The sequence below is a fragment of the Bacillus sp. FJAT-27986 genome (genome assembly GCF_001685035.1).
Classification (GTDB): Bacteria; Bacillota; Bacilli; order Bacillales; family Pradoshiaceae; genus Pradoshia.
Map to the genome: position 1 here is coordinate 346,030 of NZ_MAYV01000015.1, position 57,671 is coordinate 403,700.

Sequence of the window (57,671 nt, forward strand, 5' to 3'; positions counted from 1 at the left end):
AAATATTAATTAATCTTTTGGATAAAATAATATAGTCATTTAGGTAAAGTGTTATTTAAAAGCGTATATCTTATTCAAAAACGTGCGAACAGCAGCATATTATGGGCAGTTTTAAGGTTGAGAGGACACCGGTTAATGTATATACTAATAAATAGAGGATTTAATTTCCTTCTAACTTTTTATAAGGGGGAAGAATGGTAATGAATAATGATGTCATTATTGTAACAGAAGCAGCAGCTTTTCAAATAAATACGATGATAAAAGAAAGCGGGGAAGATCAGCCATATTTGCGTGTTTCCGTCCATGGTGGAGGGTGCAGCGGTTTATCGTATGGCATGAACTTTGAGCAAAAAAAACAAGATAGTGATATTGAAACCATACAGCATGAAATTCATTTTCTTGTGAATAAAGAGGACGCGCCTATCCTGACTGGAACGCGTATAGACTATAAACAATCGATGCTCGGCGGAGGTTTTACGATTGATAATCCGAATGCCATTGCCACATGTGGTTGTGGGTCTTCATTTCGTACAGCTAAAGTTACGGGTAATCCAGAGCAATGTTAAACTAACAAATCAATACTGATTTAGTTGGAATTCCTTCTTTAAACAGATGCGATCAAAAAGGTATCTATTGAGAAGGAATTTTTTATATGAGACTAAGGCATTTTAAGGTTCCTGCTAAATACAAAAATAACCTCTCCCAATAAGAGCGGGGAGAGGGAGACTAGTTGTTTTTATATTACACTTCAGCCAAGGCTTCCTTAATAGGAAAAGGGCCTTCAATACAATAAAATTTCTTATTAAAAGTCGTATCTATTTCTAATGTATCAACTAAAACCTGTGCAACTTCATTACGTGAAATCATTCCATCATCATCGATAGATTCTGCCGCCAGTATTTTAAATGTGCCATCAGAATCAATCATTTTGCCTGGACGGACAATTGTATACTTTAACCTACTGGATCCAGTTAAATAATTCTCCGTCATCCTTGTTTCCTCCAATAAGGAATAAAGAACACATGGTGCTTCATCCGGTTTGTCAGCATAAACGGAGCTTAGCATGACGAAGCGCTCTATGCCCGCTTTTTCACACTCACGTATAAAGTGGATAGCTCCGTGCTGTGTTACATGGGAGATCGTATCATGAATACTAGGATTTGTTACATCGACTGCGTAAATAACTGCGTGCATGCCCTCCAATTGGAGAGAATCGGTTATTTCTCCGAACATGGGTTCAGCACCAAGACTTCTAACTAATGAAGCAAGATTTTCATCATGTACTAAACAGTATGCCTGATGAGAAGACTTATTCAAAAGCTCAAGTACTCGCTGGCCTGTGCGATTGTTTGCACCGACTATTAACACATTCATTGTAATCACCTCACTAGTAACTCATACCCGCTTCATAGGGGGCCTGACTCTGGTATTTACTAGTACGTAAGGGAAGAATTTGTATACATACAAAGAGGGAAGGTTGGGTTCTAAAAAAAGAAGGAATTCAGAATGTGTTAGCATAGGAGCTTACATCCTGAATTCCTTTATTTATTCTGCATGGCGCGTCTTGACCAGTTTTAATTCAATAAATCAATCCTTAAACATACTTGTACTGTGAAGGGGCTGGATTCTTGCTTTAGGATCCATATATGCTTTTGCATTGTTAATAGCCGTAGGAGCTTCACCAAATCCACAGGCAATTAGCTTCACTTTCCCATCATATGTGCAAATATCTCCTGCTGCATATATACCAGGTATATTAGTTTCCATTTTGCTATTCACAATGATGGAATTTTTCTCGATATTAAGTCCCCACTCTTTAATAGGTCCAAGTGAAGAAACAAAGCCAAACGTAACTAATACGTCATCAACATCAATCGTTTCTTTATGATCCCCGGTTGCATCATCCAACACGATTTGTTTAATGGATTCCCCATCGCCAACTAATTCAGATGGTATATATGGAGTCTTTATGATTACACTTGAATTTTTAAGATTTTCCACACTATGTTCATGGGCACGGAATTTATCCCGGCGATGAACAAGGGTTACTTCCTCGGCGATAGGCTCAAGCATTAATGCCCAGTCTACTGCAGAGTCCCCTCCGCCACATACGACGACTTTTTTACCGGCAAATTTATTTAAATCATCAACAAAATAATGAAGATTTTTCCCTTCATAATTAGACGCATTTTCAAGTTCAAGGCGCCTTGGCTGGAATGCTCCATTACCGGCTGTGATGATGATCGTGTTTGAATAATGAACTTCCTTATCGGTTGTTACTTTAAAAACGCCATCTGCCTGTTTTTCAACATTCTCGACAGCTTGTTCAAGGCAAATGGTTGGATCGAACTTAGCCATTTGTTCCTTTAGGTTATTAACTAATTCTTGAGCGAGTATTTTGGGAAAACCCGCTACATCATAAATATATTTCTCGGGATAGAGTGCGGATAATTGTCCGCCTAGCTGGGGCAGACTTTCGATGATTTTCACTGAGGCTTGCCTCATACCACCATAGAAAGCAGTGAACAATCCTACAGGTCCTCCACCTATGATCGTTACGTCATATACTTTTTGATCTTCTTTCACTTGATTACCCCCTATATTGTAAATAAATCTTTAATAAATAGTACCATATATCTTGGTATAACGTTCCTCTAAAGGATATGTGTGTATATAAAGATAATAAGAGTAAATATTCAAAAAAGTCAAAGGTAATACCGTTACTTATTTTTTTATCCTTTTTATATCCAGCGCTTGAAAAAATAACCAAAAGAGAATATAGTAATCTATAGCGAAATGTTAATATTTTGTGACATTTTTGACGTGATATACGTGAATGATATCACAAGATGTTTGAATTTTTATATCATATAAAAAAGGTGGACGTGATACTAGTGAAAAAGCCTCAAATTGTTATTCTAGGAGCCGGTTATGGCGGATTGTTAACAGCTAAGCGTTTGCAAAATAAAATTAATGTGAATGAAGCTGAAATTACACTAATTAATAAGCATCGTTATCATTATGAAACAACTTGGCTGCATGAAGCGTCTGCGGGTACCATACATCACAATAAAGTACGCTATGATATTAGCAGTATCATTGATCGTAATAAGGTAGCCATGATTGAAGATACCGTTGTAGAAATAAAAAAAGATGAGAAAGTGATAGTTTGCGAGAATGGCACTGTTTCATATGATTATTTAGTGGTTGCTTTAGGTGCTGAATCTGAAACATTTGGTATTGAAGGATTAAAGGAATATGCATTCAGTATTTCCAGTGTGAATAAAGCACGTCATATTCGTGAACATATTGATTATCAGTTCTCCCAATACCAAACGGATAAAAAGGAAGAAAGACTGACCATTATAGTAGGCGGTGCTGGATTTACAGGTATTGAATTTATTGGAGAGCTTGCTAATCGTATGCCGGCTCTTTGTGAAGAATATGATGTTGATCCTAATAAAGCACGTATTATTTGTGTAGAAGCAGCACCTACAGCATTGCCAGGCTTTGATCCGGAGCTTGTACAATATGCTGTTGCACGATTGGAGAAAAAAGGTGTTGAGTTTATGATTGGTACACCAGTCAAAGGCTGCACGGAAGAGGGAATTCTGGTCGGAAAAGGCGAAGACGATACAGAATTAATAAAAGCCGGTACAGTTATCTGGGCAGCGGGTGTCAGAGGAAGCAGTATCATTGAAAAGTCAGGTATTGAGGCGATGCGCGGCCGTGTGAAAGTGGAGCCTACTTTGCAGGCGCCCGGTCTTGAAAATGTTTTTGTCATTGGAGATTGTGCGTTAATCATTAATGAAGAGATTAATCGTCCTTACCCGCCAACAGCACAAATTTCTATGCAGCAGGCAGAAGTTTGCTCCGAAAATATTGCTGCCCTTATTCGAGGAGAGAAAATGAAAGATTTCGTATTTGAACCAAAAGGCACTGTATGTTCACTTGGGGATGATGATGCTATTGGAGTCGTTTTTGGCAAAAAATTAAAAGGTACAAAAGCAGCTGCGATGAAAAAAATCATTGATAATCGTGCCTTATACATGATGGGTGGCTTGCCGCTTCTCATGAAAAAGGGTAAATTTAAATTAATTTAATAAAGGTATAATATAGTTTGAAAGAAAGCTGTCCGATTATACTCGAGACAGCTTTTTGTATAGATAATAAAAAAAATCTAGGAAAAGGTGCTCATATGATAGAAAGAAGCAAATATGTCTGGTTAGGTGTAGCAGGATTGGTCGTAACAAAGGATGGCAGATGGCTTGTTGTGAAGAAGTCTTATGGCGGTTTAAAAGGGAAATGGTCATTGCCGGCGGGTTTTGTACAGCCGGGAGAAACAGCAGATGAAGCAGTGGTTAGAGAGATTAAAGAAGAGACGGGGATTGAGACGAAAATCATTGGATTATTTGGTCTTAGAACAGGTGTTATACGTAATGAGATCAGTGATAATATGCTGCTATTTTTATTGGAACCAATTTCCGGAGAGATTTCGATACAAAAAACTGAATTATTGGATGTTGCTTTTATGGACCAGGAGACAATTAAAAAGGATCCGGACAGTTCATTGTTATTGACGGAGTTAAATGATAAGCATGCATCCCTTCATAAGAAACCGCTTGAAGGAATCAATCCTGGGGATGTCTTTCAATACACCGCTTATAAATTATTTATATAATTGATTTCTTGTGTATAAGGGAGAATTTAAAAGGAAATTTACCTTGTATACGCTTACATTAAATTACTGAGTCTTTTGGGGTACTTTTCATTTACCAAATTTTCTGTTATATTATCAGAAAATTCAATTAAATTAGGGGGTGATCATGTTATGAATCAAAAAGCCTATCAGTGCCCGTATTGCTATGGAAAGGGATATTTTCAATTATTGCTTGGAGGATCTGAAACATGCTCATGTTGCGGAGGAAGTGGTAAAACAAAAAACACTAAATAAATGTTATTTTTCAAAAACAACCCAATTGACGAAAATTATTCCATCCTATAAACTTACTTTTGTACGACTAAGGGGGAGTTATAGAGAATGGGCATGTCAATTCCGGTTGTAATTATATCAGTTGTATTGTTCTTTATTCTTTTTTTCGGATTGGGCTTTATTTTAAATATGTTATTTAGAAAGACATGGATTATGGCCGTTATTTATCCTTTGGCAGCATTATATTTTATTAACAGTGTTAAGTTAACGGAGTACTTTGTAAATCCATCTTCTAGCTTTCAATCATTAAAAGAGCATTTATTCAATCTTGCCTCTGCAGATGCAATTATCCTAGCCGCAGGTTTAGCAGGGTCCATTGTTTCAGGTATCGTTATAAGAATACTTCGTACCATGGGATACAGAATGTTTTAACCCTTTTCGAGCAATCGTTAAAGGGTTTTTTTATTTGAAAATGTATAGATAATTCTGAAAAACGAATAGATAATCTGGTATTGGGAAAAATGGTTTGTGTGAAAGGAGAAATCGTCACATGGACCATACTTTTAAATATATCAGAGCAATTTCACTCGTTTTTTTATTCTTACTGGCTACCGTTGTAACCCTTTCATATTTTACAGGAATTAGTGTTCATGAGTTTCCTGTTTTTCGCCATATACATTCTAAAATAGTAAGGGAAAATCCTAAGCCCAAAGAGCAAATATCGTTATCAAGCTATGACACAACTTCCTCTGTTAAACAAATAAAATCAGCGTCCACGCTGGAAGAAAATGATGATTGGAATAAATACCCGGCTAAAGAAGTGATTGCTACAGGTTATACAGCAGGGTACGAGTCAACTGGGAAAAATCCAAACCATCCCAGCTACGGAATCACCTATTCAGGTGTTAGGGTAAAACGTGACTTATATTCAACGATTGCAGCGGACACAAGTGTCTTTCCAATTGGGACCATTCTTTTTATCCCATCCTATGGGTATGGAGTGGTTGCTGACACAGGTTCAGCCATAAAGGGGAATAAAATAGATCTTTATTACGATACCGTGGACGATGTATATCAGAAATGGGGAAAAAAACAGCTGAAGGTCTATGTAGTCAGTATGGGAACAGGCAAGCTGACTGAACCTGAGCTAAAAGCTTTGAATGAGACAGAGAGCTTGCAAGTATTTAGAAATCAAATTATTAATAATAAGTAGCGAAATATTTTTCTTCCTTTACCGTTCCTCAAGGGCGGTTTTTTTATGATTTAAACTCGGTGTTCGCTATATAGCTTTTTTATATACTTCCCAGTTTAATTGCACGATTAATAAGTGGTAATAATACCGATACATGACTTTCCTCTGTAAACTCTCTGAACTGTATGTGAATACCGTATTGATGCAACTGATTAAGTTCTTCGGAAATTTCAGCAGCATTTTTATTCATTCCGCTAAAGTGTAGCTTTTCCAGCTCGCCTACCCCGACCAAAATCTTTATTTGCCGCTCTGATTGCTTTACCTTATGGGTGAATGCTTCTTTCTCACTTCTAAAAAACTGTGTATCCCAATGTATAGAGGGGCTTCCTGCAATGTATGTATGAAAAGTATCTGGCTCTGAAAAAAGAGTTTGTAAAACAAATAATCCGCCTAGTGAATGTCCAAACAGTGTTTGTTTGTCTATATTGACCGGCAGATGGCGTTCAATTTCAGGTTTAACTTTCTCTTTAATAAATGTAATGAAAGATTCAGCTCCGCCATGAGACGGCCATTCCAAGCCTGCTGGGTGCGGCGGTAAATCCTCTTTTGATATTGGCCTGGTAAAATCATAGACACGGTAAGGAGAGAATGGCTGATCTGTGTGATAACCAATTCCAACAATAATCGCTGGATACACGCCAGTTTTTTCCGGCTTTCTCATTTGCACACGCATTGCATCAACAAAGGTGCCAAATACAGAGTTTGCATCCAACACATAGATAACCGGGTATCCTTCAGGAGGAGGAACAGTATCCGGCTTGTAAATAAAAATACGATAAAACCGGTCCTGAATCTGATTGTACAGATCTATTCCCCAGGTATTTGGTAAAGAAACATTTTGCTGCCAAGGCAAGCTGTCTTCCATAGGATCTTTTTTGGGTGTCTCTCTCATTTATTGACCTCTTTTCATTTGGATTCAAAAGATTATTTGACAAATTAAGTATAAATCATTCAAAAATTTACATGAAATTAATTGAAAATTCCAGTTTGTTAGTATATATTTTATATAATACTTGATAATGATTATCATTTTCAATACTTTCTGCGATAAATATGGGGGTAGGTAAAACAATAGTTAAGTTAGAGTGAAAGCGAGTACATAGAAAAAGATTAGATGGGGGAAGAGGGAAAATGAGTATTAAAAAAAATTTATTAATAGTGGGTTTATCCGCAATGACTTGCCTTGGATTGGCAGCATGCAATAGTACGGAGACACAAATAAAACAATCCGACAATAAAGTTCAAGCTGATGAAAGCAAGAAATCAGAAGATAAAACTCAAACGATTACATACCTAGATAAAGAATATACGGTTCCTTCTGAAGTGAAAAAGATTGCTACAGCGAGTCTTGAATCCATGGAGGATGCAGCAATTTTAGGAGTTAAGCCTGTAGGCGCTATTACAATTGCCGGAGAACTGCCTGCTTATTTGGCTGAAGATTTGGCTGGTGCCAAGTCGATAGGGGAAAAAACACAGCCAAATTATGAAACGTTACTTGGATTAAAGCCTGATGTAATCCTTTGGACTTCCAAAGCGAAGGAGAATGTTACTGAACAATTAACGAAGGTTGCACCAACATTCCCATACTCCCATATCTCAACAAATTGGGAAGATAACTTAAATTTAATGGCTCATTTGACAGGTAAAGAAACTGAAGCAGAAATGATTATTTCTGGTTATAAGAAAGATGCTGAGGAAGCAAAAGAACAATTGGGTGAATCTCTGAAAGGGAAAAAGGCAATGGTCCTTCGTATCCGAGGAGGCAATGTCTATGTGTATCCGGAAAGTATGTACCTTAACCCAGTTCTATACAATGATTTAGGACTTGAGGTACCTGAAGTGGTAAAATCTGCGAAGGCACAGGAAGTTATCTCAATGGAAAAGCTTGCGGAAGTGAATCCGGATTATGTGTTCCTTCAATTTGAAGAAAGTGAAAATGCTGATAAACCGAAAGCATTAGAAGAACTAGAAGCTAATCCAATTTGGAAAAGTATGAATGCTGCTAAAAACGGAAAAGTATTCGTTAATACTGTGGATCCTCTTGCCCAGGGCGGTACGGCATGGAGTAAGACGGCTTTCCTCGAAGCTGCAACCAGCTCTTTGACTGAATAAGGTTGATGGTGTATGGATAAGAGGAAAATACCTTTACTGATAATATGTGCGGCACCCATTCTTATACTCCTTATCATCCTGTTATCCGTTTTTTATGGAGCCAAAAATATAGATTATATAACGATTTGGAATGCCCTTTTTCATTATGATGCCGGTAATGTGGACCATGCCATTATTATGACATCCCGTTTACCGAGAGCAATAGGCGCACTTCTTGTTGGATCTTTCCTTGCTATATCAGGTGCACTAATGCAGGGGATGACAAGAAACTATCTTGCATCCCCTTCCATTATGGGGGTGGTAGACGGTTCAGCTTTTATCATTACTGTATCAATGATTTTCCTGCCGAATATGACATCTATTGAAATGATTTTGTTGTCAATGGTTGGTTCAGCGCTCGGTGCAGGAATTGTTTATGGATTTGGCTCTATGCTTCCCAATGGTTTATCACCTGTTCGTTTGGCAATTATAGGTACTGTAATTGGGACGTTTCTGAGCAGCCTGTCTCAAGCATTGGCCTCCTATTACCAAGTCTCCCAGAATATTAGTTTTTGGTATAATGCGAGATTGCATCAAATAGATTCAGAGCTCCTTGGACTGGCTGTACCAATTGGAATAGTTGGAATCTTCCTTGCCTTACTAGTTTCCAAATCCGTAACGATTCTTTCTCTTGGTGAAGAAGTTTCAATCAGCCTGGGCCAGCGTACCGGATTAGTCAAAGTAATTTGTATTTTGTCTGTTATTTGTTTAACGGGTACGGCAATTGCATTAGTAGGAAAAGTTGGTTTCGTAGGCTTAATCATTCCGCACATTAGCCGTATGCTTGTCGGCGTTGATTATAAATGGATAATTCCTTGTGCAGGCATACTCGGGGCTGTATTTCTTGGTTTATGTGACGTTTTAAGCAGGTTTATTAATTATCCCTTTGAAACACCGATTGGCGTTGTGACTGCATTGATTGGTGTACCATTCTTCCTCTATTTAATCAGAACAAAAGGAGGAAGAGGCCTTGCATAAAGTTTCAAAACTAAGATATTACATAACATTATGGCTGATTGTACTCGCTATTACAGCAGTCATCGTTTATAGCTTGATGGCCGGAACCTTTCAATTGTCTGTTATCGATGTAATAAAGACATTAGCACGAATAGACGTAAATCCGGAACACGATTTGGTCATCTTTGATTTTAGGTTACCGAGGATTCTGATTGGCTGTCTGGTTGGGATTGGGCTTGGAATAGCCGGTGCTGTGATTCAGGGAGTGACGAAGAATGGCTTGGCCGATCCAGGAATACTTGGTATTAATGCCGGTGCTGGTACGGCTGTAGTTTTATTTATGTTTTTCTTTCATAGCGTATTTCAAGGAATGACATGGCTCTCCATTATGGCTATGCCCTTATTTGGTCTCGTTGGAGGATTGCTGGCGGCCTTAATTATATTCGCCTTTTCATGGAAAAATGGTTCCCTTGATGTAGAACGACTCATCTTGACTGGAATAGCGATTGGTTCAGCTTTTGGTGCCGTTTCCTTATATTTGTCGCTGAAAATGAAAGCAACTGATTTTGAAATGGCAGTTGTGTGGATCACAGGCAGCATTTATGATGCCAATTGGCTTTACATACTTGCCATGGCCCCCTGGCTGTTTATATGTATACCGATCATTCTAAAAAAGGCCTATATACTTGATTTGCTCCAATTAGAGGATAGTAGCGCTATCAGTTTAGGTATAGCCATTAATAAAGAAAAATCAATCTTACTTCTCAGCAGTATCGGCTTAATAAGCGCTTGTGTATCAGTATCAGGCAGTATTGGATTTATTGGCTTAATGGCGCCGCATATATCGCGCTATCTTGTTGGTGTTCAAAATAGATTTGTTATCCCTGTGAGTGCAGCAATCGGTGCGCTGTTGGTAGTCTCTTCTGATTATATTGCCAAAACAATCATTGCCCCTGCTGAACTGCCAGTTGGTATTATCGTATCCATTATTGGGGTACCATTCTTCTTGTATTTACTCAAAAAGGCGAAAGCATAAAGGGGGGATATTTGATATGAGTATTCTGCGTACAGAAAATCTTGAAGCCTGTTATGAAAAAAAGACCGTGTTTCAAAATTTAAACTTAGACATTACTAAAGGAAAAATAACGACTATTATTGGACCGAACGGTTGTGGAAAATCTACTTTATTAAAAACGATGGGACGTATACTGAAACAAAAGCAAGGGAAGGTATTTTTGCAGGAGCAAGATATGAACACGATTTCAACGAAGGAGATTGCCAGACGGCTTTCTATGCTGCCGCAAAGCCCGGTTGCACCGGGATTGTTGGGTGTGGAGGAATTGGTATCCTATGGACGTTATCCACATCGTAAAAATAATAAAATAATGACGAATGAAGATATGGAAATCATTGAATGGGCAATGGATATAACAAAAACATCCCCTTTCCGAAACCGAAGCATCGCAAGCTTATCTGGTGGGCAAAGACAAAAGGTTTGGCTAGCCATGGCCCTGGCTCAGAAAACAGACATCATCCTCTTAGACGAGCCCACAACATACTTGGATATGGCCCACCAGCTGGATGTATTGCAAATTATTCAGGAACTCAATCGCCAAGAAAAAAGTACAATTGTAATGGTTCTTCATGATATTAACCATGCCTCCAGATACTCAGACCATATCATAGCCATGAAAGACGGCAGTATAATCAAATCCGGCACACCAACCGAAATCATTAACCAAGAAGTACTAAAAACCGTATTCCAAATAGAAGCCAGAATCATCATCGACCCATATGACCAAGCGCCGGTATGTATAGGGTATAAATCAAAGTGCTGAAGCGGCTTGCTCAGAAGCGAGGAGCATAAGACAGGGGCTCGGAAGGAGGAGTTCTTCCCTCCTGTAGAGGTCATGCTTATGTCCTGTGAGCTTCTAGCCGTTGAAGCCGGATTGACTATAGTGCTGAAGCGGCTTGCTCAGAAGCGAGGAGCATAAGACAGGGGCTCGGAAGGAGGAGTTCTTCCCTCCTGTAGAGGTCATGCTTATGACCTGAGTTTCTAGCCGTTGAAGCCGGATTGACTATAGTGCTGAAGCGGCTTGCTCAGAAGCGAGGAGCATAAGACAGGGGCTCGGAAGGAGGAGTTCTTCCCTCCTGTAGAGGTCATGCTTATGACCTGAGTTTCTAGCCGTTGAAGCCGGATTGCATAAAAGCTGAGGCGACCATTTCAAGGAACAAAGACTAAGAACGCCATGTCCTGTGACAACGTCTTTGTGACCAACATCCTGTTGGCCTCCGCAACTAATTCACAGAGGATAATAGTCCTCTGTTTTTTTATGTCTAAAGGAAGGGTAAAATAGGCAAGATATGTCGGGGTAAATCGTTTAATTTTTCAGTGAATGGAATGCGTCATTTGTTCTAAATTATGATGCCAATGGTAAGATAATAGGTAAGGATAGTTAATGTCAGTAAGAAAAGGCATGAATAAAGATAAACGATCAGGAGGAGTAGTATGTTTAAAGTTTATAATGAAAATCCGAGTCAACTACATATGCCTGTTTTGGTAACTGGAGCATTTAATCATCCAGTTACGCTTGCAGCGACTTTATCGGAAGCGGATAAAATGATGAATAGTAAGCTTCAGGAGCTTGCCAAGGTTGGAGATATTTCCGCTCGGAAGAAAAAAGTTTCGACATTGCATACACTTGATCTTATTCCACCGGAGAGATTGGTGTTCGTTGGATTGGGGAAACAAAAAGATTTAACATTCGAAGAGCTGAAAGAAGCATTTGGCAAAATGTTTCAGAAAGTCGAAGGTCGTGGATGGACAAAGATTAGCGTCGACTTAACGTCATTCCTGACAGATGTCATTACGGTGGAGGATGCAGCACATGCTTTAGGAGAAGCATTAGCCTTGTCTACGTATGAATTTGAAGGATATAAGCATAAGAAAAATGAACCAGATCAGAAAATAGAAGAGGTTTCTGTATATACGGAAGCCGACCGAGAGCTAGTTGAGTCTTCCCTTTTTGTTGGATATACATATGGAAAAGGAACCAATTCAGCTCGGACTTTAGTAAATCTTCCAGGTAATATGCTAACGTCTACAGATATGGCCAATTATGCTAAAGGGCTGGCTGATAAGTATCAGTTTGAGTGCGAAATCCTTGAAAAAGAAGATATGCAGGAGCTTGGAATGGGAGCCTTGCTTGCCGTCAACCAAGGATCTGCTGAACCACCTAAAATGATTGTCCTAAAATATCAAGGGAAATCTGACTGGACAGATGTAATTGGTTTGGTTGGCAAAGGAATTACATTTGATACAGGCGGATATTCAATAAAGACAAAAGCAGGGATAGTTGGAATGAAAACGGATATGGGGGGAGCAGCCGCTGTCCTTGGAGCTATGGAGATAATTGGGGAATTGAGACCTGAACAAAATGTTGTGGCTGTTATTCCATCAACAGATAATATGATTTCCGGAAATGCCTTCAAACCGGATGATGTCATAGTTTCCATGGCTGGTAAAACAATTGAGGTCTTGAATACAGATGCCGAGGGGCGTCTTGTGTTGGCAGATGCGATTACATATGCTAAACAGCATGGAGCGGATTATTTAGTTGATGTAGCTACATTAACCGGGGGAGTTATTACAGCATTAGGTGTAGAAATGACAGGTGCGATGACAAATCATGAAAGCTGGTTTGAGGAAGTCTTAAAAGCATCTGATGAAGCTGGAGAACCCATGTGGAGATTGCCAATTACCGAAAGGGATAAAGCGCGTGTTCGCAATAGCAAAATAGCTGATCTTAATAATTCGCCGGGAGCAGAGGGGCATGCCATTATGGGAGGTGCATTTGTTGGTGAGTTTGCCGAGGAGACTCCATGGGTGCATTTAGATATAGCTGGTACATCTACAAGACGTTCCAGCTATGAACTTGGACCATCAGGTGCTACTGGTGTAATGGCGAGGACATTGGCTGTATTGGTTGAACGTTTTGGTTTGGATGGTGAAGATTAATCTAATCTCATAAATAGATTTAAATGTGAATGTTATCCTTGTAAGAGGGCATACGCCCTTACCTGCTGTTAGGTTTCTGCATACATAATAGTGTAGGCATTTAAACAAACAGGAGGTATTTTACAGATGGATTACAGACAGAGAAGACCATGGGGCAGACCGTGGGGCGGACCGTGGGGAAGACCATGGGGTAGACCAGGTTTTGGTTTTGGATTTGGAGGTCCGATCGGGGGATTTGGTTTAGGATTAGCCGGCGGATTAATAGGTGGAGCATTGCTTAGCAGACCATGGGGATATGGATATGGTTATCCTCCGTATGGATATGGGTCCCCATGGGGATATGGTGGCGGATTTTATTAATAATAATTTGTAAACAAAACCAGCAGTTATCAAACTGCTGGTTTTTAGCTCCATCGTATGACTACCCCAACTTCACAACAGGGAGGACTGGTTTGTTTATCAGCAAAAACCAGCCGAATTCCCTCCGGATCGTAATAGATGGAAGGAGCTATTCGAATACCGGTTGAAAGCAATAATCGATTCACTTCGCTTAGGTTATTAAACTCAGAGGCTGCCATAATTTGACGAGCTAAATCTTGAGATGCAGAGATCTGATTGGCAATTCTTAATGCTTCAGTCAGATAGGACGCGGTTCGATTGGCAGAATTCTTAAATTTTGTTGTATCTATAGCAGGAACTTTTCTGTTATATGAAGAATAAGAATTCATACCAGTAACAGATGGATGGATCCATGTGGGTATGTGGTAATGAGGACCTAGACTTTGAGCCCAGTTATAAAACTGTTGATTTGCATACATATGGGCACCTCCTCTTACGAAATAAAATACCTTATAACTATATATAAGAGAAGGTAGATTGTATTAGACCAAAAAATAAGCAACGGTTAGGTTGCTTATTTAGGGGATAGATGATGTTCGTTTAGATATCGTTGCGATGCTCGACTAAATCAATAACACCAAGAGCAATATGGGCAAGCCCAAATCCAAATAGTGCATTGGCAATCATTTTATTGCTATTATGCTTTTGTTTAAGGGCATAACCAGTAGCAGCAACAGCGGTACCTAATACAGTTGGAACCATTCCTTCTCGAAGATCCATTTGACCAATCCTCCATCATCTAGATATGCTTTTTGTAAAGTCTTACAGATATCCAGTTCATCTTTTTTCGAAGGGATTCACCTTAAAAATCAGAATAGGAATCAGTTGTAAGAAAGCTTTACTCCTTTATTTTTCCGCTCTTTATCTAATTCATAACAAATAAGCAATGGAAAGGATGCCTTTAATTGGATTTAAGTAAAACATTGATGGGTACATTAGGGATAGAAATAGTTGAGGTCTGTGAAGGAAGAGTTGTTGCAACCATGCCTGTTGACCATCGGACACACCAGCCGATGGGACTTCTTCACGGTGGCGCATCGGTGGCTCTTGCCGAAACGGTCGCCAGTCTTGGTGGATATACAATGGTTGACGAGGAGAAAGAAGCAGTCGTTGGTTTAGAGATTAATGCGAATCATCTTAAAAGCAAAAGGGAAGGCTTGGTGACCGCAACAGGAAATATTGTACACAGAGGAAAAAAAACAATGGTATGGGAAATTAAAATAACGGATGAAGAGAACGAATTAATATGTATCAGCAGATGTACGCTTGCTGTTATTCAAATAAAAAAATGAGGATGTTTTACAAGGTCTAAAGCGATCTTGTAAGCATCCTCTTTTTCTGTCATTAGCTATTTTTTTGTTTTTTTGCCTTTTTTAAATCATCACGCACACTATGTTTCCACAATTTAACGCCTGTATTATAGGCTGCACGGCTGATTAAATGTCCGGCAACCGGAGCTGTCATAAAAATAAAGAAGATAGCTAACAGGATACGGGAGTTAAAATGGCCCTCTGTAATCCAGAAATATAAGAATGTGCCAAGCAATACAAGGGTTACACCCAAAGTGGATGTTTTAGAAGCTGCATGGTTCCGCGTATAGACATCGGGTAAACGGAGTATTCCAAGAGCTGATACAACGGTTAATATAGAACCGATTAAAACGATACAAACAAAAATATAGGAACTAATTTCGTTCATTTTCTATGATTTCCCCTTTCTCCAGGAATTTCGAAAAGGCAACCGTACCAGTGAACGAAAGAATACTGATCAGAAGGATAACCTCTAAAAACATGGATGTGCTGAGCAATAAAGATAGTATGGCAATCATGCAAATTAAGTTCATGCCAATAGCATCCAATGCCATTACACGATCAGGGATGCTTGGTCCCTTAATTACTCTATAAATTAGAATGAGCATCGAAATAGCTATACAGACTAAAGAAAGCTGAAGGATGAAATTAATCATTACTCACTCACCTCCAGAATAAGCCGCTCAAATGAATTTTTTATACTTTCTTGCATCTCTGGAATCTCCGATATGTTTAATGCATGGATGAATAATGTTTTGTTATCAGAAGAAATATCCAGAACTAATGTACCGGGAGTTAAGGTAATCAGACAGGACAGAAGAGTGATCTGCCAATCCGATTTAAGTTTGGTTTCATAAGTAAAAATTCCTGGCTTCAGTTCAAGCTTTGGTCTGATGATTGTTTTAAAAACGTCGAAGTTTGCAATCAATAATTCTCGTATAAATATCCCCAGAAGGTGAAGGACAGCCACTACCTTATGCAAATAAAACCGAGTCGAAAAAAAGCGTCTGAATAGAAAAAGAATAATCGCCCCAATTAAATAGCCGATAATAAAGGAAGCGGCTGTATTTGACGTCGTCAGGAACATCCAGGTCAAGGCTAGAATTACATTTAATAATATTTGATAAGACATATCTTCATCACTCCTTTAGTACGGCCTGAATGTAATCTGATGGATTCATTAAAACATCAACCGCATCAGAAACATACGTATAAACAACTTCAGAGCCCAATCCGTACAATATTGAGACTACAAGTAAAATGCCGATCGGCAATAGTAAAAAACGGTTATCTTTCTTGGGGAAGTTCTCATCGTAAACTTTTTTCTCTCCCCAGAACGCGAATATGAAAATGCGCATCACGGAATATAAAACAATTAAACTTGAGAATAGGACTACCAATCCTCCTACGTAATGCCTTTCATCAAAGGCACCCTGAATGATTAGTAATTTTCCTGTAAAACCGCTGAAAGGTGGAACCCCTGCTAACGATATAGCCGCTATGAAGAACATCCAAGCTAAAAGTGGAGATTCGTGAATTAACCCACCCATGCGCTTAATATTACTTGTCCCTGTTTTGGCCATCATTACTCCAATAAGCAGAAACAGGGCTGCTTTAATCATCATGTCATGAATTGTATACATAATTGAACCGGATATGGATGCGGTATTCATGATTGAAATACCGAAGATTATAACACCAATGGCAATTACGATATTGTAAATGATGATTTTTTTACCATCCATATAGGCCAATACACCGATACAGCCAAATACAATGGTTAAAATTCCAAGGTACTCCAGCAATGTATGCGTATAATCAGTATGATGATAAAACATAATGGTAAAGGTTCTTAGGATGGAATAAACACCAACCTTCGTTAATAATGAACCAAACAAAGCCAGGATTGGAATTGGCGGCGCAAAGTATGAGCCGGGCATCCAAAAATATAAAGGAAAAATGGCTGCCTTCAATCCAAACACGATTAGAAACAGAACAGCGATAACCGTGATGATTCCCGGCTGGTCTACTTCCGCAATTCTTTCTGAGATATCTGCCATATTCAGCGTACCTACAACAGAGTATAAGAATGCAACAGCAGCAACAAAAAGGCCAGAAGCAATTACATTTACAAGCAAATATTTAATAGACTCGCGAAGCTGTACTTTTGTACCACCTGTCACAAGTAATACATAAGATGACATCAGCATTACTTCAAAAAATACAAATAAGTTGAATATATCTCCGGTCAAAAATGCCCCGTTAACACCTACAATTAAAAATTGGATAAGGGCATAGTAGAAATATTTTTCACGGTTTGCATCAATATTTTTAAAAGAATAAATAATCGTTACTAATGTAATAAGAGATGTAGTTAAAACCAGTAAGGCTGCCAACATATCCGCTACAAGACTAATTCCGAAAGGGGCATCCCAGCTGCCGGCCTGCAAGGTTAGAATGCCATTTGTTTTTACCTCTATTAAAAGTGAAAAGGTAACTACCAGGACCAGTATAGAAGAGGCCAAGGCGACTATTCGTTGGGCATTTATTTTTTTCGCAAGGAATAACAATAAAATTCCTGTCAATAACGGAAGTAAAATAGGTAATATAACAAGGTTATTCATATGACTTATTTCCTCTCAGTTGATCCATGTTATCCGTTCCAAGTTCCTGATAGGAACGATAGGCCAATACCAGGAAGAAAGATGTGACACCGAAGCTAATTACAATCGCTGTCAGGATTAATGCCTGTGGCAGCGGATCCACATAGGATTTGGCGTGTTCACTTAAGATAGGCACAGCTCCTTGTTTTAATCCTCCCATGGTAAGAACCAATAAATTCACCGCATGGCTCAATATGCTTGTTCCAATAATGATACGAAGCAAGCTTTTTGATAAAAGTAAATAGGTGGAAATCGTAAATAGAATTCCTATAGCAAAACACATTAAAATCTCCATCATTCACTCTCCCCAATCGTTTGAATAATGGTCATTGTCACGCCGATTACAACTAGATAAACACCCGTATCAAAGATAACTGCTGTATGAAGGGATGTTTTTCCAAGGAGCGGCAAATCAAAATAATCAAAGGCGTGCGTCAGGAAAGGAGCATCGAAGAATAACGCACCAGCTCCAGTCCCGACAGATAACAACAACCCCACAGCTATCAACGATAAATAATTTACCGGCAGAAAACTTTTTACGGTTTTTAAATCAAATGCCAGCAATAAAAGAATGATGGCAGAAGAAGTCATAAGACCACCGATAAATCCACCGCCCGGCGTATAGTGTCCGGCAAAGAAAATGTGTATAGAGAACAAAATAATAATAAAAGTTGCGATTTTAGTAACCGTCTGTAAAATTAAATCATTTGTTTTCATTCTTCCCCTCCTCTTTTCGTGAGACGGAGTTTAATCATGGTGTAAATTCCCATGGCTGCAATGGATAATACGGTGATTTCAAACATGGTATCCAAACCACGGAAGTCAACCAGGATTACGTTAACCATATTCTCTCCACCAGCTTCTTTGTACGTAACCTCTTTATAAAATTCAGAGATGGATTCAAATAGCTTCGTACTGTGAGAAGCCAGCGCGATAAGTGTCATCGTAATTCCGACACCGAGAGAGATTGCCAGGTTTGTCAATTTAAAACGCATACGCTTTTCCTTTGGTTTATACTTCGGCAAGTGATAGAAACAAAGCAAGAACAGCGATGTAGATACTGTTTCAATGACAAATTGAGTTAAGGCTAAATCAGGTGCCCTAAATAGAACAAATAAAAGTGATACCGTATAACCAACCGCTCCCATTAAAATGATTGAAGTCAGTCTCGATTTTGCAAATAGAATCATGATTGAAGCCAGAACTAAGATAAAGATCAAAATAACTTCGTATACCCCAATTGGAGTCATACTGGTTGTTTCGAATGCAAAGCTATCGGTTTTCCAAACCGTATAAAGTAAACTGATAATCAAGAAGCCAAATATATAAACTAAATAATCATGGATACTCCCGTTCATATATCCGCGGGTAATGAGACGTGAACCTGTATCCAGTGATCTTAATCCCATATTATATGCATTGTTTAATGTGTATTTATCAGAGAAATACGTATAAATCTTGCTCCATTTTGGATAGAACTTATACAAGATAATTCCTAAGATGACAACTCCGATTGTCATTAATAATGCGCCATTTACTCCGTGCCACATTTGTATATGAAGATGCGGAGGGTTTCCGTTTTCATAAAGGCTCGGCAGGATAGCTGCAGAAGCTGGCTCAATAATTGTTGAAGTAAGGATGTTTGGAAATAATCCAAAAATAATAACCAAGGCTGCAAGCGTGATTGGTGAAATCAATAATCCAATCGGTGCTTCATGTGGTTTTTTCGTTAATTTTTCAGGCTGAAGTTTGCCGCCAAATGTTCTAAATAAAAGAATCATACAGTAAACAAATGTGAATACACTTGCCAGCCATCCAATAACAGGGAATAAATTACCCCATGTTTGCAGGTTAAGAAAATCTGCTTTTGTTATATCTAATAGGCTGCCAAAGAACATTTCCTTACTCAAGAAGCCATTGAATGGAGGCAAGCCTGCCATTGAGAATGCTCCGATTGCAGCAATAGTAAAAGTGATTGGCATTATGGTCATTAATCCGCCCAGTTTACGAATATCCCTAGTTCCCGTTTCGTGATCAATTATACCGACTGCCATGAATAATGAACCTTTAAAGGTTGCATGGTTAATTAGGTGAAAAACAGCTGCCGAAACAGCGGCAATATATACATTATTCTCGGCTGATCCAAAATGGAGGGAAGCCGCACCGATGCCAAGCAGGGACATGATTAAGCCGAGCTGGCTGACTGTTGAGTAGGCAAGAATCCCTTTTAAATCATACTGACGTACTGCATTAAAGGAACCCCAAATTAAGGTTATGATACCGACCAGGCCGATAATCCATACCCATTCACCTGATAAAGCAAATATAGGGCTCAAACGTGCTACTAAATAGATACCTGCTTTAACCATCGTTGCTGAATGAAGATATGCACTGACTGGTGTAGGTGCTTCCATTGCATCAGGTAACCAAATGTGGAATGGGAATTGGGCAGACTTCGTGAATGCCCCTAATAAAACGAGTATCATCGAAAAATAAAAAAGAGGATGGTTTACCAAATCAGGAGCCATTGAAATTAATTCTCTGATGCTGAAGGTATTTCCCATTACAGAGAGGGTTATAAAACCTCCTAGCATGGATAAGCCACCTAAAAAGGTGATTAATAATGATTTTTGCGCTCCGTAGCGAGATCCTTTTCTCTCATGCCAATAGCCAATCAGCAGGAAGGAAGAAAGGCTGGTAAATTCCCAAAACGTATAAAGGACGATTAAGTTGTCAGATAGGACAACCCCAAGCATAGCCCCCATAAATAATAGTAAATAAACATAAAAATTACTCAGTTTTTCTTTTGTTTTGTCCATATAAAAGATGGAGTACAGAATAACTAGTGTACCAATACCTGTGATCAGCATAGCGAAGAGCAGGCCTAATCCGTCTACATAAACATCAAATGATATGTTTAGTGAAGGAATCCACTCAAAACTAGCTGTTATGGATTGATGATCCGTTATTTCAGGCAGGAACGTAAACAAATAACCAAATAATACGATAGGTATAATGAGTACGAACCATCCGGTATGTATTTTACGAGCATATTTGCCTATAAACGGAATACATATCGCAGCCAAAAAAGGCAGTAATATACTCAAGTGAAGCATTGACATAAGGACCTCCCTTAAAAAATTATAAAATATTGAAAAATTACAACAAAATGTACCAATCCGTACATTCAGCATAGCAAATTATACAGCAAATTTATATTAGACTGTACTTGAAAAGACTGGTATTCATGTGTTTTAACCATGTATTATATGAAGGAAAAAATTTAAAAATTTAATTCTCCTTTCCGATAAATGGTTTATAATGGGAAAATGTGAAGTATAAGGAATAATGAAAATGAAGAATACATATGTAACAGGTTATTTTCCCTTATTATCGATAATGGCATTTAGTCTGTTCTTTGCTGTTCATCTTATGGTAAGAATGATTGCATTTTTAAAAAGCAATGGGCTCTATTCAGGCATGACTGGATTGTTATCAGAGATCCATATTAAATTATCCTTTTTATTATTGTTCTTTATCTGTTTTTTTATGTTACTTGCTGTGTTAAAGCTTCTTGTCGATACCTTTTTGGAACTGTCACTTTTATTTTTCTCAAAGGATAAGGTGGGAGAAGACCTGCAAAAGCTGAGAGGGACTTCTATCATTTTTCTGATAGGTGGACTTATATCTATGTTATGTTGTCTTTGGTTGCTTGCAGGCTGCTTTTTACTTACTTCATTATTCGCTTTTATATACTTTCTGTATAAAATCAGTTCATCCTTATCGGGTACCTGATTGATAGGGATTATATTTTTTCATGTAACTATCTGGGCCGTTCTGTTATTGGCAGTCTGTCTCTCTGTCTTAAAATTATATAATAGTATAATGGCGGGACTTCCGCTGTAAAGGAAAAAGCATGATGAACCTCTAATAGAGAGAATACATCATGCTTTTCCATATTTGTATTTGCGGCTGACTTTTATTTAAAAAATCAATACTGGACGGCTGATCCTTGCCCACCCAGACCCCACCAGTATACGAAGCAGTCATCCCAATAAACCATAAATCATGATAATCATTTGTTGTACCGGTTTTTCCTCCTATATAAGCTACCTGTTTTTTGAAGCAATCGAACAGCTGCAGTATTAACCGATTTGGCCATTGCCTGATTGAGTGGAAGATTGCTATATGTTGAATGACCATAGTTCTCTGGGCAGTAATTTTCGATGCATATCGCTGAAGCGTCTATTTTTTGGATCCTTATTAGTTTTCAAATAAGGCGCATATACCAGCAATGGTTTAATCGTAGATCCTGGCTGACGAAAACTTTAATGGGCTCGATTAAATGTTGAGGGTTTATATGTTTTTCCCCCAATCAATGAGACAAGCTCATGAGTAGAATGATTAATAACTACCGCTGATGCTTCAACGTTTTTATAAGGCAGGATGCTACTAACGGCTGATTTGGCTTTTTCTGAATATCTGAATCGAGAAAAAGTGTGGATCGTAATTCCTGAATGCAGCAGTTCCGTGATGCGGTTATCTAATTTCTCTGTTAATTGATTAGATTCTTGTTCAGATAAACCAGAAAACTGATAACCATCCTGCTCTGCGACCAGCTGACGAAATTCAGCCAGCGTGTAATCGGTATAATCAGGAAATTCTTGGATTCGTTTGGAAAGATTTAATTTTATTGATTCTTTTAAAATTTGCTCTTTTTCTCCATTCGTTATGAAATTCTTATTCTCAAGTTGCTGCAGAAGTCTAACCTGGCGTTTTTTTGTATTTTGGAAATTAGTCAGCGGGTCATAAAGACTAGGGTTATTAGGAATTGCCGCTAGAAAAGAGAGTTCACCATGCTTGAGATTCTTTGCTGATTTGGAAAAATAAAAATGAGCAGCAGCTTCAATTCCATAGGAACTGTTACCATAGTAAATCGCAATTATGTAAGTATTTAATAGTTAATCTTTTGAAAAATCACGCTCAAGCTGATAGGCGTAAAGCAGTTCAGTTAATTTACGATTATATGTACGTTCATTTGTGAGGAATAAATTTCGAGCGAGCTGTTGTGTAATGGTGCTGCCCCCTTGATGAATTCCCCCGCTTTCCGTATTAATTATGAACGCTCTGCTAATAGCTGATAAATCAAACCCCTTATGTGAATAAAAATGCTGATCCTCTGAAACTACGTAAATATCCTTTAAAATTTGAGGGATATCAGCATCCTTTATATATTTCCGATTCTCTGTTTGATAGATTTCTCTGATAATTGTCCATCGGAATCTGTGATTGTACTGTTAAGCTGCATGGCTGATTGATCTATTTGTAAATTGGTGTCCAAAACATGATTGAGGCTTTGCAATTTGGAAAACTCATTCAGTGTTAATGTACTCAATCCGTATAAGGATGGAACCAGTAATAAAATCATACAAAATCCAATTGATTTTCTCATTTTTACCCACCTGGAATTCTATTCGTATATTTAACTATATCGTATTGATTTTATGGTTAAAAGAGGAAAATTTGGAAGGAGCAATAGATTACACGAAAACAAGGAGGTTGTATCATTGTGAAGAAGGATGACCACTATTTATTCATAGATTTTGAATTTACAATGCCAGAGGATCGAAATAATCCGAATGGGTTCTTTCCTGAAATCATTGAATATGGAATTATCGAGGTAAAGAGTGGAACAATAGTCAATCAATACAATTCTTATGTCCTGCCCAGAGTATTTCAGTCGTTAACGAACCGATGTAAGAACTTTTTGCACATTACCGAAGATGATCTTAAGACAGGGGTGGAATTTGATGTTTTTCACAGTTTACTGCGAGAATTGGATCATCCTAACTCTCCAACGATTGCTACATGGGGAAACATGGATATGAAGGTGTTAAAGCAAAACTGTCAGTATTCAGGACATATATTCCCTTTAACGGGAAAGCAATTGGATTTATCGATTGAGTATCAAAAATTCTTTGGTGACCGAAATCAGACAGGCCTATGGAAAGCAGTTCAGCAATATGGGGACAAGGCTAAAGGCGTTTGGCATCGTGCTTTGGATGATGCCAGAATGACTTATGAACTGTTTACATTAATTGAGCAGGACAGGAGGTATGTGGATAACTATAAGCCAACGACAATCGGAGACGTTGTGGATTTTTCACAGTTATTTAATGGGTTGACGTAAAAAACCAAATCAGTAAAGAGTGATTTGGTTTTTTATGTTTATCATATTGGAAAATACTCGCGCTCTATATTCGATATAGCTGACAAAGACATATCTGACCACTTTGATTCTTCTTTTAGCAATTCCTGTTTTAATGTTTCAAGAGACTGGCGCAGGGATTCTGTGTAATCAGGAATTTCCCCTTTAAACGGTTTCACCATGTTTACCGGGATGTTGGTTTGTTCCCTGTAAGCTAAAGCCTTTCGCTCATGGAAAAAATCAACTTCTGTTTGTTTTGGATGATGAAGATCTCCCTGCATAGGGTGCTTTAATACAGCCAGTATTTTAACAACCATATATCCATTTGTTCGGATATTGGTGATTCCGCCTACATATTTACCGGTTTTATAATGTGCAATCACTTGGTCGCCAATAGTGAGTTCATTCATTTTTATCCCCCATTCATATCTGTTCTTCTCTATCATACCGATGTACCATAATCAATCCTATAAAAAGCTCTTCAGAAAGATGCTTTTTTTTTGAGAATCGTGTAAAGTGAAAAATTGGAGGTAGTTTAAATGAAATGGAAGACCATGATACTATTATTAATAATCCTCCTTGGTGCAGCGATTTGGAATCTGTATATAAAAGATAAGGTATTCCAATCTGGTGATCAAACAACTTTAAAGCTGGATCAAACCATTAAAGAGAAAGAAGGCGAAGATAAAATGACAGTATTACCTCAATTTACAGAAGTACAAGGTAATGAAAGATTAGTGGAGATGGTAACTAATAAAGGTTCCATCCAAATCAAATTATTCCCTGACCAAGCTCCTAAAGCGGTTGAAAATTTCCTGACTCATGCAGAAAATGGATACTACGAGGGGATCATTTTCCACCGCGTGATCAATGATTTCATGATTCAAGGCGGAGATCCAACTGGAACAGGAATGGGTGGAGAAAGCATTTGGGGTAAATCATTCGAAGATGAATTCACGATGGATTTATTTAATTTCCGTGGTGCTTTGTCTATGGCAAATGCCGGCCCTGGTACAAATGGAAGTCAATTCTTTATTGTTCAAAAAGGTGCTGTTGAAGCGAATCTAAAAGGACAAATGGAACAAGCGGGATATCCTCAGGAAGCAGTGGAAAAATACATGGAAATAGGCGGAACTCCTTGGCTTGACCACAGACATACCGTGTTTGGACAAGTTACTGAAGGAATGGATGTTGTAGATGACATCGCAACTACTAAAGTAGGTCCTAACGATAAACCGGTTTATGATGTAGTGATTGAAAAAATCAACATCCTAAAATAATCCCTATAATGTAAGTAGGCTGTCGATGACTCGGCAGCTTTTTTCTTATTTATAAATGAGGATAATCAAATATCACTTATACTCACCCTAGTCGTGTTATAATATGGTTAAAATTCAAATGTTTTCAAATCAGGAAAGGGTGTCTCAAAACATGTCTCAGCCATTAGCGTTTATTATAGGATTATTCTTGTATTTTCCTGAAGATAAAAGAGAATACATTCCAGCCGGATTAACGATGGCCATTTTTACATTGTTTGCAGTGTTAACGATGCGGTTTATCATTGTTTATAATCGTAAGCAGGTACAGAAGGCAAAGGAATTGGAAGAAAAATTAAAAGAGCAAAATATTCAATGATGGCTGCACATGCAAAGTGTGCAGTTTTTTTTTGCCGAAATCTGAGTGGATTCTTCTTAAAATTAAACAAGCATTTGCCAGACTGATTGGCAAATGCTTGTTACATAATTAGTTGAGGTCTTGGAATGCTTCGTGCAATCTGCGCAAGCCCTCAGTGAGAGTGTCCTTAGAGCACCCTATATTCATTCGAACAAATCCTTGGCCATCCTGCCCATATTTCGCACCAGGTTCAAGAGCCAATTTCCCTTTATGGATGAGCCTTTCTGTGATTTCAATATCTGATATTCCTAAATCCCGTAAATCGATCCAAACAAGGAAAGATGCTTGAGGAATCATGATGTTTATTTTCGGTAAATGCTTAGAAACATAATCAGTCAGGATTTCAATATTCTCTTCAATTTTGGATACGGTCTCACTCACCCACTCAGCACCATGGGTGTAGGCCGCTTCCATGGCAGTATAGGCAAGTACATTAATGCCCCCAATACCTTGCTTGAGGAATTGCTGTTCCATTTTTAAGAGGTAATCTTTATTTTCACTTAGGATCAGAGAGCCATGCAATCCAGCGATATTAAAGGTTTTACTAGGAGCCATCAGTGTAATAACATCTTTGCTGATGATTCCGGCAGGTGTGTGAATATTGTCATAAAGAATCAGGTCAGCGTGAATTTCATCGGAAATGACAGGCACTTGATAGTGCTGACATAGGCTAATCATTCTCTCAAGGTCTTTCTTTGCCCAAACCGTTCCGCCAGGATTGTGCGGGCTGCATAAGATGAATAATTTTACTCCATTACGAAGCTTGTTTTCAAAGTCTTCAAAATCAATTTCAAATTGATTTTGGTTGATTTTCATTCTATTGGTAACAAGAGTTCGGCCATTACTTTTAACGACATTATGAAATGGACCGTAGACAGGTGTTTGAATCATCACTTGATCTCCAGCTTCAGTAAATGCAAGAACAGCTGCTGATAAGGACGGAACTACACCTGGACTAAAAGAAATATTTTCTCTTTTAAGCGACCATTTATGCTTTTCGTTCATCCAATTTATGATAGCCTGGTATACAGAATCGGAGGCATATGTATATCCGAATATTGGGTGTTGTATGCGGGTAATTAAAGCTTCCTGTACCTGAACAGGCGAAGCCCAGTCCATGTCTGCCACCCACATTGGCCATAAGTCACTGCCTGCGAATAATGAATCAACGTTATCCCATTTATACGAAGCTGTTCCTTTACGATCTATAATGGTTTCTGTATTTGTTGTACTGTTCATTTTTTCACCCCGCCTTTATATGATTCCCTTATTTTATCATATATTTACAGACTGGCAGTTTTAGAAGATTTATTAATTGGCTTGTTTTCTCAAATAAATATGGTATGTGAGATGAAAATAATTGATTACATATTCATATGTATAAAATGAGTGTTATAATGGAAAAAGTTTAATTTAAATTAAATTTTCAGACATCTTTATATCTAATGATACTTTTAATGGAGGTGAGGGTATGAACCTTACAGCTAAGGAAATTGAGATTTTGAATATTCTCGAAGAAAACGCCAGAATCCCTCTGGATGATATAGTAAAAATGACAGCAATGTCTAAAGAGGAAGTTGAACTAGCCTTAAAAAAACTGAAAGAATCCAATATTATTGTTGGCTATGCCGCTTTGGTCGATTGGTCGAAAGTTAAAGATCACGAAGGAGTTACTGCCATGATTGATGTGAAAGTAACCCCTAAAAGAGGCGTAGGCTTTGATGAGACAGCAAAACGAATTTATCGCTATGAAGAGGTCACATCCGTTTATTTAATGTCAGGTGCTTATGACTTATCTGTGGTCATTGAGGGCAAGTCGATGAATGAGGTAGCGCGATTTGTTTCAGACAAATTATCGACTCTTGATTCAGTTATTTCTACAACGACTCACTTTATTCTTAAAAAGTATAAACATGATGGGACTGTATTTGCACCTCTTGATGAGGATAAAAGGATTGTGATAACTCCATGATTAAAACGAGTTATCTATCTGATACGGCTCGAGAAATGAAGCCCTCCGGAATACGTAAATTTTTTGATTTGGCAGCAGGCATGGAAGGTATCGTTTCGCTTGGTGTAGGTGAGCCAGATTTTGTTACTCCGTGGCGATACAGGGAAGCTGCTATCCTCTCGATGGAAGAAGGCTATACGTCTTACACAGCAAATGCAGGATTGCTTGATTTACGCGAGGAAATTGCAGCCTATATGAGTAGACGTTTTCAGGTAACATACTCCCCTGAAAATCAAATTATTGTAACTGTAGGTGCAAGTCAGGCAATCGATATCGCCTTACGAGCCATTCTCAACCCAGGAGAAGAAGTAATAGTCGTTGAACCATGCTTCGTATCCTATGCTCCATTAGTGGCATTGGCAGGAGGTAAGCCTGTTTCGGTTGGAACCATGAAAGAATCTGATTTTAAACTGTTACCCGAACAGTTAGAAGCAGCTATAACACCGAAAACGAAGGCGATTATGATTTGTTCACCCAATAATCCAACAGGAACCCAATTGTCTAAGGATGATTTGAAAGCATTAGCTGAAATTGCTATTAAACATGATGTTCTTGTGATTTCCGATGAAATCTATGCGGAACTTGTTTATGATGACGCGTATACCAGCTTTGCAGCCATTGAAGGGATGTATGAACGGACGATTTTAATATCAGGCTTCTCAAAGGGATTTGCTATGACAGGCTGGAGGCTTGGTTTTGTATGTGCAAACAAAGAAATCTCTGAAGCTATGCTGAAAATCCACCAGTATGCGATTATGTGTGCCCCTACATCTGCCCAATATGCTGCTTTGGAGGCCCTGCGATATGGGGCGGGATATGTGGAAGAAATGCGTATGAGCTATAATCATCGAAGAAATTATATTGTTAGTTCATTTAATGAGATTGGTTTGAAGTGCCACACACCGGGTGGAGCATTTTATGCTTTTCCATCCATTGAATCTACTGGCATGAGCTCTGAAGAATTTGCAGAAAAATTATTGATTGAGGAAAAGGTAGCAGTAGTACCAGGCAATGTATTTGGTATAGGCGGAGAAGGGCATATCCGTTGCTCTTACGCTACATCTATCGATCAATTACGGGAAGCCTTAACCAGAATTGAACGATTTTTAAACAATCATTCATAAATTTCCTTAAGGACTTTTACTAAGAGTTTTCTGAGTATAGGGAAAAGATTTTCAAATATAAAAAATGAGGGGGCAACCATAAGTCGTTAAATGACCTATGGTTTCCCCTTTGTTTTGTTCATAAGGATTTGATTATTTTAATTTTAAGTCCTTTAAAAGGAAAAGCATTCTTAAAGACACACCAGGCTATAGAAATCAATGCAGCTAATTAAGGCAATTAGCCGCAATATGTTTGCTTACTTGGGAATCCGGTTCTAAATAAACACGTATTTTAATAGAAATAGAGCCAAGTTGGATGGGAATTCAGCCGACCCAGCCAAATTCCAGCCAAGCTCAATTATTAAAACAGAATGTTGATCAAAAAGAGGCTGGGACAAAAGGTTTCCAATAACTAAAAAAGCCGAACTATTATTAAATGCAGTGTTAGCATTATTTATAATAGTTCGGCTTTTTCTATTTAGATTAATAAAAATCCAATATATCATTCGGCTTTAGACATAGTAAATTTAGTTATGTCCCAGCCTCTTCAAGGCGTAAGGTATCGGTACATAAGTATAGCCACTGCGGGAGGGAAGAACACCTCCCTGCGTGCCTCTCTCTTATGCTTTTCGGGCCTGGGCAGTCGTTTCAGCCTTTTAGTTAATCTAGCTTCAGGGCCTAGGAGCTCGGGACATAAGCATAGCCTCTACGGGGGAAGAACATCCCCTCCGAGCCTCTGTCTTATGCTCCTCGCTCCTGGGCAAGGCCCTTCAGCTTTTTAGTTAATCCAGCTTCGGCTCCTAGGAGCTCGAGTCATAAGCAAATACTCTGCGGGAGAAAAACCTCCCTCCGAGTATTCGTCTTATGCTTGTCGCTCCTGGGCAGTCGCCTCAGCCTTTTAGTTAATTCAGCTTCAACGGCTAGAAGCTCAGGACATAAGAAAAGCCACTGCGGGGAAGACCATTCCCTGCGTGGCTTTCTCTTATGCTCCTCGCTTCTGAACGAGCCGTTTCAGCTTTTTAAGTTCCCCATTATCCTTAGGAAGTCGGCTTCGGTTATGTCTTGGGTTTTCTTTAGTATTAATTTTGCTCGTTTTTGCCCCATTGTATTGATGAGGGTATGGAGTTCGGGATCTAGTTGGCATGGTCCTGTTGGATTGGCGTGCTCCATTAGTTCAGAGGCAGGGCAATCCAATGCAGTTGAAATAGTCAGGAGAACCTGGAGGCTTGGTGTTATTTCATTTTCCTCGTATTGCTCAAGTTTGTGAGTGCCGATTCTGGAGCGTAACGCTAGCTCTTCCACACTCATTCCTTTGTCAATTCTGTACTTACGAATATTTTCTCCAATTGTAGCCATTATCAATCCCTCCCGATATTAATAGTTCTCCTTATATTCTACCACCTTACTAAATAATTCCAATAGAGTTCAGGAAGACTAATAAAATTGCGGCAGGGCATACGTAACGGACTAAGATATACCAACCGTTAAACATCCAGTATTTCAATTTCGAGCCATTTTGTAACTCTGTTCTGACTGCATTTTTATCCATAACGTAACCTATAAATATAGAAATAAACAGCGAACCGAGCGGCAGGGCAAGATTTGAAACAATAAAATCTGCCAGATCAAAGAAAGTTTTACCCGCAATATGAACATCGCTTAAGATTCCATAGGATAAAGCACTCGGAATCCCAACAATGAAGGTGATGATTCCAGCCAGCCATGCGGAAGATTTTCGTTTCTCGGGATTTTCTTTTGAAATGACTGCTACAACAATTTCCAAAATGGAAAAGGCTGAGGTAAGAGTCGCAAATAACAATAAGATCATAAAGATGATCATGAAAAATCCTCCGAATGCAATCTCATTAAATACAGCTGGCAGTATGACAAAAACTAGTCCTGGACCTGATGCAGGATCATATCCTAACGCAAATACAGCAGGGAAGATAACAAGGCCTGCTAATAAGGAGATTAAAATATTTAATCCCACAACTGAAAAGCCAGATTTCATCAAATTCTCGTTTTTCGGCAAATAGGAAGCGTAGGTCACCATTACCGATGTTCCCACACTAAGAGCGAAAAAGGCTTGTCCAAGTGCCAGCAATACGGATTCACCCGTGATTTTATTGAAGTCTGGCTGCAAGAAGAATCTAACACCTTCCATAGCTCCATCCAAGGTTAACGATCGAACGGCCAATATAATAAACAAAATGAATAATGCCGGCATCATATACTTGCTTGCCCGTTCAATCCCTTTTTTGATTCCTCCCTGAACCACCCATATTGTCAATAGTATGAACAGAATCTGGGAAATGATTGATTCATATGGATTTTCAATAATGTTATTAAATAATGATTCATAATTAGCTACCCCTGTTATCTGCCCAAGTAGACTTCTGCCTAGATAGGATAAAATCCAGCCGCCTACCACACTGTAAAAGGATAGCAACAGAACGGAAGCAATTACACCCATCCACCCCATTAAAAACCATTTAGAATTAGGGGCTATAACTTTATAGGCACTGACTGCATCCTTTTGTGCGTTTCTTCCAATAACAAATTCGGAAATTAAAATAGGAGCACCGATAAAGAGTGTGAACGCAATAAATAAAAGGAAGAAGGCTGCACCACCATTTGTTCCAGCCATGTAGGGGAATTTCCAAATGGCACCCAGTCCAATTGCTGAACCGGCAGCAGCTAAAATAAATCCAATCTTTGATGACCATTGTTCATGTTTTTGCATGTATGCACCTCATAGCTTGTAATCTTATTAATCGTATTATAGTAGCATTATACAGGAATAATTGCCAGAATATTAAATCTGATTAAACAGGTAAGTTATTCCTGCCGATAAAGGTGTTTATTATTAGGCAATAGGGTAAATAAAAATAGAAAGGTATGTAGGTCATTTTTGATAATGGTTAAACATTGTGCTATAATTTTATATTGCGTATATAAACGAAAAATTTAAACATTTATAGGAGTGTTATTATGACTACAAAATATGAAGTAGGTCAAATTCTTACAGGTAAAGTAACTGGCATTCAGCCTTACGGAGCATTCGTTGCTTTAGACGAAAATACACAAGGACTCGTTCATATTTCCGAAATTACGTACGGTTTTGTGAAAGATATTAATGATCAATTAAAATTAGGCGATGAAGTTAAAGTTAAAGTTCTTTCCGTTAATGAAGAAGCTGGGAAAATCGCTCTATCTATTCGTGCTACAGAAGAGCCACCAGCAGTTAAACAGGAAGCTCGTAAACCTAAGAAAAAATCTCAACAAAGTTCAGTTAAAGTTCCGCCTGCTGAAACACCACAAGGATTCAATACACTTAAAGATAAATTGGAAGAGTGGATTGAACAATCCAAACGCGAAGATCTTATTAAAAAATAATTGAATTGATTTCTGAAACTGCCCTTATCACTTGTTTCGACTGTGATAATGGGCAGTTTTTTGTTGTTAACAGTTATTAATTCCAATTGTACGTAAATTATCGGATAATATAGACAAGACTCAACTTATCGTTTAATTGGGTTTTTAGTCGAATAGAATTATACCTTATACGAAAGCAAAACTTAGATAGGGGGCCGATTCATGTGACAAAGACAACTGTTTCCAACGAAGTGATTGAACAAACAGAACAATATGGTGCCAAGAATTATCACCCATTGCCGATTGTTATAGCTGAAGCTGAGGGTGTTTGGGTAAAGGATCCAGAGGGCAACCGATATATGGACATGCTGAGCGCTTATTCGGCTGTAAACCAGGGGCATCGTCACCCAAGAATTATTCAGGCCTTAAAGGAGCAAGCAGATCGTGTAACTCTGACGTCAAGAGCTTTTCATAATGATCAGCTTGGTCCATGGTATGAAAAAATTTGTAAGCTAGCAAACAAAGACAAAGCACTTCCTATGAATACTGGCGCGGAGGCGGTTGAAACAGCTTTTAAAGCTGCAAGAAGATGGGCCTATGACGTAAAAGGAGTGGAAAAGGACAAGGCAGAATTTATCGCCTGCACTGGGAACTTTCATGGCAGAACGATGCTTGCTGTTTCTCTTTCTTCTGATGAGGAATATAAAAGAGGTTTTGGTCCTATGCTGCCAGGCATTAAGCTTATCCCATTTGGCGATATAGAAGCTTTAAAGGAAGCGATTACTCCCAATACAGCAGGCTTTTTGATTGAGCCGATCCAAGGTGAAGCAGGAATTAATATACCTTCTGAAGGGTTCCTTAAGGAAGCATATAATGTATGTAAGGCTAATGATGTTTTATTTATTGCAGATGAGATTCAGGTAGGGCTTTGCAGAACGGGCAGGATGTTTGCGTGTGAGTGGGAGGATGTTGTTCCTGATATTTATATTTTGGGTAAGGCCCTTGGTGGCGGAGTATTCCCAATTTCCTGTATTCTGGCCACTCATGATATTCTTGATGTTTTTAATCCGGGATCCCATGGATCTACATTTGGTGGTAACCCATTAGCCTGCGCAGTATCTATGGAGGCTATTGATGTGTTAGTTGAAGAGAACTTGGCTGGAAAATCCGAACAGCTGGGAGCCTATCTGAGTGAAGAATTAAGGAAGATTGAAAATCCTATTATAAAAGAAATCAGAGGCCGTGGTTTATTTATTGGTATGGAATTAACGGAATCAGCACGCCCATATTGTGAACGGTTAAAGGATGAGGGCTTATTATGTAAGGAAACTCATGATAATGTCATCCGTTTTGCCCCACCACTTATCATTACCAAAGAAGAGCTTGATTGGGCGATTTCAAAAATTAAAAAGGTATTGTCTGTATAAATGAATAGGCCCATCCAAATAAAGGGATGGGCCTATTCTAGATATTATGATTTTGATGGATTTGGTTGTTCCTGGCTGCTTGTTTGTTCGCTTGGCTTGAATAGTAATCCAAGATTGACAAGGCCTGCAATTCCAACAAGTGCATAAATAACACGTGCGAAACCACCAGCTTGGCTTCCGCCCCCAAAAACAGTGGCAACCAAATCGAATTGGAAAAATCCGATAAGTCCCCAGTTAATGGCGCCTATAATTGTTAAGACAAGTGCGGTACGTTGTATACCACTCATTTGATTTCCTCCTTCAAAAAGCATGGTTCAGTTATAGAGTGGTTAAAAAAAGAAAATATTATACATGATTTTAGGTTTTATTAATGAAATTAAAGGAATTAAAGATAAAGAAAACGGAATAATAAGGAGGAAATAGAATTATGCAAAATTTTACATATAAAAATCCGACAAATTTAGTATTTGGTAAGGATACAGTTAAAGAACTGAAAAATTTAATACCAGCCGATTCAAAAAATATTTTATTAATTTATGGTGGGGGAAGCATAAAGAAAAATGGCTTATATGATCGTGTTGTTGATGAGCTGAAGCACAGAGAACTAACCTATCATGAATTATCTGGAGTAGAACCAAATCCGCGTATCTCTACTGTGCGCAAAGGTGTCGATATATGCCGAGAAAATGAGGTTGATTTTCTTTTAGCTATTGGCGGAGGTAGTGTTATTGATTGTACGAAGGCAATTGCGGCAGGTGTTGTGTATGAGGGAGATCCATGGGATTTAGTCACCAAGAAAGCCAAAGTAAAGGGCGCTATGCCGTTTGGTACAGTTTTAACACTGGCAGCCACAGGCTCTGAAATGAACTCTGGCAGTGTGATTACGAATTGGGAGACACAGGAGAAGCACGGGTGGGGTTCACCATATACATACCCTCAGTTTTCTATCCTTGATCCGGTTAATACGTTCACAGTTCCTCGCGATCAGACGATTTACGGAATGGTTGATATGATGTCACATGTGTTGGAAACATATTTTAACCACACAGAAAATACACCTTTACAGGATAGAATGTGTGAATCAGTGTTAAAAACAGTTAAAGAAACGGCTCCGAAATTATTGAACGATATGGAAAATTATCAATATCGGGAAACTATTCTTTACTGTGGAACGGTGGCTTTAAATGGTACATTGAGTGTGGGTATCCGTGGCGATTGGGCAACGCATAATATCGAACATGCTGTGTCAGCTGTCTATGATATTCCTCATGCAGGGGGGCTTGCAATCTTATTTCCAAACTGGATGAAGCACTGTATGCACGAAAATCTTGATAAGTTAGTCAGATTGGGAACTGAGGTATTTGACGTGGATCCAGCTGGTAAATCAAAAGAGGAAATCGCTAATGATTGTATCCGTAATATAAGAGATTTCTGGACAGGAATCGGCGCTCCATCCAGATTGGCTGATTATGATATAGACGATTCCAAAATAGAGTTAATAGCAGACAAAGCAATGGTGAACGGTGAATTCGGAAACTTTAAGAAGCTTAACAAAGAGGATGTACTATCTATTCTCAAAGCATCTTTATAGTTTGAAAAAAAGGTCTTCCTGTAAGACCTTTTTCTCAATGTTACGAAATGTAAACGCTTGAAATTTTTGAAGCTATTAGTCGCAACTTGATTATCATTTTCGGATTCTGTAAAGTGAAAATGAGGAAACTGAATGGAGGACAAAAAATGACTCATATTAAATTTGATTATTCAAAAGCACTAGAATTTTTCCAAGAGCATGAAGTGTCTTATATGAAGGATACTGTAAAGCAACTGCATCATACAATCCATGAAAAAACAGGAGCTGGTAATGATTATCTTGGATGGTTATCTTTGCCTTCTGATTATGATAAAGAAGAGTTTGCACGTATAAAGAAAGCAGCAGAAAAGATTAAAAACGATTCTGATATCTTATTAGTTATTGGGATTGGCGGATCTTATCTTGGAGCTAGAGCGGCAATTGAAATGCTTCAACACAGCTTCTTTAATATTCTGCCTAGTGAAAAGCGTAAAGCTCCGCAAATCATTTTTGCAGGTAACAATATCAGTTCTACATATATGCGCGATTTAATGGATCTTCTTGAAGGAAAAGATTTCTCGATTAATGTTATATCTAAATCCGGTACAACTACTGAACCAGCGATTGCCTTCCGTATTTTCCGTAAGCTATTGGAAGAAAAATATGGCGCAGAAGCAGCAAAGGGCCGCATTTATGCAACTACAGATAAAGCTAGAGGCGCTTTAAAAACAGTTGCTGATGAAGAAGGGTTTGAAACATTTGTCATTCCTGATGATGTAGGCGGACGTTATTCTGTTCTTACAGCTGTTGGATTACTGCCGATTGCTGCAAGCGGAGCGGATATCGATGTTATCATGAAAGGTGCAGCTGCAGCTGAGCAAGATTATTCTGAATCTGAATTAGAGAACAATGAGGCGTATCAATATGCAGTTGTTCGTAATCTTCTTTATCGTAAAGGGAAAACCATTGAGATGTTGATTAACTATGAGCCATCCTTACAGTATTTCTCCGAGTGGTGGAAACAGCTCTTTGGTGAAAGTGAAGGAAAAGATCAAAAAGGAGTTTATCCATCTTCTGCGAACTTCTCAACTGATCTTCACTCATTAGGACAATACGTGCAGGAAGGTCGCAGAGATCTGTTTGAAACAGTTATAAAAGTAGAAAAGCCACGCCATGAATTAGTTCTTGAAGAGGCAGCAAATGATTTGGATAACCTCAATTATTTAGCTGGACAAACAGTAGATTTCGTGAATAATAAGGCATTTGAGGGTACATTATTAGCTCATACAGATGGCGGAGTTCCGAACTTGGTTGTGAGCATTCCGGCACTTGATGAATATACATTTGGTTATATGGTCTACTTCTTCGAAAAAGCATGCGCAATGAGCTGCTATTTAATGGGGGTAAATCCATTTGATCAACCAGGTGTCGAAGCATATAAAGTTAATATGTTCGCTTTACTTGGCAAAGCTGGCTTTGAAGAAAAGAAAGCTGAGCTTGAAAAACGATTAAATTCTTAATATTATGTTCGTGCAAAAAATACCCGGTAAATGAACCGGGTATTTTTTATATGTACCATAGTTGAGAATATTAGGTGTTGAAGGCTGCCAATACCAGACATACCTTTCCTTCTATCAGTGGATATTAATAAAGGATCTAAAGGAAGGAAGGGATAACATGATTGAAATACCATCACGTCTAACAAATACTATAACAAATTATGTGTATGCCCATCATCAGCTTGGAAGCCATGGGTTTATCGTTGGCGGGAACTGGGATTATAAGCATGGTTATTTTGATTATCTAATGGATAGCGGTAGTAAATCAAATTATATTAGGATTCCCTTTACCACCATTAAGGGGTCTATAGAAGATAAAAACGGAGTAATCCGCTTTGGGACTCCTTACTTATTATCTTATGAAGCTAAAACCGGTGCCCAATTTTATATGAATCACCACCCATATTCAGATGAATGTGAATTTGATCATTACTCAAATCCATCAGATAATGTGTACGGTGGTGATTCAGGTTTGGAAAGATATTTAGATCTAGGCAGAGTATTAGTAAATGAAGCGGAAATTGCTGTGTTGGGATATGAATAAAATTATCTTGAAGACGGCTCTTGTTCGACTGTTTCTATAATGGTTTGGCTAATAATCGTATTAGTTGCAATAATACGATCTGCACCAGCTCGTTTGGCATTTTTCATTTGAAAGGGAGCCATTATTTCACAAATACAAGTGGCTTCTGGATAAAGGCCTTTAATACACAGTAAGGAAGCGATGACATGCAAATCAGAAGCACGTTCAGTTTTCGAGCGATCTGCTGTTAAAATGATGAATTCACTCTCGGTTACATTTGCATGAATCCATGTCTGTTCATTTGTACTGTCATTTTTCAAAAAAAAGATATGAGTGTCTGGCATTGGATGAGATTCTAATGTCTCGTCTATGATGACTATATTTCTTCGTGGATTCTCCTTATGCCATGTATCGATTAGCATTTTAGTACATTCATTCCAACCAACTATAATAAGATGCTTACGTTTTGTATAGATGGCAGAACCAAGCTGCAGGGCTGTCTGCCGTTTAATCACATAGGATGACATAGATGCGTAGTAGTAAGAAACAAATGCTGCACCAATTAAGATTAATGTACTGGCAGTTAACCTCCCTAAAAGAGTTTTGGGCACAATTTCGCCATACCCCACAGTTGTAATTGATTCAATGGTAAACCATATTCCTTCACCAATGTTGGTAAATGTTGAAGGCTCAATCAGATGCATAAGGATTCCATAGACCAGAATAATGCCAACGATAATAATAATCAGACGAGCAACTAAATGAAGTTTATTGAAAATATATTGAGCAGTATTCATACATCTTCCTCGCTCTTATAAAAAATCTATTCAATCTAAAATTCCATTGTCCACAACTTTTATTTTAACAGTTGGGTTAATCTCAACTTTTTTTAAATCTAACTTTCCATTCTTCTTATACTCATCAAACAATTTTGGATCCTTAACCATCAGCTTACGGCCAAGCGCGAGTGCATCGCAATTGCTTTTCACTAACGTATCAGTTACTTTTCTAGCTTGTTTCGTTAAGTCCTTAGAAATATGCTCCTCAAGGGTTTTAATTTCGTCCTCTTTAAGCAAACCCTTTGTATATTCAGATACAGAAACCCTTAAGTTTAATGAAACTGTATAGACCGGTTTAGAGTCCTTGATTTTTAATTTTATTTTATGGGTGTTTTTTCGAATAAAAAAGCTAACCTTTTCATCAATTTCATTTTTTTTCTCCGGATTATTTATTGTAAATTGAGTATAGGTTCCTTCTTTGCCAACCATTAATAAGTATAAAGAAGAGTCCTCCCCAATTAAATTTTTACCGGTATAACTTAAGTTATCGAATAAAGCTACTCCCTTTACTTTTACCAGGCCACCCTTAAGTTTTTCTACATAGGGAAGGACAAAATCCTGACCTGGATCAAACATGGCAGGCATAATCGTAGCTAATGATTGCTCAGGAATCATGGAATGGTCTTCTGCACTGTCGAGTAACTCTTGTATGGCTCTACTAATTAAAGTGCCCTTAATATACTCGTCTTTTAAAATGTCTCGTGATTTTCCTTTTGTAATCAAGACTTTTGCGTTTACATTACTTTTTGCATCACGATATAACACATCCAGCAGGGGATAGATATCTGTTTTCGCCAATTCCTCGCCTATTAAAACATTACTTAATTTATTTATTGAGAATTCGCCGGGCGTAATTTGATTCATTTTTTCCCTTAAAATTAATGGAGATGCTCCCTTTACTTTATAACTGGTATTATAGGGTTCTATTTGTCCCCCACCTGCAGGCTTTAATGCACGAATAATTGTAATTAATTCCAGTGGTTCCGGGCCTTTAGCTTTGTCAAAACCTAAACTGAATGCCAGGGAAGTTTTAGATAAAAAATTTTGGTCCCAGCATCCTGTGGTAGCAATCAATATGGATAATATTAAACCTATCTTTAATAGTTTCATGGATCAATCACCTGCCTGATTTTGATGACTCTGGTTTATATTTCGAATCATAGCAATAGCCAGTAGAAGAATGGGAAACCCTATCATGAACACATAAGTAAAGGGTAGCAAATAATTATTAAGACGAATCATGTTATCCTGCGCTTCCGGAAAAAGAGCACATAGAAGTGAGATTATCAAAGTAATAACCAATACAATGATTTTTTTGTTCTTGAATCGAGTATTTTCTGATATTCCTATTCCTGCTATAAAAATATATAGGACATAGGAAACGAGCATTGGAGCAATCCAGGCGCACATAATAATCAAATCCATCCGTTCAAAAATGCTAAGTATCGTCAATATTTTTAGTAAATAGAGAACTGGAATTGGAACTAGACCTAATGAATATGTACCAAAATGGGCAAGACAGATTACTAATAAAACAAGATAAATCAATGAAATAGTCAGGATTGAAAAAGTAATTACTCTTTTTTTTGTTTTTAATTTGTCATGAAGAAGTGGTAATAATACAAGTAATGAACTTAGGCCTGCATAACCAATCCCCATATGATATGAACCATTCAAAATTTTAGTAACCGGAACATCCCCAACTGGCAGTAGAAATAAAAGATGCATTTTAGGAATGGCAAAAGAAATAGAGAACAGGAGAAAGCCTGTTAACGCCAGGAATGTTATGCCGCTGAACCGCGCGAGTGTAGTTATCGTCCCTTTGGCTATATAGAGTCCCATTAAAATAAAGATTAGGTAAACAACAAATAGCGGTGTGACAGGCAGTGTCCATTCCTTTGATAAATACGTAAAATATAAAGCCGTATAGGTAGCAAGGCCAATGAAATAGATGATATACAGCCAATTCATTATTTTTCCGATCCATTTGCTTGTTAGAATCTCTGTCATTTGGAATAGATTCTTATCCGGTAATCGTTTATGCAATGAAAAGATGACCCATCCAATTAGTTGAAAGAAGATTAAAGTGATGATGGCAGATATCCAGGCATTATGTTTACTATGCTCATTAACAAGATAAGGAATGGCAAAAATCATGACAGAGCTAACGGATTGGACGGTTAAAAAGTATAATTGGTGAGCTGACAATAACTTTTTATTAGAAGCTATCATAGTCCATTTAACTCTCCTTCTTAAATGGTATTTTGAATAGCATTTTCGACAAGCTTTTAAAATTAAACGGCGCGACCGGTGCTAAATAAGGTTTTCCCATAGATTCCAATTCACATAAATGATAGATAATTAAAGTGAATCCAATCGCTATTCCAACTAAGCCAAAAATATAAGTTATAATGATGAGCGGGAAGTTTAGAATACGAATCATTTGTGCGACTTCCTGATTTGGAATAGTAAATGCCGAAATGGCTGTAATCGCAATCACGATTAACATTGTATTAGAAACCAGGTTAGCCTGAACAATTGCAGTACCTATGACCAAAGCACCTACCACACCAATCGTTGGTGAAACGGAACTGGGTAAACGGATGGCGGATTCCTTAAGAAGTTCCAATATGACCACCATAATAAGAGCTTCGATTAAGGGGGAGTAGGGAATGTTCTCCAAAGATCCTTTAACATTTGCTACAAGATTTAACGGGATAATCTCGAAATCAAATGATACAAGAGCGATATAAAATGATGGTAAGGTAATGGCCAGAAATAAGGCAAACAGGCGTAAAATCCGTTCAAATGAGCTTATATAAAAACGGCTTTCAATATCATCCGCTGCATGAAAAAAAGTAAAGAATGTAATTGGCATCAGGAAGACAGTAGAGCTTCCTTCAGTCATTAAGCCAACGGCACCCATTGATAAGTGATGTGCAACCCGATTAGGTTTTTCTGTATTCAAAATTTGCGGAAATGGTGAATAAACAGAGTCTTCTATATAATTTTGAATAACTTCTGTATTGATAGCTGTATCAAGATGAATAGAGTCTAATTTTTTTTCTATTTTTTCTATAACCTCCGGGTCTGCTTTCCCATTTATATAAAAAAGAGCGGCAGTAGCCTTTGGATATGAACCAAGTGTTTTTGTTTTAACCACCAAGTTCTCCGTTTTGACCCTTTTTCTTATCAGATTTAAATTATCTTCAATTTTCTCTACAAACCCTTCATGAGAACCACGTATACTTTGTTCCGATGCAGGTTCCTCAATAGAACGAGTCTTAAAATCTGCTGCTTCTACTAAATAACAGGCTGTATCACCTTCTTTAAACAGAGCAATATTACCGTCGAGCATATTATTAATAATATCTTCAAAACAGGTATAAGCAGAAACATGTGCCACAGGTAAGTTAGCAGGGCTGAGTGAAGAGTTAATCACTAATGGTTCTATCAGAAAGTGATCAATAATATCCTTTTTAACGATTGTTTTGATGAATGCCATTCCATATTTTTGATCACCATTTGAGAAATAACGTGTATCGAAATCTTGTGTACTAGAAAAGGCAGTTTTTAGTTTTTCAATATTATCTTCTACATGACAGGTTGTTTGTAAGCTCCGTATATCTGGAGTAGAAGCCTCGTTCGATTGTACTTGTTCGTCAGTCTGGTTTTTCGTGCTCTTTTTAAAGAAATTCATATCCATCACCTAAACCTTAATTGATAAACGTTAGTATTAGTTAACTAAGGAATATTATTCAATTGATTGCAGGTCTTCTGGATTATGAATTGCTACAAAACTTGTTTGAAAATAAGACAGCAAAAAGTTACAGTAGGCAAATTAGGTCTTTGATTCGTGGATAATTTTGGAGTTAAATCTTTATGATTTAGTTTAGAGGGGGAGGAATATAAAAACCTCCGTCTACATTGATTTGAACGGAGGTTTATCTGTTATAAAATTCACTTTGTATTTGGATACTCAATTTCCTTTCTCCACTTTTTACGTTCCCTTTTATCCATTATCCATAAAAATACAAATCTAAATCCTAAGATAATGGAGATAAATACACCGGTTAATGTTACAAATAATGCTAAGTATTCGAGCCGATTATAACTCGATAATAAATTGGACCAATTAATATTCCCTTTAAGCTGTTCAGAAACTAAATTCATTCCGAATATTCCAGTTATGACTGAATAGAGGGTTAAAATTTGTAAAAGCATATTGCCTTGTTTCGATGTGAAATTTTCTTGATATTGATTTAAGCTTTGCAGGGTTGCGCGTGTATCCTCGAATAGATCGTTTACCTTAAACCTTTCTCTAAGCTGGATAAAAATATCACGGCCCTTAGAGTTGGTTGCCAGTTCAAAAAAATAATAATTGGACGAGAAGGCATTAATGGCATGGATTAATTTTTCTACTTGTTTTGTATCCTGTGAAATTCTCACACGTGAATATTCGTTTGCCACCTTAAGCAAGGTGATTTTATGAAATAAAGTGAGCATTAATCCGTAATAATATTCGCCATAAAAGGTACTGGCAATATTATTAAATGTTTCATTCGTACGATTGGTTATACAAGCAATTCCTTGCTCATCGGGTATGTAATAGGTAAACGGTGCCCAACGAGTATAAACGATAGAATCCATATATTGATCAATAAATTGTTGATTATTGCAACTGATATAGGGCTTTTTATTAGGAGTATACCCATCTAGATTACCTAATCGGTAAACATCGTAATCCTCAATTTTTTCATCAGGTACCAATCCAATCAAGGACTGGACATATAAATGATTATTTTCAAAGAATGGGAAGGATTCAAAGTATGCATTATCCTCAGTGCTATCATCCATATATTTTTTTATCTCAGGCATGAGACAATCTAACAAAAAGCGCTCAACATGGTCGAATTCCTGATTTTCGTAGATTATTTTGGAAGTCGGCTGATTTTGTTCCATGATTCTAAATTCTGAAGCAAAATGAATAGCTTCAGTAAGATTCAATGATTGATCCTGGTCTTCCAAGTGAATACGTATGGTTAAAAAACCTAACTGATATGGACACACGGTTATATCAATGGATTCAACTACAAATTTGGTGCTGCAATACTTTGTTTGTAATGTACCAGAAACCTGATACATTCTGGAATAACGTTGAAATCCTTTCCCATCCTCCTTTTTAGGGAATAAAATTCGATTTGTAAAAGGAAGAAAAAAATTCTCCATATTTTCGTGATCTATTTCAAACCTGCCATAGAAATCGTCTTCTTTCTCAAGGTTGTCCAGTCTAAACCATTTAAACTGATTTTTTTTCAATTTCTCAACCAAATCATCTTCCTTTCCGCGTATAAGCGAAAACGGGAACACAAATTGGAAATTGGCACTGGAAACCTGTTTTTCAGTTAACGAGAGCTCTTTCATGAGAAAAATTCCTTTCTAAGTACTTAATAAGCTTATTGAAGGTTTTTACCCTTGAAAGCGTAAAGTTAATCTGGATAAATTTTACGAAAAAAACACACAGATTGGATAAACCTGTGTGTTTTACTCTATTAATATTGGTAATATGGGTTTGAATATTGTGATGGATCTGTGGCAAATTCCTCATAGGAATACGGATCGCGACCTTGAGATGAAAAGCCTCCGTAACCTGATTGTCCTTGACCCCATCCTTGGCCCCACTGCTGTCCTTGCCAGCCGTGATGTGGGAATCCGTGGCCTCCGCCATATCCGTGATGTTGATGATGGTGATGGCCTGGATGGTAAGGCATATGGTGTCCATATCCTCCGCCTGAATAATGAGGGTATCCCATACCGCCGTGATATCCTTGATGATGTTGATGATGGCCCATACCACCACCATAATGACCGTGTTGCCCATAGCCACCACCACCGTGTTGTCCATGTCCATAACCGCTGCCATAATAGCCTTGTTGTCTCATTTCATGTGGGAAATTTACATTTTGCTGATCATATTCATTTGACATTCCATTCACTCCTTCTGAACCTGGTTCCTTATAGTATATGTGTCTATATAAAGAAGGAGCTTATTCGTCTAAAAGATGGGCGATGGCTCAAATAGAATGTATTGTATCATTTCCTTTTGTATGGTTTGTCTCTTTAATTTGCTTCCTTCTCTTTTTCCGTTCCAAAGTAGGCTCTAAATACCTTTTTCCCAATATCCATATTCATCCGATGCCCATTTGATTGATACGCCCACGGTACGACAACACTTATGGCGATTTCCGGATTATCATGTGGTGCGTACGCAGCAAATGTGATATTCCATGTTTCCGGTTGTTCGGTTCCTGGTGTCCATTTTGGTCCATCATAGAAGGCTTCTGCTGTACCTGTCTTGCCAGCTGGTCTATATGGTTCTTTAAGCATTTCTCTTGAGCCGGTTCCACTTGAAGTTTGGGTGACAAGCCGTAACCCTTCTTGAACACGATTGATCCAATCTTCATTCATACTCAATTGGTTTTGGAATTTAGGTTCAATTTCTTGGAAGATTGGTCCAAGCTGTCCTTTTTCAAGTACTGGTTCACGAAGCTCCTTAACAACACGAGGCTGAACACGATATCCACCATTGGCGATGGTAGAGATATATTGGGCAAGCTGCAACGGAGTATATGTGTCATATTGCCCGATCGCCAAGTCCATCAGTTTACCGGCACCCAATTCTGTCCCCTTGTAGCCAATTTGTTCTCCGGGCAGATCGATACCTGTTCGTTTACCCAATCCAAACTCATAGAAATGATTTCGCATCATATCAAATGCTTCAGGTTTTACAGATAATGGTCCGTTCGGAACATAATTGCCTTCACCAATTGCAATAGCTGTTTTAAACATATACACATTGGATGATCGCTGTAAGGCAGTTAAGTCAGAAACGTACCCCATATTTGTATAGGATTTTTTTATAGGTGTTTCTTTTATGATCATTGGAGCATCATATAGAGTGGTTCCGGGATTAAGAACCCCTTCCTGATAACCGGTTAATACGGTGGCTGCTTTGACTGCCGACCCCATTGCATATGCAGTTGTATAAGTCCCTTGGGCAAAGTCCTTCATTTCATATTTATTTTTTTCGTCATCCCAAACATATTGTTTGCCTGCTAACGCTAATATTTCGCCAGTATTAGGATTCATGGCTACAACAAATGCTCGATCAAGATAAGGTGCATAATACGCTGCTTTTTTAGCTCTTAACTCTTCTTCAATAATGGTTTCCACTTTCTTTTGGAAATCTATGTCAATTGTCAGAACTAGGTCCTTTCCACGTTGACCATCACTAAGTTCTTCTATGGATAAAATATTTCCGCTTTTATCGAGTTTGTTTTTTGACTTAGCTTTTTGGCCATGTAAAATATCTTCATATTGAAGTTCAAGGTTTGAAACACCGACACGCTCGTTAAGACTGTATCCACGGGAAGAATAATATTCGACCTTTTCCTTTGGGAGACCTTCATCAGATGAGGTTGTTCTGCCAAGGATAGATCTTAAAGTACTGTCAAGCGGATATGCACGATTCCAATCGACTGAGGTATCGACTCCAGGCAATTCATCCAGATTTTCAGTGACCCGAGCCATTTCTTCATCGGTGACATCCTTATTCTTAACAATTTGTGGAGTTAAGTATGTTCCGCTGTTAAACTTACGGAAAATAGCGAGAGTTTTTAACTCTGCCTTTGTGAATGAAGATAACTCTTCTTCAGTGATACGCTCGAGCTGAAGTTTATATAATTCTTTATCCTTCTTATCAGAAAGCTCTTTTTTTGTTACTTTTTTCCCTGCTACCTTCGGATTCATAATAATCCAAAAGTCCTTGAGGTCCCGTTCTTTTATATCTTCCAGGTCATCTTTACTAATATCGATTAATTCAGATAGTTTCTCGGCTGTCTCTACCATTTCCTTTGTTTTTGCTGTTTTACTGCGCGTATAGGTGATTGCATTGACAGGTTGATTATCAACTATTAATTTATGATTTTTATCATAAATCAGGCCGCGTGGTACAGGTTTGTTAATGGTGATATCCTCTGTCCTTTCGACTTCTTTCTTGAAGGATTCACCATGAGCAATCTGTAAAAATCCTAATCGTAAAATTAAGGCTGTGAATAGTAAAAAGACAACAAAAAGTAATATATTTGTTCGCGTATTAACGGATTGCTTTTTTTTCTTTTTCTTTCGTTGGGGATTCTTCAATCTCTCAACCTCCAAAAATTATAAAAACTGTCTTATTTTCATTTTAATGGATTAATATGGATATTACTATTGATTTTGTTCTATTTTCATATTCAATTCGCAAGGGCGAAACAAATGATTGTTTTTAGATGAAAAAGAATGGGAAACTAGTAAATAGTATCTTTTTTACTTTAGGGAGGGGAATATAGGGATGAAGAGTATATGCTTTCCACAACAAATGTATATTAATGGAGAATGGAGAGACAGTGAAAATACAATAAATGTATATAATCCAGCTACATGCGAGGTGATAGGAAGCGTTCCGAATGGATCTGAATCTGATGCAAAGGATGCGGTTGAGGCAGCTTATAAGAGTGGAGTGGCATGGTCAAAATTTACTGCAGAGGAGCGGAGTACAAAACTCCGGGAATGGTCCAGATTAATAGATGTACATATAGATGAATTAGCAGAAATTATGACGCTTGAGCAGGGTAAACCATTTGAAGAGGCGAAAGGGGAATTACGCTACGCCAACAGTTTTATTACCTGGTTTGCTGAAGAGGGTAGACGTGTATACGGCGAGACAATCCCGGCATCTTCACCTAATAAACGGATATTCGTTCAAAAACAGCCTGTCGGGGTGATAGCAGCGATTACACCTTGGAATTTTCCGGCTGCCATGATTACGAGAAAAGTGGCACCGGCATTGGCAGCAGGATGTACAGTTGTTCTGAAGCCATCTGAAGAAACACCATTCACAGCCTTGAAATTGATTGAGTTGGCTGAAAAAGCTGATATCCCTGCCGGAGTCATTAATATTGTTACAGGTGATGCAAAGCGTATCGTGTCTGTTTGGCAGAAGGATTCAAGAGTCCGCAAAATTACATTCACCGGTTCGACTGAAGTAGGGAAGATTTTAATGAAAGATGCTGCAGATACGGTGAAGAAGATTTCCCTCGAACTAGGAGGACTTGCGCCTTTTATTGTAACAAAGCATGCTGATATTGAAAAAGCAGTTCAGGGAGCAATCGATTCCAAATTCCGTAATGCGGGGCAGACATGTGTATGTGCCAACCGGATATTTGTCCAACAATCAATAATGGATGAATTTACTAATCTATACACAGAAAAAGTCAAACAATTAAAGGTCGGCAATGGGATGGTAAAGGGAAATAATATTGGCCCGCTCATAAATGAGGAAGCCGTAAAAAAGGTTATGTCTCACCTTGATGATGCGAAAGAAAAAGGAGCAACCATTCTTACAGGTGGAAATATTCAGAAAGACATGCCGGGACATTTTATAACTCCTGCAGTTATTTCGGGTGCGACTGATGATATGCTGTGTATGAAAGAAGAAACCTTTGGCCCAATTGCTCCAATTTCAGTGTTTGATCAAGTTGAAGAAGCGGTAGAACGTGCAAATCATACACCATTTGGATTGGCTGCTTATGTTTTCTCGGATAATATTCGGGAGGCTGTTTGGATAGCTGAAAATCTGGAATATGGGATTGTTGGAGTTAATGATGGGTTGCCTTCAACAGCGCAGGCACCTTTTGGAGGATTTAAAGAGAGTGGACTGGGCAGAGAAGGAAGCCATTATGGAATAGATGAATATTTAGAGATTAAATACATTTCACTGGGTTTATAAAGAAGAGTGAGGGATTGTATCTATATGATGAAAAAATTTGAAAATCTTGATCGCGTAGGGAATGATCATACATTTCTGGATATGTATCGGTGGAATAAAGAACGGCGGAGAAAACAAAAGGATTTAAAAACTCAAATTAGCCGTGTTGATAACCCGCAGATGGAGGAGCTAAAAAGAAATCAATCCCGAACTTCTATAACCTGGATTGGCCATTCAACCTTTTTAATTCAAATGGCAGGGATAAATATTTTGACTGACCCAGTTTGGGCGAGGCGGATGGGTGTTCAAACCCGACTGACAGAACCGGGTTTGAAGATAGATGACCTACCATCAATCGATGCCGTTTTAATTTCTCATGGACATTATGATCATCTGGATTTCCCGACCATCCAAAAATTGAAGGGTGACCCGGTTTATTATGTACCCATTGGTCTGGGAAAAGCTTTCTTAAAAAGAGGGTATGGGAAAGTTCATGAAGCAAACTGGTGGGAGACATTCGTACATGGAGATGTATCCTTTCATTTTGTTCCTGCGCAGCATTGGACAAGACGAGGGGCTTTTGATATGAATACTTCCCACTGGGGAGGATGGGTGATTGAAAAAGTCAATACATCTGAAACGGTCTATTTTGTTGGAGACACAGGTTATTTCAGAGGATTTAAAGATATAGCGGAGAAGTTCCAAATCAATTATGTACTTATGCCAATTGGAGCATATGAGCCTGAATGGTTTATGGCAAGCTCTCATATTAATCCTGAAGATGCTATCAAAGCATTTTTAGAATTGAAGGGGGACTATTTTATCCCTATGCATTACGGTGCCTATCGATTGGCTGATGATACAGGACCAGAAGCATTAGAGCGATTGTTGGATGAGTGGAGCAGGAGACAGTTGCAAAAAGAACAATTGAAGGCATTACTAATAGGAGAGACTTTGTGGGGGAATTAACAAGGGGCAGTCGCTAATAAATTTATGCGACTGCCCCTTGTTTAATTTATTGGCCTTTTTTCAAGACGATTTGCCATTCGGCACTGCCTGTTTGTTCAAAATTAGTAATCTCATGACCTTCTTTTGCGGCCCAGCGCGGAATGCTTTCTGTTCCTTGGGTGCAATCAAAATTGATGATTAATTCTTCGCCAACAGCCATTTCTGCCATTGCCACTTTCGCCTCTTCTAGTGGGAAGGGGCAAACCATTCCGTTTGTCTCGAGTACTTTTGCCATAATGTATACCCTCCTATTAAATTAGGCCACCGCTGTATTACCGGCACCTGCTTTTTGTTTTTTTTGTTTTCGGATAATTGTAAAGTAAGTAGCCGTCCATGTTCCTAATAAGAAGAAGACAACAGCAACCCAGCCTTGCCAAGTAAACAGAGCAGTATTTACAAGCCCATTTCCGATGGTACATCCGCCTGCAAGCGATGCACCAAAGCCCATGATAAGTCCACCGCTAGCATTGTATGCAAGTGTTCTTTTATCCGGAAGGCGCCATTTGAATTCATTGCTGCCGCGAGCGGCAATATAGGATCCAAGGCCAATGCCAAGTACAAGGAAAACTCCCCAGTTTAATAGGGATGTATCACCATTAACAAAGAATGTTAACAACTGTGCGGTTGGAGTTGTAATCCCAAGACCGGCCATTCGCCCTGTAGCTTCACTTAAAGGCCATGCAAGAATAGCGATGAGACCAACAAGCAGCGCCGTGATGAATGGGTGCCAGCGTTTTTCAAATAAAATATGGGCAATCCCTGTTTTCTGTTGTTTCATTTTAAAGGATGGCAGCTTAGGCTGTTTTAAGTTACGGTATACGAAAAATCCAATAAGTAATGCAAAAGCAATGACAAGTACCCATGGAGATAGGTTGAAAGTTTCATGGATATACGTATCGCTCGTTCTATACGATAGTACATTTCCGCCCACAACGCTTAATATCCCAAACTTAGTCATTGCGGCACCAAGTGCATAGCCGCCTAATGCAATCCAGCTCCCAATTAACCCTTCACCAGCCCGATACCAAGTACCAGTAGCACATCCTCCGGCTAGAACCATACCAATTCCGAAGATAAATCCGCCAACAATTGTTCCTAACCAAGGAAATGCATCAGCTTGGATGGTGATGATTCCGTTAGCTGCAAGTGCATATACACCAATTGCCTGAATGGCAATAACGATCATGGTTGCGAGAAACATGCGTCCATCCCTAGCGAGAAGCAGGTCACGGTATGCTCCGACAACACAAAAACGTCCTCTTTGTAAGACAAAGCCTAAGAGAAGTCCGACGATAAGGCCATAACTAATAATTTGTATCATGATGAGATCCCTCCGTTGTTTGGATAGATGTATATTACAATAAACCTTATAAGATTACTACGAATTAAAGGGAGATTGTATAAAAATGATTCTTAAGTAGGAGTTTAAATGGATTTCATCTGTAAACTTAGTAGGAATGCCTTTTTAATGAGTTTTTATTACAAAAGCCTAAGTTGATGATACCTTTCAGCACTCGTTGGGTTAAAGGAATATTATTTTAGAAGCAATTTTACAGGTGCTTAAAATCGTTACAATTTTCCTGAATTTTCATTTTATCATTGGTAATGATTATCACTAGATGTTGATTTTACTATTTTCATTGACTATAATTAAAGACGACTCAATAATGATTATCATTATCAGTAATGTTGTTGAGAAACTAATTTGACGGGGATTGCAATGAGACTATGGATGTTAGTATTAGTAACTATTATCCTATCCTTTATTTCGCTATTTATAGGGGCTATTGATATTAAACCGAGTGATTTACTAGATTTAGATTCAGACAAGACGCAAATCTTCTTGATGAGTCGATTACCACGGTTAATGGCCATTATTTTAGCTGGTGCAGGAATGGGAATTGCGGGCTTAATTATGCAAAGCTTAAGCCGAAACAAGTTTGTATCACCGACAACGGCTGGTACGCTAGATGCAGCAAAACTAGGTGTCATTGTCTCTATGGTGTTTTTTACTAATATGTCCTATATGGGGCAAATACTATTTAGTTTTGCATTCGCATTAATTGGTACATTTATTTTTATGAATTTACTTGAGCGCATTAAATTCAAAGATGTCATATTCGTCCCTCTTATCGGAATTATGTACGGTAATATCATCGGGGCGATTTCAACATTCATTGGATATGAAGCGGATGTTCTGCAAAATGTAGATACGTTTTTCTTGGGGAGTTTTACCTTGATCGTTTCAGGACGCTATGAACTGTTGTATGTAGCGGTTCCAGCAATTATCATTGCTTATCTATATGCAAATAAATTCACAGTAGCTGGTATGGGTGAGGATTTTGCGAAAAACCTGGGTTTAAGTTATCGTACAGTGTTAAACATTGGTCTAGTTATCGTAGCGGTAATTTCTACAACAGTCATTTTAACGGTAGGGATTATTCCGTTTTTAGGGTTGATTGTACCAAATCTGGTTTCCCTTTATCTGGGCGATAATTTACGTAAAACAATCCCTCATACAATATTCATGGGGGCGGCATTCTTATTGGCATGTGATATTCTAAGCCGATTGATTGTCCATCCATATGAGATACCTGTAAATACTACAGTTGCAGTAATTGGCAGTGCGATCTTCTTAATTATGTTGTTTAGGGGGAAAGCATATGCGAAAAAATAGTGTAAAGCTAATTATTTTAGCTGTTATTGCAATTGGATGTATGGCTTTATTTGCTTTCTATAATATTCAGGGCGGTTTTAGTTACGCCTTTCCAAAGCGTATTGAGCGCATAGTTGCTATGGTTATTACCGGAACGGCAATTGCGTATGCAAGTGTTATATTCCAAACCATTACACATAACCGTTTATTAACACCATCTGTTATGGGGATCGACTCGATGTATGAAGTCGTTCAAACTGTCATTTATTTTACGGCAGGGTCGGCTTCAATCTTCGTTGTAAGCCGTTACTTAAACTTTAGTGTAGCAATCATTGCGATGGTAGTATTCGCATTGATTTTGTATCGTTTTTTATTCAGGGCAGATAAATATCCAATTTTTCTTCTATTATTAGCAGGTATGATACTTGGAACATTACTCGGAAGTCTGGTAACGTTCATGCAAGTTCTAATTGATCCTGTGGAATATGAAAGTTTGCAAGCTCGCTTGTTTGCCAGCTTTATGAACGTGAAGACGGAATTACTGAGCATTGCTATTGTTATTTTATGTACCGCCTTTATATATGGCTATCGGTTATTACGTGATTTAGATGTTGTATCACTAGGTCGAGATAACGCGATTAATCTTGGTGTCGCCTATGATAAAATCGTGCTGAAAGTGCTGATTCTATCGTCTATTTTAATCGCTACTTCTACCGCACTGGTTGGACCTGTAACATTTTTAGGATTAATTGTGGCGAATTTAGCCTATCAATATTTGGCTACATATAAGCATTCGATATTAATCATTGGGGCAAGCTTGATCAGTATTATTGCGCTTGTCGGAGGACAATTTCTTGTTCAGCATGTTTTCCATTTGAATACAACGATTAGTGTCGTTATTAACTTTGTCGGTGGGATTTACTTTATTTACTTATTACTAAGGGAAAGTAGGAAAGCAGGATGATTGATATTAAAGGGCTTTCTAAAAGCTTTGGGAAAAAATCTGTTATTGAAAATGTAACATTGCAAATCCAACCAAGAGCTATCACTTCTTTTATTGGTCCAAATGGCGCTGGTAAATCAACGTTATTATCAATGGTGAGCCGTCTCTTAGATGCTGATACAGGTGAAGTATTTTTAGATCAAACTGACGTTAAGAAAATGAAATCAGATGCTTTTGCAAAGCGGGTGGCTATTTTAAGGCAGACCAATCACTTGAATATTCGTTTAACCGTACGCGAGCTTGTTTCTTTTGGACGCTATCCATATTCAAAAGGGCGGCTGAATGCAGATGATGAACGAATTGTAGACCAAGCACTGGAGTATTTAAATTTAACAGATATGCAGGATAAGCTGTTGGATGAGTTATCAGGCGGTCAAAAACAACGTGCCTTTATTTCAATGGTTATTGCACAAGATACGGATTATATTTTATTAGATGAGCCATTAAACAATCTGGATATGAAACACTCTGTGCAAATTATGAAAATACTGCGCAAGCTGGTAGATGAGTTAGGGAAAACGGTTGTAATTGTCTTGCATGATATCAACTTTGCTTCTGTATACTCTGATCGCATAGTGGCGTTAAAGGATGGGCGTCTGATAAAGGACGGTCCAGCGCATGAGATTATTAACTCAGAATCCTTGCGTGATGTATATGACATGCATATTCCTGTACAAGAGCAAGATGGATGTCGTATATGTGTATACTTTAATTCACATTAGATTCTAAAATAGATTCTGGCCTTATATTTTTGGAACAATTGACAGCAGCAAAATCTTGTTCAAGTTAAGGGTCGTATACTTAAGTTTTCGCGAAGACTCCAAAATAGCTGTTATTTTGGAGTCTTTTTTTATAGTATTTCTTTTGCTGAGCACATTTCTAACTGATATTTAACTTTTCAAGGAGAGAATATCTCGAGAATGATACGAAATCATCCATGTCTAATTCTCGTTAGGTCAGATAGGAAAAATAAAATTATTTATCAAACACTTCAAAAGAGTTGACATATTTTGTGATTCTCATTTAGAATGATAATGTCGATTGAAAATGATAATCGTTTTCAATTACCAACAGCGTATTTTAGGAGGAGAACAAAGGATGAAGAAATGGAAAACTTTAACTGCTTTGGCAGCGTTAACATTAATGTTGACAGCTTGTAACTCAGGTGACGAGTCAACAACAGGGGAGTCTTCTGAGACAAAACCAACAGAAGAAAAAGAAACTGTCGAAAGTTCTAAATTTCCAATGACAGTATCTTCCTTAACAGAATCACGTGAAGATGAAGAAAAGGGTACGACAACTACATTTGAAGAAGTAAAATTAGATAAAATGCCAGAACGCATTATTGCTCTGGATTATGGCTTTTTAGATACACTTGATGCATTAGGTGTTGAAGGAATCGTAGGCGTAGCTGCTGGTGGCGGTAAAGGAAATATGCCAGCGCATTTAAAAGAAAAATATGTTGCTGAGGGTGTTGCCGATGTTGGTACACTAAAGCAAATCGATTTTGAAGCAGTAGCAGCTGCTGAGCCGGATGTTATTTTCATCTCTGGTCGTCAAACACCATTTTATGAACAATTAAAAGAAATCACACCTAACGTTATTTTCATTGGTTCTGACAATGATAATTACATAGAGGCTGTATATGAAACAGTTGATTTAGCAGCTCAAATCTTTGATAAAGAAGAAAAAGGCAAAGAATTGAAAGCTTCATTACAAGAAAAAGTTGATGCAGTAAAAGAAAAAGCTGCTGGTTATGAAAATGCATTGGTAGCGATGTACAATGACAAGAAAATCTCCGGTTTCGACAATGGTGAAGATTCACGTTTCGCATATGTATATAATGACTTTGGCTTCAAGCCAGCAACAACTGATATCGAAGCATCTTCCCACGGTTCTGATTTCTCTTATGAGTCAATCCTTTCTGTTGATCCAGAAGTATTGTTAATTATCGACCGTACTGCTTCTGATGTAGAAACAATTAAAAAAGATATTGAAAATGATATTATCAAAAAAACCAGTGCTTACAAAGAAGGCAAAATTGTCTACTTAGACGGTGTTAACTGGTACTTCTCAAGTAACGGTGTAACGACTGAAGCAGAAAAATTAGATGAAATCTTAAATGAATTAAAATAATCTTCATAACAAGGAGCATGTCTCAAGTGGGGCATGCTCCTTTAATAAGGGGCGATTATGTATGTTTGTTCAAATCCGTAAGTGGATAGTGACAGAGGGAAATTCAGACAAGATATTGGAACGCTTCAAAAAGAAGCCAGATCAAGGTCCGTCGTTAATTGAGCAGCGTGAAGGCTTTATAAGTCGGGAGTTATTAGTGAAAAAAACAACGCGTGGGGAAGAAGAAGTTGTCATGATTATCCGCTGGGAATCAGAGGAAGCATGGAAAGCATGGGAAAAGAGCCCTGAGCATATCGCTGGCCATAAAGCGAAAATCAAGGAGCACGGAGGTAAGCCCCCAAAGCCAGAATACGTAATCAATATGGAACATGGCAATTACCTTGTAGTCGAATAATAAAAAACAAAACGCCCCTACCTGAAAGGGCGTTTGTTTTATAATGTAAACCTTATTTCAGGTTAGAAAAGAAGCGTTACAGAATAATGGACAGCATTTGCGATTTGAACTGATAGGAGTATTTATCATTTTTAAAATTCAAAAGTTGGTGTGGACTCATCCATTATTTTAAAGGTGTATCCCTTATGTTTCAGACGGCGAATGATTTCCGGAAGCCCATCCACGATTGTTGTATTGCCGTTAAAATCATGCAGGAGGATATAGAGATTTTCTTTTTCACCTACCCCTTGCATAATTAATTTAAGTAATTTTTTTTCTGGAATTGGAGGATTTAATCCATCGTTAGCATCGCAGTTCCAATCATAATATTTATATCCTCTTTTTATTACCTCAGTCTTTAATTGATCCATTAAATCAGTCCCGGCATATTGTTTTGCGACATAGTTATTGGAGCCGCCGGGGAATCGTAGGATTTTCGGGCTTACGCCTACTTCCCTTTCCAAAAATTCTTCCAGTTGAGTAATGTCTTTAAAAAAAGTATCCTTGGATCGATAGATTTTGGAATAATTATGAGAATAGGAATGCAGTCCAAGAGCGTGTCCATTTTTTACGATATCTTTATATAAATACATATGTCCCGGGCTGGCTGTTCCCGTTACAAAAAAGGTTGCCTTAACATCCTGAACTTTGAGGATATCGAGGATTTCCTGTGTGATGTTTGAGGGACCATCATCAAAACTGAGGTAGGCTGTCTTTGCAAATGTTTCAGACGGAATAAGAAGCTGGATAATGAGCAATGTGAGAACAGATAGAGTACGCATAATAAACTCCTATGGATTAAGTGATTTTAATATAGTTTTTGATTCTTGTTAAAAAATATTCCTAAACGGAGTTGAATAATTGGGTAAAATGTTTAATAAAGAGATTGAACATGTATAATAGACATAAGCATTTTAGAAAGGTTGATAAAGATGATCGAGATACAAAGTTATACAGTTGAGAAACTGGAAGACCCGTTTGGTATCCTTTCTGGAGAAAGGTTCGAATATGTACTGGAGATTTCCGTTCCCGAGGAAGATGAACTATATACCGATAAGGGTCTTCTATTGCGTGTTATATATGTAAGGGATGAAAATCAGGACCAAATTTCAAAATATGAGTTTATAGAAAGTGAAACACAAAGTATTTTGGATTTTGAGCTTGAGGAAGATGAATTATCGATGGTTTTACAATTTTGCAGGGAACATACTGATGTTGAATATGAAGAAGAATGAAGATAGCTGATTATATAAAAAATATAAATATTGAATAGTGTAAGAGTGCCTTATTTATTAGGATAATAGGGAAACCGGTGCAAATCCGGTGCAGCCCCCGCTACTGTATACGCGGATGAAATGATTTGTAAACCACCGGCTCTTTGTTTAGAGCATGGGAAGGTAAATCAGAGTAAATTGATGCGTCAGCCAGGAGACCTGCTCTTTCTTTTGTATGTACTATTTTTCGGAGGGAAAAGTAGGCGTCCAATCCTGTTATTTTAATGTGGATTTTCGCCTTAGCTTTTTTCGAGCTAAGGCTTTTTTATTATGTTGGAAAGGGGAATAACTATGCTAAAAAAGCAAAACTATTTATTTTTATTTATGCTAATGCTTACGCTATCTATGTTAATGTTTGGGTGTTCGTCAACTGAAGATGACTCAAACCAGAAGAAAGAGGTTTCTGAATCAACGTCCACAGCCTTTCCTGTTGAGGTAAGGGATGGATCCGGAGAAAGCATCAAGATTGAGGAAAAGCCGGACACGATCGTATCCTTGCTGCCAAGCAATACTGAAACGGCCTATGCACTAGGTCTTGGAGAGAAAATCATTGGTGTATCAGATTATTGTAATTTTCCTACAGAAGCTGCTGACAAACCTAAGGTCGGCGGGTTAGAAATCAATATTGAAAAAGTGTTGGAATTAAATCCGGATCTTTTATTGCTTTCTGCCAGTCATTTTAATAATGCTAAGGATACCATTAAACAATTCCAGACAGCTGGTATTGATGTTATTATCGTACCTGACGCCAATTCGTTTGATGGTGCAAATGGAACAATTGAATTGATTGCTAAAGCAACCGGAACATCAGACAAAGCTGATGAAATTATTTCGGATATGAAAAAAGAAGTAGCAGAAATTAAAGAGAAAGCAAGTGCTATAAAAGATAAGAAGAAGGTTTGGATTGAAGTATCTTCCTCACCGGATTTATATACAGCGGCTAACGGAACCTATATAGACGAAATGCTTGATATCATTCAGGCAGAGAATATTGCCGCTGATCAAGAGGGTTGGGTAACAATGAATGAAGAACAAGTCATTGATCGCAATCCTGATGTTATTCTTACTACATATGGCTATTATATTGAAAATCCAGAAGAAAAGGTATATGGAAGAAAAGCTTGGTCCGAGGTACCTGCCGTTCAAAATAAGCAGGTTTATGATGTAGATAATGACACAGTGTCAAGACCGGGACCACGTTTAACAGAAGGCTTGCAATTGATAGCTGAAAAAATCTATCCTGAAATATTTAAATAAACATTTTCATTTAAGAGCCGTGCCCATTTTACTTTGGGAGGCTCTTTTTTTGTCGAAGAAAATAAATTAAATTTTCTAACAATTTTGTTGAAATTTCCCTTTTGAGTAGGTATGATGATACCAA

Annotated in this window: 60 protein-coding genes, 2 pseudogenes and 1 riboswitch; of the genes and pseudogenes, 33 read left to right on the forward strand and 29 right to left on the reverse strand. The window is 38.1% G+C overall.

Features of this window, described 5'->3' with window-relative positions; translation table 11 throughout:
- The first annotated feature begins 200 nt into the window (after positions 1-200).
- Complete coding sequence (locus A8L44_RS12550) at positions 201-566, forward strand: HesB/IscA family protein (RefSeq protein WP_066106916.1); 366 nt, start codon at positions 201-203, stop codon at positions 564-566.
- Between the two features lie 175 nt (positions 567-741).
- Here the strand turns inward: A8L44_RS12550 and A8L44_RS12555 are convergent, their stop codons facing one another.
- Positions 742-1,374: an NAD(P)H-binding protein gene (locus A8L44_RS12555; RefSeq protein ID WP_066106570.1), complete on the reverse strand. Its 633-nt coding sequence runs from the start codon at positions 1,372-1,374 to the stop codon at positions 742-744.
- Positions 1,375-1,587: 213 nt separating this feature from the next.
- Positions 1,588-2,586 (reverse strand): NAD(P)/FAD-dependent oxidoreductase, encoded by a 999-nt coding sequence (locus A8L44_RS12560; protein WP_066106573.1) that lies wholly within the window; start codon positions 2,584-2,586, stop codon positions 1,588-1,590.
- 299 nt (positions 2,587-2,885) lie between these two features.
- On the opposite strand from A8L44_RS12560, the gene A8L44_RS12565 reads away from it, so the two are divergent.
- From A8L44_RS12565 to A8L44_RS12580, 5 genes are all read left to right on the forward strand, one after another.
- Positions 2,886-4,103 carry an NAD(P)/FAD-dependent oxidoreductase gene (locus tag A8L44_RS12565; protein ID WP_225983739.1) on the forward strand — a complete coding sequence of 406 codons (1,218 nt, stop codon included), beginning with the start codon at positions 2,886-2,888 and terminating at the stop codon, positions 4,101-4,103.
- A 98-nt stretch (positions 4,104-4,201) separates the two neighbouring features.
- Positions 4,202-4,681, forward strand: a complete 480-nt coding sequence (locus A8L44_RS12570) for an NUDIX hydrolase (protein WP_175354297.1) — start codon at positions 4,202-4,204, stop codon at positions 4,679-4,681.
- A 150-nt stretch (positions 4,682-4,831) separates the two neighbouring features.
- Positions 4,832-4,954 (forward strand): YuiA family protein, encoded by a 123-nt coding sequence (locus tag A8L44_RS19010; protein WP_175354293.1) that lies wholly within the window; start codon positions 4,832-4,834, stop codon positions 4,952-4,954.
- An 87-nt stretch (positions 4,955-5,041) separates the two neighbouring features.
- The gene (locus A8L44_RS12575) at positions 5,042-5,365 is read left to right on the forward strand and encodes a YuiB family protein (protein ID WP_066106581.1); all 324 of its coding nucleotides are present in this window, start codon (positions 5,042-5,044) and stop codon (positions 5,363-5,365) included.
- A gap of 118 nt (positions 5,366-5,483) precedes the next feature.
- Complete coding sequence (locus tag A8L44_RS12580; protein WP_066106586.1) at positions 5,484-6,146, forward strand: 3D domain-containing protein; 663 nt, start codon at positions 5,484-5,486, stop codon at positions 6,144-6,146.
- 79 nt (positions 6,147-6,225) lie between these two features.
- Here the strand turns inward: A8L44_RS12580 and A8L44_RS12585 are convergent, their stop codons facing one another.
- Positions 6,226-7,077, reverse strand: a complete 852-nt coding sequence (locus A8L44_RS12585) for an alpha/beta hydrolase (protein WP_139063852.1) — start codon at positions 7,075-7,077, stop codon at positions 6,226-6,228.
- Positions 7,078-7,322: 245 nt separating this feature from the next.
- On the opposite strand from A8L44_RS12585, the gene A8L44_RS12590 reads away from it, so the two are divergent.
- The 6 genes from A8L44_RS12590 to A8L44_RS12615 all read left to right on the forward strand — a co-directional run bounded on the left by A8L44_RS12590 (position 7,323) and on the right by A8L44_RS12615 (position 13,671).
- Entirely contained in the window at positions 7,323-8,297 is a 975-nt protein-coding gene (locus tag A8L44_RS12590; RefSeq protein WP_066106925.1) for an iron-hydroxamate ABC transporter substrate-binding protein, read from the forward strand.
- Between the two features lie 12 nt (positions 8,298-8,309).
- Positions 8,310-9,314, forward strand: a complete 1,005-nt coding sequence (locus A8L44_RS12595; RefSeq protein WP_066106591.1) for a FecCD family ABC transporter permease — start codon at positions 8,310-8,312, stop codon at positions 9,312-9,314.
- Complete coding sequence (locus A8L44_RS12600) at positions 9,307-10,329, forward strand: FecCD family ABC transporter permease (RefSeq protein WP_066106594.1); 1,023 nt, start codon at positions 9,307-9,309, stop codon at positions 10,327-10,329. The genes A8L44_RS12595 and A8L44_RS12600 overlap by 8 nt, the downstream gene beginning before the upstream one ends.
- 16 nt (positions 10,330-10,345) lie before the next feature.
- Complete coding sequence (locus A8L44_RS12605) at positions 10,346-11,131, forward strand: ABC transporter ATP-binding protein (RefSeq protein ID WP_066106598.1); 786 nt, start codon at positions 10,346-10,348, stop codon at positions 11,129-11,131.
- Between the two features lie 671 nt (positions 11,132-11,802).
- A complete protein-coding gene (locus tag A8L44_RS12610; protein WP_066106601.1) occupies positions 11,803-13,311 on the forward strand; it encodes a leucyl aminopeptidase in 1,509 nt (502 codons plus the stop codon).
- Between the two features lie 126 nt (positions 13,312-13,437).
- A complete protein-coding gene (locus tag A8L44_RS12615) occupies positions 13,438-13,671 on the forward strand; it encodes a hypothetical protein (RefSeq protein WP_066106603.1) in 234 nt (77 codons plus the stop codon).
- Between the two features lie 44 nt (positions 13,672-13,715).
- Here A8L44_RS12615 and A8L44_RS12620 read toward each other — a convergent pair whose 3' ends face one another.
- Together A8L44_RS12620 and A8L44_RS12625 are read right to left on the reverse strand one after the other, a co-directional pair.
- Positions 13,716-14,129: a hypothetical protein gene (locus A8L44_RS12620; RefSeq protein WP_066106606.1), complete on the reverse strand. Its 414-nt coding sequence runs from the start codon at positions 14,127-14,129 to the stop codon at positions 13,716-13,718.
- Between the two features lie 121 nt (positions 14,130-14,250).
- On the reverse strand, positions 14,251-14,430 hold the full coding sequence (locus A8L44_RS12625) for an asparagine synthase (RefSeq protein WP_066106609.1): 180 nt from the start codon (positions 14,428-14,430) through the stop codon (positions 14,251-14,253).
- Between the two features lie 206 nt (positions 14,431-14,636).
- Here A8L44_RS12625 and A8L44_RS12630 point away from each other — a divergent pair, with 206 nt between their 5' ends.
- Positions 14,637-15,002, forward strand: a complete 366-nt coding sequence (locus A8L44_RS12630; protein ID WP_066106926.1) for a hotdog fold thioesterase — start codon at positions 14,637-14,639, stop codon at positions 15,000-15,002.
- Positions 15,003-15,054: 52 nt separating this feature from the next.
- Here the strand turns inward: A8L44_RS12630 and mnhG are convergent, their stop codons facing one another.
- Genes mnhG through A8L44_RS12665 form a run of 7 tightly spaced genes read right to left on the reverse strand, consistent with a single transcriptional unit; the run spans position 15,055 to position 20,805 of the window.
- Complete coding sequence (mnhG, locus tag A8L44_RS12635) at positions 15,055-15,408, reverse strand: monovalent cation/H(+) antiporter subunit G (protein WP_066106612.1); 354 nt, start codon at positions 15,406-15,408, stop codon at positions 15,055-15,057.
- The gene (locus A8L44_RS12640) at positions 15,395-15,676 is read right to left on the reverse strand and encodes a Na(+)/H(+) antiporter subunit F1 (protein WP_066106615.1); all 282 of its coding nucleotides are present in this window, start codon (positions 15,674-15,676) and stop codon (positions 15,395-15,397) included. Before A8L44_RS12640 ends, mnhG begins: the two co-directional genes overlap by 14 nt.
- Positions 15,676-16,152 (reverse strand): Na+/H+ antiporter subunit E, encoded by a 477-nt coding sequence (locus tag A8L44_RS12645; protein WP_066106620.1) that lies wholly within the window; start codon positions 16,150-16,152, stop codon positions 15,676-15,678. Before A8L44_RS12645 ends, A8L44_RS12640 begins: the two co-directional genes overlap by 1 nt.
- Before the next feature lie 7 nt (positions 16,153-16,159).
- The gene (locus A8L44_RS12650) at positions 16,160-17,644 is read right to left on the reverse strand and encodes a Na+/H+ antiporter subunit D (protein WP_066106623.1); all 1,485 of its coding nucleotides are present in this window, start codon (positions 17,642-17,644) and stop codon (positions 16,160-16,162) included.
- Positions 17,637-17,978, reverse strand: coding sequence for a Na(+)/H(+) antiporter subunit C (locus A8L44_RS12655; protein ID WP_066106626.1), 342 nt, complete (start codon positions 17,976-17,978; stop codon positions 17,637-17,639). Before A8L44_RS12655 ends, A8L44_RS12650 begins: the two co-directional genes overlap by 8 nt.
- Positions 17,978-18,400, reverse strand: a complete 423-nt coding sequence (locus A8L44_RS12660; RefSeq protein ID WP_066106630.1) for a Na(+)/H(+) antiporter subunit B — start codon at positions 18,398-18,400, stop codon at positions 17,978-17,980. The genes A8L44_RS12655 and A8L44_RS12660 overlap by 1 nt, the downstream gene beginning before the upstream one ends.
- The gene (locus A8L44_RS12665) at positions 18,397-20,805 is read right to left on the reverse strand and encodes a Na+/H+ antiporter subunit A (protein ID WP_066106633.1); all 2,409 of its coding nucleotides are present in this window, start codon (positions 20,803-20,805) and stop codon (positions 18,397-18,399) included. The genes A8L44_RS12660 and A8L44_RS12665 overlap by 4 nt, the downstream gene beginning before the upstream one ends.
- Before the next feature lie 319 nt (positions 20,806-21,124).
- Between A8L44_RS12665 and A8L44_RS19260 the strand changes: the two are divergent.
- A pseudogene (locus A8L44_RS19260) lies at positions 21,125-21,589 on the forward strand (DUF5366 family protein).
- A 422-nt stretch (positions 21,590-22,011) separates the two neighbouring features.
- Here A8L44_RS19260 and A8L44_RS19490 read toward each other — a convergent pair.
- Together A8L44_RS19490 and A8L44_RS12680 are read right to left on the reverse strand one after the other, a co-directional pair.
- A pseudogene (locus tag A8L44_RS19490) lies at positions 22,012-22,953 on the reverse strand (transglycosylase domain-containing protein).
- On the reverse strand, positions 22,911-23,135 hold the full coding sequence (locus A8L44_RS12680; RefSeq protein WP_066106641.1) for a hypothetical protein: 225 nt from the start codon (positions 23,133-23,135) through the stop codon (positions 22,911-22,913). The pseudogene A8L44_RS19490 and the gene A8L44_RS12680 overlap by 43 nt, the downstream one beginning before the upstream one ends.
- 117 nt (positions 23,136-23,252) lie before the next feature.
- Here A8L44_RS12680 and kapD point away from each other — a divergent pair, with 117 nt between their 5' ends.
- Positions 23,253-23,873 carry a 3'-5' exonuclease KapD gene (gene kapD / locus A8L44_RS12685; RefSeq protein ID WP_066106643.1) on the forward strand — a complete coding sequence of 207 codons (621 nt, stop codon included), beginning with the start codon at positions 23,253-23,255 and terminating at the stop codon, positions 23,871-23,873.
- A gap of 41 nt (positions 23,874-23,914) precedes the next feature.
- Here kapD and A8L44_RS12690 read toward each other — a convergent pair whose 3' ends face one another.
- Complete coding sequence (locus A8L44_RS12690; RefSeq protein WP_066106646.1) at positions 23,915-24,301, reverse strand: kinase-associated lipoprotein B; 387 nt, start codon at positions 24,299-24,301, stop codon at positions 23,915-23,917.
- 129 nt (positions 24,302-24,430) lie between these two features.
- Here A8L44_RS12690 and A8L44_RS12695 point away from each other — a divergent pair, with 129 nt between their 5' ends.
- Together A8L44_RS12695 and A8L44_RS12700 are read left to right on the forward strand one after the other, a co-directional pair.
- A complete protein-coding gene (locus A8L44_RS12695; protein ID WP_077248121.1) occupies positions 24,431-25,171 on the forward strand; it encodes a peptidylprolyl isomerase in 741 nt (246 codons plus the stop codon).
- Between the two features lie 151 nt (positions 25,172-25,322).
- Positions 25,323-25,526: a hypothetical protein gene (locus A8L44_RS12700; RefSeq protein WP_066106649.1), complete on the forward strand. Its 204-nt coding sequence runs from the start codon at positions 25,323-25,325 to the stop codon at positions 25,524-25,526.
- Positions 25,527-25,634: 108 nt separating this feature from the next.
- On the opposite strand, the gene A8L44_RS12705 is transcribed toward A8L44_RS12700, so the two are convergent.
- Positions 25,635-26,804 carry a MalY/PatB family protein gene (locus tag A8L44_RS12705; protein WP_066106652.1) on the reverse strand — a complete coding sequence of 390 codons (1,170 nt, stop codon included), beginning with the start codon at positions 26,802-26,804 and terminating at the stop codon, positions 25,635-25,637.
- Between the two features lie 232 nt (positions 26,805-27,036).
- Here A8L44_RS12705 and A8L44_RS12710 point away from each other — a divergent pair, with 232 nt between their 5' ends.
- Together A8L44_RS12710 and A8L44_RS12715 are read left to right on the forward strand one after the other, a co-directional pair.
- Complete coding sequence (locus A8L44_RS12710) at positions 27,037-27,537, forward strand: Lrp/AsnC family transcriptional regulator (protein ID WP_066106655.1); 501 nt, start codon at positions 27,037-27,039, stop codon at positions 27,535-27,537.
- Positions 27,534-28,700: an aminotransferase gene (locus A8L44_RS12715; protein WP_066106660.1), complete on the forward strand. Its 1,167-nt coding sequence runs from the start codon at positions 27,534-27,536 to the stop codon at positions 28,698-28,700. Before A8L44_RS12710 ends, A8L44_RS12715 begins: the two co-directional genes overlap by 4 nt.
- Positions 28,701-29,690: 990 nt before the next feature.
- On the opposite strand, the gene A8L44_RS12720 is transcribed toward A8L44_RS12715, so the two are convergent.
- A complete protein-coding gene (locus A8L44_RS12720) occupies positions 29,691-30,035 on the reverse strand; it encodes a helix-turn-helix domain-containing protein (protein WP_066106664.1) in 345 nt (114 codons plus the stop codon).
- 49 nt (positions 30,036-30,084) lie between these two features.
- The gene (locus A8L44_RS12725) at positions 30,085-31,422 is read right to left on the reverse strand and encodes a sodium-dependent transporter (protein WP_066106667.1); all 1,338 of its coding nucleotides are present in this window, start codon (positions 31,420-31,422) and stop codon (positions 30,085-30,087) included.
- Positions 31,423-31,670: 248 nt separating this feature from the next.
- Between A8L44_RS12725 and yugI the strand changes: the two genes are divergently transcribed.
- A complete protein-coding gene (gene yugI, locus A8L44_RS12730; RefSeq protein WP_066106671.1) occupies positions 31,671-32,075 on the forward strand; it encodes a S1 domain-containing post-transcriptional regulator GSP13 in 405 nt (134 codons plus the stop codon).
- A gap of 203 nt (positions 32,076-32,278) precedes the next feature.
- Positions 32,279-33,481 (forward strand): ornithine--oxo-acid transaminase, encoded by a 1,203-nt coding sequence (locus A8L44_RS12735; RefSeq protein ID WP_066106675.1) that lies wholly within the window; start codon positions 32,279-32,281, stop codon positions 33,479-33,481.
- Between the two features lie 44 nt (positions 33,482-33,525).
- Here A8L44_RS12735 and A8L44_RS12740 read toward each other — a convergent pair whose 3' ends face one another.
- A complete protein-coding gene (locus A8L44_RS12740) occupies positions 33,526-33,768 on the reverse strand; it encodes a DUF378 domain-containing protein (protein WP_066106678.1) in 243 nt (80 codons plus the stop codon).
- A gap of 140 nt (positions 33,769-33,908) precedes the next feature.
- Between A8L44_RS12740 and A8L44_RS12745 the strand changes: the two genes are divergently transcribed.
- The 3 genes from A8L44_RS12745 (at position 33,909) to A8L44_RS12755 (ending at position 37,154) form a co-directional block, all read left to right on the forward strand.
- Positions 33,909-35,072 (forward strand): iron-containing alcohol dehydrogenase, encoded by a 1,164-nt coding sequence (locus A8L44_RS12745; protein ID WP_066106679.1) that lies wholly within the window; start codon positions 33,909-33,911, stop codon positions 35,070-35,072.
- A gap of 146 nt (positions 35,073-35,218) precedes the next feature.
- Entirely contained in the window at positions 35,219-36,571 is a 1,353-nt protein-coding gene (locus A8L44_RS12750; protein WP_066106687.1) for a glucose-6-phosphate isomerase, read from the forward strand.
- A gap of 157 nt (positions 36,572-36,728) precedes the next feature.
- Entirely contained in the window at positions 36,729-37,154 is a 426-nt protein-coding gene (locus A8L44_RS12755) for a YugN family protein (protein ID WP_066106694.1), read from the forward strand.
- 2 nt (positions 37,155-37,156) lie between these two features.
- On the opposite strand, the gene A8L44_RS12760 is transcribed toward A8L44_RS12755, so the two are convergent.
- The 7 genes from A8L44_RS12760 to A8L44_RS12790 form a co-directional block, all read right to left on the reverse strand.
- The gene (locus A8L44_RS12760; RefSeq protein ID WP_066106697.1) at positions 37,157-37,930 is read right to left on the reverse strand and encodes a potassium channel protein; all 774 of its coding nucleotides are present in this window, start codon (positions 37,928-37,930) and stop codon (positions 37,157-37,159) included.
- A gap of 30 nt (positions 37,931-37,960) precedes the next feature.
- Complete coding sequence (locus A8L44_RS12765) at positions 37,961-39,082, reverse strand: Ger(x)C family spore germination protein (RefSeq protein WP_066106703.1); 1,122 nt, start codon at positions 39,080-39,082, stop codon at positions 37,961-37,963.
- A gap of 3 nt (positions 39,083-39,085) precedes the next feature.
- Positions 39,086-40,204 carry a GerAB/ArcD/ProY family transporter gene (locus A8L44_RS12770; protein ID WP_066106708.1) on the reverse strand — a complete coding sequence of 373 codons (1,119 nt, stop codon included), beginning with the start codon at positions 40,202-40,204 and terminating at the stop codon, positions 39,086-39,088.
- Positions 40,205-40,211: 7 nt separating this feature from the next.
- Positions 40,212-41,672, reverse strand: coding sequence for a spore germination protein (locus A8L44_RS12775; protein ID WP_066106711.1), 1,461 nt, complete (start codon positions 41,670-41,672; stop codon positions 40,212-40,214).
- Between the two features lie 260 nt (positions 41,673-41,932).
- The gene (locus tag A8L44_RS12780) at positions 41,933-43,396 is read right to left on the reverse strand and encodes a hypothetical protein (RefSeq protein ID WP_066106714.1); all 1,464 of its coding nucleotides are present in this window, start codon (positions 43,394-43,396) and stop codon (positions 41,933-41,935) included.
- A gap of 128 nt (positions 43,397-43,524) precedes the next feature.
- Positions 43,525-43,959, reverse strand: coding sequence for a hypothetical protein (locus A8L44_RS12785; RefSeq protein ID WP_066106717.1), 435 nt, complete (start codon positions 43,957-43,959; stop codon positions 43,525-43,527).
- 133 nt (positions 43,960-44,092) lie between these two features.
- Entirely contained in the window at positions 44,093-46,174 is a 2,082-nt protein-coding gene (locus tag A8L44_RS12790) for a penicillin-binding transpeptidase domain-containing protein (protein ID WP_254654716.1), read from the reverse strand.
- A 190-nt stretch (positions 46,175-46,364) separates the two neighbouring features.
- Between A8L44_RS12790 and A8L44_RS12795 the strand changes: the two genes are divergently transcribed.
- Both A8L44_RS12795 and A8L44_RS12800 read left to right on the forward strand, forming a co-directional pair.
- The gene (locus A8L44_RS12795; protein WP_066106722.1) at positions 46,365-47,801 is read left to right on the forward strand and encodes an NAD-dependent succinate-semialdehyde dehydrogenase; all 1,437 of its coding nucleotides are present in this window, start codon (positions 46,365-46,367) and stop codon (positions 47,799-47,801) included.
- Between the two features lie 24 nt (positions 47,802-47,825).
- The gene (locus A8L44_RS12800) at positions 47,826-48,749 is read left to right on the forward strand and encodes an MBL fold metallo-hydrolase (protein ID WP_441294134.1); all 924 of its coding nucleotides are present in this window, start codon (positions 47,826-47,828) and stop codon (positions 48,747-48,749) included.
- Positions 48,750-48,795: 46 nt separating this feature from the next.
- On the opposite strand, the gene A8L44_RS12805 is transcribed toward A8L44_RS12800, so the two are convergent.
- The gene (locus tag A8L44_RS12805) at positions 48,796-49,023 is read right to left on the reverse strand and encodes a sulfurtransferase TusA family protein (RefSeq protein ID WP_066106725.1); all 228 of its coding nucleotides are present in this window, start codon (positions 49,021-49,023) and stop codon (positions 48,796-48,798) included.
- Between the two features lie 21 nt (positions 49,024-49,044).
- Positions 49,045-50,109, reverse strand: a complete 1,065-nt coding sequence (locus A8L44_RS12810) for a YeeE/YedE family protein (protein ID WP_175354295.1) — start codon at positions 50,107-50,109, stop codon at positions 49,045-49,047.
- Between the two features lie 399 nt (positions 50,110-50,508).
- Here A8L44_RS12810 and A8L44_RS12815 point away from each other — a divergent pair, with 399 nt between their 5' ends.
- The 5 genes from A8L44_RS12815 (at position 50,509) to A8L44_RS12835 (ending at position 54,977) form a co-directional block, all read left to right on the forward strand.
- The gene (locus A8L44_RS12815) at positions 50,509-51,465 is read left to right on the forward strand and encodes an ABC transporter permease (RefSeq protein ID WP_066106731.1); all 957 of its coding nucleotides are present in this window, start codon (positions 50,509-50,511) and stop codon (positions 51,463-51,465) included.
- Positions 51,452-52,408, forward strand: coding sequence for an iron chelate uptake ABC transporter family permease subunit (locus A8L44_RS12820; RefSeq protein WP_066106734.1), 957 nt, complete (start codon positions 51,452-51,454; stop codon positions 52,406-52,408). Before A8L44_RS12815 ends, A8L44_RS12820 begins: the two co-directional genes overlap by 14 nt.
- The gene (locus tag A8L44_RS12825) at positions 52,405-53,169 is read left to right on the forward strand and encodes an iron ABC transporter ATP-binding protein (RefSeq protein ID WP_066106739.1); all 765 of its coding nucleotides are present in this window, start codon (positions 52,405-52,407) and stop codon (positions 53,167-53,169) included. The genes A8L44_RS12820 and A8L44_RS12825 overlap by 4 nt, the downstream gene beginning before the upstream one ends.
- Before the next feature lie 376 nt (positions 53,170-53,545).
- Entirely contained in the window at positions 53,546-54,583 is a 1,038-nt protein-coding gene (locus tag A8L44_RS12830) for a siderophore ABC transporter substrate-binding protein (protein ID WP_066106744.1), read from the forward strand.
- Positions 54,584-54,644: 61 nt separating this feature from the next.
- Positions 54,645-54,977 (forward strand): antibiotic biosynthesis monooxygenase family protein, encoded by a 333-nt coding sequence (locus A8L44_RS12835; RefSeq protein ID WP_066106747.1) that lies wholly within the window; start codon positions 54,645-54,647, stop codon positions 54,975-54,977.
- 131 nt (positions 54,978-55,108) lie between these two features.
- On the opposite strand, the gene A8L44_RS12840 is transcribed toward A8L44_RS12835, so the two are convergent.
- Complete coding sequence (locus A8L44_RS12840) at positions 55,109-55,798, reverse strand: polysaccharide deacetylase family protein (protein ID WP_066106751.1); 690 nt, start codon at positions 55,796-55,798, stop codon at positions 55,109-55,111.
- Positions 55,799-55,948: 150 nt separating this feature from the next.
- Here A8L44_RS12840 and A8L44_RS12845 point away from each other — a divergent pair, with 150 nt between their 5' ends.
- A complete protein-coding gene (locus A8L44_RS12845) occupies positions 55,949-56,251 on the forward strand; it encodes a DUF6509 family protein (protein WP_066106755.1) in 303 nt (100 codons plus the stop codon).
- A gap of 26 nt (positions 56,252-56,277) precedes the next feature.
- A riboswitch (cobalamin riboswitch) is annotated at positions 56,278-56,471 on the forward strand.
- 110 nt (positions 56,472-56,581) lie between these two features.
- Entirely contained in the window at positions 56,582-57,547 is a 966-nt protein-coding gene (locus A8L44_RS12850) for an ABC transporter substrate-binding protein (RefSeq protein ID WP_066106758.1), read from the forward strand.
- Positions 57,548-57,671 lie beyond the last annotated feature (124 nt).

Coding starts and splice junctions, on each gene's coding strand:
- A8L44_RS12550 (WP_066106916.1), top strand. CDS start 201: ATGAATAATGATGTCATTATTGTAACAGAAGCAGCAGCTTTTCAAATA.
- A8L44_RS12555 (WP_066106570.1), bottom strand. CDS start 1,374: ATGAATGTGTTAATAGTCGGTGCAAACAATCGCACAGGCCAGCGAGTA.
- A8L44_RS19010 (WP_175354293.1), top strand. CDS start 4,832: ATGAATCAAAAAGCCTATCAGTGCCCGTATTGCTATGGAAAGGGATAT.
- A8L44_RS12575 (WP_066106581.1), top strand. CDS start 5,042: ATGGGCATGTCAATTCCGGTTGTAATTATATCAGTTGTATTGTTCTTT.
- A8L44_RS12580 (WP_066106586.1), top strand. CDS start 5,484: ATGGACCATACTTTTAAATATATCAGAGCAATTTCACTCGTTTTTTTA.
- A8L44_RS12585 (WP_139063852.1), bottom strand. CDS start 7,077: ATGAGAGAGACACCCAAAAAAGATCCTATGGAAGACAGCTTGCCTTGG.
- A8L44_RS12595 (WP_066106591.1), top strand. CDS start 8,310: ATGGATAAGAGGAAAATACCTTTACTGATAATATGTGCGGCACCCATT.
- A8L44_RS12605 (WP_066106598.1), top strand. CDS start 10,346: ATGAGTATTCTGCGTACAGAAAATCTTGAAGCCTGTTATGAAAAAAAG.
- A8L44_RS12610 (WP_066106601.1), top strand. CDS start 11,803: ATGTTTAAAGTTTATAATGAAAATCCGAGTCAACTACATATGCCTGTT.
- A8L44_RS12615 (WP_066106603.1), top strand. CDS start 13,438: ATGGATTACAGACAGAGAAGACCATGGGGCAGACCGTGGGGCGGACCG.
- A8L44_RS12620 (WP_066106606.1), bottom strand. CDS start 14,129: ATGTATGCAAATCAACAGTTTTATAACTGGGCTCAAAGTCTAGGTCCT.
- A8L44_RS12625 (WP_066106609.1), bottom strand. CDS start 14,430: ATGGATCTTCGAGAAGGAATGGTTCCAACTGTATTAGGTACCGCTGTT.
- A8L44_RS12630 (WP_066106926.1), top strand. CDS start 14,637: ATGGGTACATTAGGGATAGAAATAGTTGAGGTCTGTGAAGGAAGAGTT.
- mnhG (WP_066106612.1), bottom strand. CDS start 15,408: ATGAACGAAATTAGTTCCTATATTTTTGTTTGTATCGTTTTAATCGGT.
- A8L44_RS12640 (WP_066106615.1), bottom strand. CDS start 15,676: ATGATTAATTTCATCCTTCAGCTTTCTTTAGTCTGTATAGCTATTTCG.
- A8L44_RS12645 (WP_066106620.1), bottom strand. CDS start 16,152: ATGTCTTATCAAATATTATTAAATGTAATTCTAGCCTTGACCTGGATG.
- A8L44_RS12650 (WP_066106623.1), bottom strand. CDS start 17,644: ATGAATAACCTTGTTATATTACCTATTTTACTTCCGTTATTGACAGGA.
- A8L44_RS12655 (WP_066106626.1), bottom strand. CDS start 17,978: ATGGAGATTTTAATGTGTTTTGCTATAGGAATTCTATTTACGATTTCC.
- A8L44_RS12660 (WP_066106630.1), bottom strand. CDS start 18,400: ATGAAAACAAATGATTTAATTTTACAGACGGTTACTAAAATCGCAACT.
- A8L44_RS12665 (WP_066106633.1), bottom strand. CDS start 20,805: ATGTCAATGCTTCACTTGAGTATATTACTGCCTTTTTTGGCTGCGATA.
- A8L44_RS12680 (WP_066106641.1), bottom strand. CDS start 23,135: ATGAGAAAATCAATTGGATTTTGTATGATTTTATTACTGGTTCCATCC.
- A8L44_RS12690 (WP_066106646.1), bottom strand. CDS start 24,301: ATGAATGAACTCACTATTGGCGACCAAGTGATTGCACATTATAAAACC.
- A8L44_RS12695 (WP_077248121.1), top strand. CDS start 24,431: ATGAAATGGAAGACCATGATACTATTATTAATAATCCTCCTTGGTGCA.
- A8L44_RS12700 (WP_066106649.1), top strand. CDS start 25,323: ATGTCTCAGCCATTAGCGTTTATTATAGGATTATTCTTGTATTTTCCT.
- A8L44_RS12705 (WP_066106652.1), bottom strand. CDS start 26,804: ATGAACAGTACAACAAATACAGAAACCATTATAGATCGTAAAGGAACA.
- A8L44_RS12710 (WP_066106655.1), top strand. CDS start 27,037: ATGAACCTTACAGCTAAGGAAATTGAGATTTTGAATATTCTCGAAGAA.
- A8L44_RS12715 (WP_066106660.1), top strand. CDS start 27,534: ATGATTAAAACGAGTTATCTATCTGATACGGCTCGAGAAATGAAGCCC.
- A8L44_RS12720 (WP_066106664.1), bottom strand. CDS start 30,035: ATGGCTACAATTGGAGAAAATATTCGTAAGTACAGAATTGACAAAGGA.
- A8L44_RS12725 (WP_066106667.1), bottom strand. CDS start 31,422: ATGCAAAAACATGAACAATGGTCATCAAAGATTGGATTTATTTTAGCT.
- yugI (WP_066106671.1), top strand. CDS start 31,671: ATGACTACAAAATATGAAGTAGGTCAAATTCTTACAGGTAAAGTAACT.
- A8L44_RS12740 (WP_066106678.1), bottom strand. CDS start 33,768: ATGAGTGGTATACAACGTACCGCACTTGTCTTAACAATTATAGGCGCC.
- A8L44_RS12745 (WP_066106679.1), top strand. CDS start 33,909: ATGCAAAATTTTACATATAAAAATCCGACAAATTTAGTATTTGGTAAG.
- A8L44_RS12750 (WP_066106687.1), top strand. CDS start 35,219: ATGACTCATATTAAATTTGATTATTCAAAAGCACTAGAATTTTTCCAA.
- A8L44_RS12755 (WP_066106694.1), top strand. CDS start 36,729: ATGATTGAAATACCATCACGTCTAACAAATACTATAACAAATTATGTG.
- A8L44_RS12760 (WP_066106697.1), bottom strand. CDS start 37,930: ATGAATACTGCTCAATATATTTTCAATAAACTTCATTTAGTTGCTCGT.
- A8L44_RS12765 (WP_066106703.1), bottom strand. CDS start 39,082: ATGAAACTATTAAAGATAGGTTTAATATTATCCATATTGATTGCTACC.
- A8L44_RS12770 (WP_066106708.1), bottom strand. CDS start 40,204: ATGATAGCTTCTAATAAAAAGTTATTGTCAGCTCACCAATTATACTTT.
- A8L44_RS12775 (WP_066106711.1), bottom strand. CDS start 41,672: ATGAATTTCTTTAAAAAGAGCACGAAAAACCAGACTGACGAACAAGTA.
- A8L44_RS12780 (WP_066106714.1), bottom strand. CDS start 43,396: ATGAAAGAGCTCTCGTTAACTGAAAAACAGGTTTCCAGTGCCAATTTC.
- A8L44_RS12785 (WP_066106717.1), bottom strand. CDS start 43,959: ATGTCAAATGAATATGATCAGCAAAATGTAAATTTCCCACATGAAATG.
- A8L44_RS12795 (WP_066106722.1), top strand. CDS start 46,365: ATGAAGAGTATATGCTTTCCACAACAAATGTATATTAATGGAGAATGG.
- A8L44_RS12800 (WP_441294134.1), top strand. CDS start 47,826: ATGATGAAAAAATTTGAAAATCTTGATCGCGTAGGGAATGATCATACA.
- A8L44_RS12805 (WP_066106725.1), bottom strand. CDS start 49,023: ATGGCAAAAGTACTCGAGACAAACGGAATGGTTTGCCCCTTCCCACTA.
- A8L44_RS12810 (WP_175354295.1), bottom strand. CDS start 50,109: ATGATACAAATTATTAGTTATGGCCTTATCGTCGGACTTCTCTTAGGC.
- A8L44_RS12815 (WP_066106731.1), top strand. CDS start 50,509: ATGAGACTATGGATGTTAGTATTAGTAACTATTATCCTATCCTTTATT.
- A8L44_RS12820 (WP_066106734.1), top strand. CDS start 51,452: ATGCGAAAAAATAGTGTAAAGCTAATTATTTTAGCTGTTATTGCAATT.
- A8L44_RS12825 (WP_066106739.1), top strand. CDS start 52,405: ATGATTGATATTAAAGGGCTTTCTAAAAGCTTTGGGAAAAAATCTGTT.
- A8L44_RS12830 (WP_066106744.1), top strand. CDS start 53,546: ATGAAGAAATGGAAAACTTTAACTGCTTTGGCAGCGTTAACATTAATG.
- A8L44_RS12835 (WP_066106747.1), top strand. CDS start 54,645: ATGTTTGTTCAAATCCGTAAGTGGATAGTGACAGAGGGAAATTCAGAC.
- A8L44_RS12840 (WP_066106751.1), bottom strand. CDS start 55,798: ATGCGTACTCTATCTGTTCTCACATTGCTCATTATCCAGCTTCTTATT.
- A8L44_RS12845 (WP_066106755.1), top strand. CDS start 55,949: ATGATCGAGATACAAAGTTATACAGTTGAGAAACTGGAAGACCCGTTT.
- A8L44_RS12850 (WP_066106758.1), top strand. CDS start 56,582: ATGCTAAAAAAGCAAAACTATTTATTTTTATTTATGCTAATGCTTACG.